This is a genomic window from Inquilinus sp. Marseille-Q2685, assembly GCF_916619195.1.
Taxonomy (GTDB): Bacteria; Pseudomonadota; Alphaproteobacteria; order DSM-16000; family Inquilinaceae; genus Inquilinus.
Window position 1 is genome coordinate 1 of the sequence record NZ_CAKAKL010000012.1, and the last position, 55761, is coordinate 55761.

Annotated in this window: 52 protein-coding genes (1 of these 52 only partly in view); 27 read left to right on the forward strand and 25 right to left on the reverse strand. The window is 70.1% G+C overall.

From position 1 onward, the window contains the following. Both LG391_RS31690 and LG391_RS31695 read right to left on the reverse strand, forming a co-directional pair. A partial coding sequence (locus LG391_RS31690; RefSeq protein ID WP_225772646.1) for a phage terminase large subunit occupies positions 1 to 742 on the reverse strand: 742 nt, incomplete at its 3' end. Positions 743 to 924: 182 nt separating this feature from the next. Beyond that, complete coding sequence (locus LG391_RS31695; protein WP_225772648.1) at positions 925 to 1548, reverse strand: CGNR zinc finger domain-containing protein; 624 nt, start codon at positions 1546 to 1548, stop codon at positions 925 to 927. Between the two features lie 155 nt (positions 1549 to 1703). Between LG391_RS31695 and LG391_RS31700 the strand changes: the two genes are divergently transcribed. From LG391_RS31700 to LG391_RS31715, 4 genes are all read left to right on the forward strand, one after another. After that, entirely contained in the window at positions 1704 to 2591 is an 888-nt protein-coding gene (locus LG391_RS31700) for an alpha/beta fold hydrolase (RefSeq protein ID WP_225772650.1), read from the forward strand. A gap of 120 nt (positions 2592 to 2711) precedes the next feature. Beyond that, positions 2712 to 3389 (forward strand): transposase, encoded by a 678-nt coding sequence (locus LG391_RS31705; protein ID WP_225772651.1) that lies wholly within the window; start codon positions 2712 to 2714, stop codon positions 3387 to 3389. A 1056-nt stretch (positions 3390 to 4445) separates the two neighbouring features. Continuing rightward, positions 4446 to 5177 (forward strand): glutathione S-transferase family protein, encoded by a 732-nt coding sequence (locus tag LG391_RS31710; protein WP_225772653.1) that lies wholly within the window; start codon positions 4446 to 4448, stop codon positions 5175 to 5177. A gap of 14 nt (positions 5178 to 5191) precedes the next feature. Next, positions 5192 to 6211, forward strand: a complete 1020-nt coding sequence (locus LG391_RS31715) for a helix-turn-helix transcriptional regulator (RefSeq protein WP_225772655.1) — start codon at positions 5192 to 5194, stop codon at positions 6209 to 6211. Positions 6212 to 6743: 532 nt separating this feature from the next. Here the strand turns inward: LG391_RS31715 and LG391_RS31720 are convergent. Further along, positions 6744 to 8696, reverse strand: coding sequence for a transglycosylase domain-containing protein (locus LG391_RS31720; protein ID WP_225772656.1), 1953 nt, complete (start codon positions 8694 to 8696; stop codon positions 6744 to 6746). 664 nt (positions 8697 to 9360) lie between these two features. On the opposite strand from LG391_RS31720, the gene LG391_RS31725 reads away from it, so the two are divergent. Both LG391_RS31725 and LG391_RS31730 read left to right on the forward strand, forming a co-directional pair. Next, the gene (locus LG391_RS31725; RefSeq protein WP_225772658.1) at positions 9361 to 10491 is read left to right on the forward strand and encodes a type III PLP-dependent enzyme; all 1131 of its coding nucleotides are present in this window, start codon (positions 9361 to 9363) and stop codon (positions 10489 to 10491) included. A gap of 26 nt (positions 10492 to 10517) precedes the next feature. Then, the gene (locus LG391_RS31730) at positions 10518 to 11045 is read left to right on the forward strand and encodes a GNAT family N-acetyltransferase (protein WP_225772660.1); all 528 of its coding nucleotides are present in this window, start codon (positions 10518 to 10520) and stop codon (positions 11043 to 11045) included. 165 nt (positions 11046 to 11210) lie between these two features. On the opposite strand, the gene LG391_RS31735 is transcribed toward LG391_RS31730, so the two are convergent. Then, entirely contained in the window at positions 11211 to 11969 is a 759-nt protein-coding gene (locus tag LG391_RS31735) for an RNA methyltransferase (protein WP_225772663.1), read from the reverse strand. Positions 11970 to 11993: 24 nt separating this feature from the next. Further along, positions 11994 to 12461 (reverse strand): RidA family protein, encoded by a 468-nt coding sequence (locus LG391_RS31740; RefSeq protein WP_225772665.1) that lies wholly within the window; start codon positions 12459 to 12461, stop codon positions 11994 to 11996. Between the two features lie 461 nt (positions 12462 to 12922). Here LG391_RS31740 and LG391_RS31745 point away from each other — a divergent pair, with 461 nt between their 5' ends. The 4 genes from LG391_RS31745 (at position 12923) to LG391_RS31760 (ending at position 16966) form a co-directional block, all read left to right on the forward strand. Then, the gene (locus LG391_RS31745) at positions 12923 to 14017 is read left to right on the forward strand and encodes an ABC transporter substrate-binding protein (protein ID WP_225772666.1); all 1095 of its coding nucleotides are present in this window, start codon (positions 12923 to 12925) and stop codon (positions 14015 to 14017) included. A gap of 113 nt (positions 14018 to 14130) precedes the next feature. Continuing rightward, positions 14131 to 15036, forward strand: a complete 906-nt coding sequence (locus tag LG391_RS31750; protein ID WP_225772668.1) for an ABC transporter permease subunit — start codon at positions 14131 to 14133, stop codon at positions 15034 to 15036. After that, the gene (locus tag LG391_RS31755) at positions 15033 to 15824 is read left to right on the forward strand and encodes an ABC transporter permease (protein ID WP_225772670.1); all 792 of its coding nucleotides are present in this window, start codon (positions 15033 to 15035) and stop codon (positions 15822 to 15824) included. Before LG391_RS31750 ends, LG391_RS31755 begins: the two co-directional genes overlap by 4 nt. A gap of 53 nt (positions 15825 to 15877) precedes the next feature. Continuing rightward, positions 15878 to 16966, forward strand: coding sequence for an ABC transporter ATP-binding protein (locus LG391_RS31760; protein ID WP_225772672.1), 1089 nt, complete (start codon positions 15878 to 15880; stop codon positions 16964 to 16966). A gap of 98 nt (positions 16967 to 17064) precedes the next feature. Here the strand turns inward: LG391_RS31760 and LG391_RS31765 are convergent, their stop codons facing one another. Continuing rightward, positions 17065 to 17976 carry a dihydrodipicolinate synthase family protein gene (locus LG391_RS31765; RefSeq protein ID WP_225772674.1) on the reverse strand — a complete coding sequence of 304 codons (912 nt, stop codon included), beginning with the start codon at positions 17974 to 17976 and terminating at the stop codon, positions 17065 to 17067. A gap of 325 nt (positions 17977 to 18301) precedes the next feature. On the opposite strand from LG391_RS31765, the gene LG391_RS31770 reads away from it, so the two are divergent. Both LG391_RS31770 and malQ read left to right on the forward strand, forming a co-directional pair. Then, positions 18302 to 18604, forward strand: a complete 303-nt coding sequence (locus tag LG391_RS31770; protein WP_225772676.1) for a hypothetical protein — start codon at positions 18302 to 18304, stop codon at positions 18602 to 18604. 195 nt (positions 18605 to 18799) lie between these two features. Beyond that, positions 18800 to 20797 (forward strand): 4-alpha-glucanotransferase, encoded by a 1998-nt coding sequence (gene malQ, locus LG391_RS31775; protein ID WP_225772678.1) that lies wholly within the window; start codon positions 18800 to 18802, stop codon positions 20795 to 20797. 3 nt (positions 20798 to 20800) lie between these two features. Here the strand turns inward: malQ and LG391_RS31780 are convergent, their stop codons facing one another. From LG391_RS31780 to LG391_RS31790, 3 genes are all read right to left on the reverse strand, one after another. Next, positions 20801 to 21367, reverse strand: coding sequence for a type 1 glutamine amidotransferase domain-containing protein (locus LG391_RS31780; protein WP_225772680.1), 567 nt, complete (start codon positions 21365 to 21367; stop codon positions 20801 to 20803). Between the two features lie 78 nt (positions 21368 to 21445). Continuing rightward, positions 21446 to 23020 carry a 5-guanidino-2-oxopentanoate decarboxylase gene (locus LG391_RS31785; protein ID WP_225772682.1) on the reverse strand — a complete coding sequence of 525 codons (1575 nt, stop codon included), beginning with the start codon at positions 23018 to 23020 and terminating at the stop codon, positions 21446 to 21448. Between the two features lie 115 nt (positions 23021 to 23135). Further along, positions 23136 to 24425 (reverse strand): MFS transporter, encoded by a 1290-nt coding sequence (locus tag LG391_RS31790; RefSeq protein ID WP_225772684.1) that lies wholly within the window; start codon positions 24423 to 24425, stop codon positions 23136 to 23138. Between the two features lie 140 nt (positions 24426 to 24565). Between LG391_RS31790 and LG391_RS31795 the strand changes: the two genes are divergently transcribed. Next, positions 24566 to 25195, forward strand: a complete 630-nt coding sequence (locus LG391_RS31795) for a TetR/AcrR family transcriptional regulator (RefSeq protein WP_225772686.1) — start codon at positions 24566 to 24568, stop codon at positions 25193 to 25195. Positions 25196 to 25201: 6 nt separating this feature from the next. Here the strand turns inward: LG391_RS31795 and LG391_RS31800 are convergent, their stop codons facing one another. Continuing rightward, positions 25202 to 25747 (reverse strand): DinB family protein, encoded by a 546-nt coding sequence (locus LG391_RS31800; protein WP_225772688.1) that lies wholly within the window; start codon positions 25745 to 25747, stop codon positions 25202 to 25204. A gap of 185 nt (positions 25748 to 25932) precedes the next feature. On the opposite strand from LG391_RS31800, the gene LG391_RS31805 reads away from it, so the two are divergent. Continuing rightward, the gene (locus tag LG391_RS31805) at positions 25933 to 26388 is read left to right on the forward strand and encodes a thiol-disulfide oxidoreductase DCC family protein (RefSeq protein WP_225772690.1); all 456 of its coding nucleotides are present in this window, start codon (positions 25933 to 25935) and stop codon (positions 26386 to 26388) included. Further along, positions 26385 to 28160: an SDR family oxidoreductase gene (locus tag LG391_RS31810; RefSeq protein WP_225772692.1), complete on the forward strand. Its 1776-nt coding sequence runs from the start codon at positions 26385 to 26387 to the stop codon at positions 28158 to 28160. Before LG391_RS31805 ends, LG391_RS31810 begins: the two co-directional genes overlap by 4 nt. Here LG391_RS31810 and LG391_RS31815 read toward each other — a convergent pair. The 9 genes from LG391_RS31815 to LG391_RS31855 all read right to left on the reverse strand — a co-directional run bounded on the left by LG391_RS31815 (position 28106) and on the right by LG391_RS31855 (position 35873). Continuing rightward, positions 28106 to 28519, reverse strand: a complete 414-nt coding sequence (locus LG391_RS31815; RefSeq protein WP_225772694.1) for a glyoxalase/bleomycin resistance/extradiol dioxygenase family protein — start codon at positions 28517 to 28519, stop codon at positions 28106 to 28108. The two genes, LG391_RS31810 and LG391_RS31815, sit on opposite strands and share 55 nt — an antisense overlap. Positions 28520 to 28718: 199 nt before the next feature. After that, positions 28719 to 29561: an alpha/beta hydrolase gene (locus tag LG391_RS31820; RefSeq protein ID WP_225772696.1), complete on the reverse strand. Its 843-nt coding sequence runs from the start codon at positions 29559 to 29561 to the stop codon at positions 28719 to 28721. Positions 29562 to 29678: 117 nt separating this feature from the next. Continuing rightward, positions 29679 to 30110, reverse strand: a complete 432-nt coding sequence (locus tag LG391_RS31825; RefSeq protein ID WP_225772954.1) for a RidA family protein — start codon at positions 30108 to 30110, stop codon at positions 29679 to 29681. 2 nt (positions 30111 to 30112) lie between these two features. Beyond that, the gene (locus tag LG391_RS31830; protein ID WP_225772698.1) at positions 30113 to 30580 is read right to left on the reverse strand and encodes a thioesterase family protein; all 468 of its coding nucleotides are present in this window, start codon (positions 30578 to 30580) and stop codon (positions 30113 to 30115) included. Next, positions 30577 to 32217 (reverse strand): benzoate-CoA ligase family protein, encoded by a 1641-nt coding sequence (locus LG391_RS31835; protein ID WP_225772700.1) that lies wholly within the window; start codon positions 32215 to 32217, stop codon positions 30577 to 30579. Before LG391_RS31835 ends, LG391_RS31830 begins: the two co-directional genes overlap by 4 nt. A 156-nt stretch (positions 32218 to 32373) precedes the next feature. Beyond that, entirely contained in the window at positions 32374 to 33543 is a 1170-nt protein-coding gene (locus tag LG391_RS31840) for an acyl-CoA dehydrogenase family protein (protein WP_225772702.1), read from the reverse strand. Further along, positions 33543 to 34373 (reverse strand): enoyl-CoA hydratase family protein, encoded by an 831-nt coding sequence (locus LG391_RS31845; RefSeq protein WP_225772704.1) that lies wholly within the window; start codon positions 34371 to 34373, stop codon positions 33543 to 33545. The genes LG391_RS31840 and LG391_RS31845 overlap by 1 nt, the downstream gene beginning before the upstream one ends. A gap of 7 nt (positions 34374 to 34380) precedes the next feature. Next, complete coding sequence (locus LG391_RS31850) at positions 34381 to 35172, reverse strand: SDR family NAD(P)-dependent oxidoreductase (RefSeq protein WP_225772706.1); 792 nt, start codon at positions 35170 to 35172, stop codon at positions 34381 to 34383. Between the two features lie 59 nt (positions 35173 to 35231). Then, positions 35232 to 35873, reverse strand: coding sequence for a TetR/AcrR family transcriptional regulator (locus LG391_RS31855; protein WP_225772708.1), 642 nt, complete (start codon positions 35871 to 35873; stop codon positions 35232 to 35234). 93 nt (positions 35874 to 35966) lie between these two features. Here LG391_RS31855 and LG391_RS31860 point away from each other — a divergent pair, with 93 nt between their 5' ends. From LG391_RS31860 to mctP, 8 genes are all read left to right on the forward strand, one after another. Then, the gene (locus tag LG391_RS31860; protein WP_225772710.1) at positions 35967 to 36971 is read left to right on the forward strand and encodes an efflux RND transporter periplasmic adaptor subunit; all 1005 of its coding nucleotides are present in this window, start codon (positions 35967 to 35969) and stop codon (positions 36969 to 36971) included. A gap of 3 nt (positions 36972 to 36974) precedes the next feature. Next, a complete protein-coding gene (locus LG391_RS31865; RefSeq protein ID WP_225772712.1) occupies positions 36975 to 38222 on the forward strand; it encodes an ABC transporter permease in 1248 nt (415 codons plus the stop codon). Next, the gene (locus tag LG391_RS31870) at positions 38219 to 38911 is read left to right on the forward strand and encodes an ABC transporter ATP-binding protein (protein WP_225772714.1); all 693 of its coding nucleotides are present in this window, start codon (positions 38219 to 38221) and stop codon (positions 38909 to 38911) included. Before LG391_RS31865 ends, LG391_RS31870 begins: the two co-directional genes overlap by 4 nt. 292 nt (positions 38912 to 39203) lie before the next feature. Next, positions 39204 to 41393 carry a sialidase family protein gene (locus LG391_RS31875; RefSeq protein WP_225772716.1) on the forward strand — a complete coding sequence of 730 codons (2190 nt, stop codon included), beginning with the start codon at positions 39204 to 39206 and terminating at the stop codon, positions 41391 to 41393. 72 nt (positions 41394 to 41465) lie between these two features. Next, complete coding sequence (locus LG391_RS31880; RefSeq protein WP_225772717.1) at positions 41466 to 42404, forward strand: ABC transporter ATP-binding protein; 939 nt, start codon at positions 41466 to 41468, stop codon at positions 42402 to 42404. Next, a complete protein-coding gene (locus tag LG391_RS31885) occupies positions 42401 to 43162 on the forward strand; it encodes an ABC transporter permease (protein ID WP_225772719.1) in 762 nt (253 codons plus the stop codon). The genes LG391_RS31880 and LG391_RS31885 overlap by 4 nt, the downstream gene beginning before the upstream one ends. Positions 43163 to 43277: 115 nt before the next feature. Next, a complete protein-coding gene (locus LG391_RS31890) occupies positions 43278 to 43475 on the forward strand; it encodes a DUF3311 domain-containing protein (protein ID WP_225772721.1) in 198 nt (65 codons plus the stop codon). Continuing rightward, positions 43465 to 44940 (forward strand): monocarboxylate uptake permease MctP, encoded by a 1476-nt coding sequence (mctP, locus tag LG391_RS31895; protein WP_225772723.1) that lies wholly within the window; start codon positions 43465 to 43467, stop codon positions 44938 to 44940. Before LG391_RS31890 ends, mctP begins: the two co-directional genes overlap by 11 nt. A 19-nt stretch (positions 44941 to 44959) precedes the next feature. Here mctP and LG391_RS31900 read toward each other — a convergent pair whose 3' ends face one another. Further along, the gene (locus LG391_RS31900; RefSeq protein ID WP_225772725.1) at positions 44960 to 45463 is read right to left on the reverse strand and encodes a MarR family winged helix-turn-helix transcriptional regulator; all 504 of its coding nucleotides are present in this window, start codon (positions 45461 to 45463) and stop codon (positions 44960 to 44962) included. 115 nt (positions 45464 to 45578) lie between these two features. On the opposite strand from LG391_RS31900, the gene LG391_RS31905 reads away from it, so the two are divergent. The 3 genes from LG391_RS31905 (at position 45579) to LG391_RS31915 (ending at position 49650) form a co-directional block, all read left to right on the forward strand. Next, a complete protein-coding gene (locus LG391_RS31905) occupies positions 45579 to 46820 on the forward strand; it encodes a dienelactone hydrolase family protein (RefSeq protein WP_225772727.1) in 1242 nt (413 codons plus the stop codon). A 98-nt stretch (positions 46821 to 46918) separates the two neighbouring features. Beyond that, the gene (locus LG391_RS31910; protein ID WP_225772729.1) at positions 46919 to 48961 is read left to right on the forward strand and encodes an SEL1-like repeat protein; all 2043 of its coding nucleotides are present in this window, start codon (positions 46919 to 46921) and stop codon (positions 48959 to 48961) included. Positions 48962 to 49044: 83 nt separating this feature from the next. Then, on the forward strand, positions 49045 to 49650 hold the full coding sequence (locus LG391_RS31915; RefSeq protein WP_225772731.1) for a DUF5666 domain-containing protein: 606 nt from the start codon (positions 49045 to 49047) through the stop codon (positions 49648 to 49650). Positions 49651 to 49789: 139 nt separating this feature from the next. On the opposite strand, the gene LG391_RS31920 is transcribed toward LG391_RS31915, so the two are convergent. Continuing rightward, positions 49790 to 50821: an AI-2E family transporter gene (locus LG391_RS31920; RefSeq protein ID WP_225772733.1), complete on the reverse strand. Its 1032-nt coding sequence runs from the start codon at positions 50819 to 50821 to the stop codon at positions 49790 to 49792. A 140-nt stretch (positions 50822 to 50961) separates the two neighbouring features. Here LG391_RS31920 and LG391_RS31925 point away from each other — a divergent pair, with 140 nt between their 5' ends. Then, on the forward strand, positions 50962 to 51381 hold the full coding sequence (locus tag LG391_RS31925) for a hypothetical protein (RefSeq protein ID WP_225772735.1): 420 nt from the start codon (positions 50962 to 50964) through the stop codon (positions 51379 to 51381). Between the two features lie 123 nt (positions 51382 to 51504). Here LG391_RS31925 and uxaC read toward each other — a convergent pair whose 3' ends face one another. The 4 genes in view from uxaC to LG391_RS31945 are tightly spaced (at most 14 nt apart) and all read right to left on the reverse strand, a layout consistent with a single transcriptional unit that may run on beyond the window. Then, complete coding sequence (uxaC, locus tag LG391_RS31930; protein WP_225772737.1) at positions 51505 to 52908, reverse strand: glucuronate isomerase; 1404 nt, start codon at positions 52906 to 52908, stop codon at positions 51505 to 51507. Then, positions 52905 to 53987 (reverse strand): Gfo/Idh/MocA family protein, encoded by a 1083-nt coding sequence (locus LG391_RS31935; protein ID WP_225772739.1) that lies wholly within the window; start codon positions 53985 to 53987, stop codon positions 52905 to 52907. The genes uxaC and LG391_RS31935 overlap by 4 nt, the downstream gene beginning before the upstream one ends. Positions 53988 to 53989: 2 nt before the next feature. Beyond that, entirely contained in the window at positions 53990 to 55006 is a 1017-nt protein-coding gene (locus tag LG391_RS31940; RefSeq protein WP_225772741.1) for a Gfo/Idh/MocA family protein, read from the reverse strand. Between the two features lie 14 nt (positions 55007 to 55020). After that, on the reverse strand, positions 55021 to 55761 hold the 3' portion of the coding sequence (locus LG391_RS31945) for a carbohydrate ABC transporter permease (RefSeq protein WP_225772742.1). Its footprint extends 123 nt past the window's final position; 741 of the gene's 864 nt are visible here — the last part of the coding sequence; its start codon lies off the right edge, out of view — the gene reads right to left on this strand; the stop codon is at positions 55021 to 55023.

The window sequence follows — 55761 nt, forward strand, 5'->3', positions numbered from 1 at the left end:
AGGCGGCGCCGAGGCCGAGCGCCTGGATCTTGTCCTCCAGCAGCCGCTTGACCGACTGGTCCAGCGACCGCTGCACCTCGCGGATGCACACCGCCCGGGTCGGCGTCTCGAAGCAGCGCCGCACCAGAAGCTCGGCGAAGACATGCGACTTGCCCGAGCCGCGCCCGCCATGCAGCGCCTTGTAGCGCGACGGTTTCGCCAGGCGCTTGAACTTGCGCGGCAGCCTGAGCGGCGGCGGGACGGGCATCGGCGCCGGCGGCGCGATCCCCCTCACCCTCCCGCCGGCGTCGCCGCCGGGCCCCTCCCTCTCCCCCAGGAGAGGGCCTTCGGAGCGCGCCCGGCCCTGGGAGGGTGAGGGGGCGGCCCCTCCTCCCCACCGCCAGCTATCGATCCCATGATGGTGGCGGAATTCCCCGAACGCCTGCTCCAGGCTGGGCGTGGCAGCGATGGAGCGGCGGGTGACGGCGCCCCGGCTCAGGACCCGCGCGGCCGCCCTGGTCAGCTTGCGCCTGACGGCGGGGACTGGCGGGATTCCCTTGCGCCGCCGCAACTCGACCTCCTCGAAGCAGGCGACCAGGATCTCGGCCCTGGCCAGCAGGCGGGTGCCTCGGGCGCGGACATTGGCCTCCGCATAGCCGACCTCGGCGGCGGCGAGGCTGGCATTGCCGTGCTGGACGAAGCGTTGGGCGAACAGCCGCTCATCCGCCTGGACCTCCACGGCCCAGGCGACGTCCTCCTCCATTCCGGCCTCCCATGAAAAGGCCCGCCGCGGCGGGGCCGGGCGGGCGGTCACAACTCTTCGACTGTGCCTGAATTATGCGGAGCGACGCGGCATCGTGTCAAGAACAAATGCAGAACAAAAGCTGCGACCCAGCCTCTGAACCGTCATGGCGAGCCCCGGAAGTGCGTATCCATAGGCTGCGGTCACCGCCTGATGCGGCCGCCGTCGCTTCGATGGGCATGCGCATTGTGGCGCGATGCCTTTTCGCGGTTCCCGCATGTCCGCATGCTGCACCAGCGGCGTTTTCCTCCGCGAGACGTATCGACGAAGAGCCAGCCGCAGCGGGGGCAGGACCGGAGCCTTTCGGCCGGCAGGGTGAAGAAGGCCTCTACCGACAGCATGGCCAGGAAGGCGGCGACGGCCTCCGGGTCGCGCCACCGGACGGAGCCCGGTTCCAGCCTTGTCCCGCGCAGCTCGAGCGGTCCGGTCGAGAGCCCGTTCGCGGCGCGCAGGAACAGCAGGCCGAGCGCCTCCGCCGGAGGCGCTCCGGCGGCGACGCGCGCCTCGAAGATGGAGTACGACGCCTCCCTGATCTCCCGGACCCGCTCTACGAACCCGGCGTCGGCGATGCCGGCGACCGCTTGCGCCTGGCTGTCGTCGGCAAGGCCCGATGCGCGGAACCAGTTCCCGACGTCCCTGGCCGATTTCAGAAGCTCGTTGTCCCGCGCGGGAATTCGCCTGTCGAAAACGGCATTTGCGAGATCGAGCGCGGCATGCCCGCCGATGAAATGCTCGGGCAGCCACACTGTGTCCGCGTCGTCCGGCATGGAACTCAACCGTTAAAGTGGCGTTATCCGGTTAAATGCTGCTAACCGCTATCGCATGGATATCCGGTTTCGACGCATCGGGACAGCGCGGAGAGCGGCACCTGCAGCACAGGGCGCCATTCGCGGGCCGGACCGGCCGATCAAGGGAGGCATCTATGCTGAACGTCCACAAGACCAGGCATCGCATGATCGAGGTCGACGGGGTGCACCTGTTCTATCGCGAGGCGGGGCGGCACGAGGCGTGCGGCGTGCTGCTTCTGCACGGCCAGCCCAGCTCGTCCTACAGCTTCCGCGACGTGATGGGCCCGCTGGCCGAGGTGACACGCGTCGTCGCGCCCGATCTGCCCGGCTTCGGCTTCACCGAAGCGCCGGACGACTATCCCTATACGTTCGAGGCCATGGCACGGACGATCGACGCCTTGACGCGGGAGATCGGGCTGGAGCGGTTCTTCCTGTACGTCCACGATTTCGGGGCGCCCGTCGCCTACGCCCTGGCGCTGGCAAGCCCCGACCGGGTGATGGGGCTGATCATCCAGAACGGCAATGCCCATGAGGAGGGCCTTGGCCCGGATTGGGACGGGAACAAGGCCTACTGGGCCGATCCCACCCCCGAGAACCGCGCGAAGCTTCCCGAATGGCTGAACTTCAGGGGAGTGCGGCATACCTATGTCGGCGACATCCCCGATCGGCTGAAGCCGCTTTTCGCGCCCGATGGCTGGCACCTCGACTGGGAGCGGATGAGCCGGCCCGGGCTTGTCGAGATACAGTTCCGCATCTTCGCCGATTACGGGGCCTATGTCGCCCGGTTCCCCGACATCGCGGCCTATCACCGCGATCACCAGCCGCCTGCGCTCCTGCTCTGGGGCCGGCACGACCCGTATTTCGAGATCGAAGAGGTGCTCGCCTATGCCCGCGAACTCGACCGGCTGGACATGCATATCTACGACGCGGCGCATCTCCTGCTCGAGACGCATCATCGGGAATGCGCGGCGCTGATGCGCGACTTCATCCTGAATGTGCAATCGAGCGCGGCGATCCGGTGACGGTGCAACCTTTAATTCTTAATTCGGTGACAGTGCACAAATTTCGACAATATTCGGTGACAGTGCACAAATTGGTGCGATGCTGTGCATGGCTGAGATGGCCTTCGCACGGAGGGGTATATGGCTCGGTTGGCGCGGGCGGTGTTTCCGGGGCTTCCCCACCACGTCACCCAGCGCGGCAACGGGCGGGCGCAGACCTTCTTCTGCGACGCGGATTACGCGCTCTACCGCGACCTGCTCGCCACCCACTGCGCGGCGGCGGAGGTCGAGGTCTGGTCCTGGGTGCTGATGCCGAACCATGTCCATCTGGTCCTGGTGCCAGGCGATCCGGACGGCCTCCGCCGGGCGCTGGCGCCGGTGCACCGGTACTATGCCGGCCACATCCATCTCCGGCTCGGGCGCAGCGGCCATTTCTGGCAGGGGCGCTTCGGCTGCGTCGCGATGGACGAGGAGCATCTCGGGGCGGCGCTGCGCTACGTCGCGCTCAATCCGGTGCGGGCCGGGCTGGTGCAGCGGGCGGCGGACTGGCCCTGGTCCAGCGCGCCGGTCCATCTGGGCCGGATCCCGGCGGACGGCCTGACCGCGGTGGAGCCGGTGCTGTCGCGCTATCCCGACTTCGCCGCGGTCCTGGCCGCCGGTGAGGACGATGCGGCGTCGACCCGGCTGCGTCGGGCCGAGCGGATCGGCCGGCCGGTCGGCAGCCGCGACTTCCTCGACCGGCTCGAACGCGAGAGCGGCCGGCCTCTCGCTCCGGCCAGACGCGGGCGGAGGCCCGCTAAAAGTGCACTGTCACCGTAATTCTGTCACCGTAATTCATTCCCCGAGAAGGGCGACGAGCGGACGAATAGGCCGCGCTTCAAAAGGAAATTCGGTGACAGTGCATCAATTTCGGGTCCGGTGACGGCCTGACTCCACGGACACCGATTCAGTGGACTGTCACCCAATTCTGTGCCCGTCGATCGCCTGGACATTCCAACCTTGCAGCGCCCTGAGCCGCAGCACTCGATCAGGGCAGCCTCCTGTTGGTTCCTGGAGCCACTGGACCGCAACCTCGGCCGGTTGGCTGCCGGCCGGGGCTTCGACGGCTTCACAAAGAAACGGGCCGGCTGCCGGGCCGGCCCAGTCCGGCAGTCAATGCCTGCCGGGCGCAGCGGCGCGCGGCGAGGAACGTCTCGTCCTCAGGCGCCGATCAATGTGGATTCTTGGGGCGGCTCCAACCAGGCGGGTCGCCCTTTTTGCCGCCCGATTTCGCGACCGCCTCGGAGGTCAGGCTGGTTGACAGCAGCAACGTCATCGCCGGCGGCGTGATGACCGCAAACCGACCGCACTTCGACAAGAAGTCCCGTCGGCTCCGAGCCTCGGCATCCTGGCCGCATGCTTCAAGGTGTTTATCCATCGCGCACTCGCATAGCAGTGGGACGGTGCAAAGAAGCTGTCACCTCGTACCACCGCCATCAACAGGACCCTTCGGCTGCATTCCACCGGTCCTTGATCCGCCCCCGACATCCGAAAGACGGTTCGGAGGCCCAGCCTCTAAGGCGGAAGATGTAGGCCGGAATTCGGTGACAGTGCATGAATTTGTTCGGCTGACAGCGTCTGGAGTGGACCCCTCCGGTGAGACAGGAAAAATAGGGACAGTTCTCCGAGAAGGAGAACCGATGTCCAAGCGGGAGAGCCGGAGCGGTGGCCGCTCAGGGTTATGGAGCGGACAATTCAGGGTCTTGTCGAGAGGCCGCAGAGAGCCGAAGGCGGTCACGTCTGCTGATCCCTCTCCGAACGGCCTCCGCGCAGGCCGCAGCATCCTTCCCGCCCAGCAACGCCGCCCGTCCGCATGACGTCGACATTGCGGCGCAGATGAGCGGATCGGCGCCGAAATCGATCGGCTCGGCACGGAGTGCGCGCCGCGAAGCCCCTATCCTTGAGCAGACCAGACGCCACGGAGGGCCGGACATCATGCTCGTCGTTCATCACCTCGGGACCTCGCAGTCCGAACGCATCGTGTGGTTGTGCGAGGAACTCGGCGTCCCCTACGAGCTCAAGCGCTACGAACGCGATCCCAAGACCCGCCTGGCCCCTCCCGAATACCGGGCGCTGACGCCGTTCGGGACCGCCCCGGTGATCAGCGACGGCGGCCTGGTGCTGGGCGAATCCGCCGCCATCGTCGAATACGTCGGCCAGACTTACGGAACGGGCCGCCTCATCCTCCGGCCCGGTTCGCCCGGCTATGCCGACTTCCTCTTCTGGTTCCACTTCGCCAACGGCTCGCTGATGCCGGCGGCCCTGATCGACTCCCTTGCCCGCCGGGTCGGCGGCGAGGACGAGATGATGGCTGGGCTCCGCGCGCGGCTCGACCGCGCCTATGATCTCCTCGAGGCGCGGCTCGGCGCGGCGCCCTTCCTGGCCGGAGGCGCCTTCACCGCGGCGGACATCATGACCCTGTTCCCCCTGACCACCATGCGCCGGTTCTCGCGCCGGGACATCGGCCCCTATCCGCACGTCCGCGCCTACATCGAGCGCATCGCCGCCCGGCCGGCCTATCGGCGCGCCATGCGCAAGGCCGAGCCCGATCTGCCGCTCGCCGGATGAGCCGGGCCGCGACCATGGCCTCGCCGCCGGACGGCCAGCGCAAGGCCCTCGCCGCCCGCTCCGGCGTCGGCGTCACCGCGAGCGTCGTCCAGCGCGCGGCCTTGCGGTTCAGCCGTCTCGTCATCGACCGGCCGACCCTCATCGTCCTGCGCCACGGGACGAAGACGCTCCACTCCGCGAGCGGCGAATGGTCCCTGAGGGGCGGTGAGGCTGTCGCCATCGCCGGCGGCGAGCCCTCCGACGTGAGCAACCGCCTGTCCGGCGACGGCCTCTACGAGGCGCGATGGCTGGTCTGGGACCCCGCCCTGATCGCGCGGTTCGAGCAGGGGGCGGCGGAGGGGCCTGCCCTGGCCGGGGCGGCGGTGCTGGGCCGGCTCGAGGCCCCGTTCGCCTCCGCCTTCGACCGCGCGCTCGAAGCCATCTTCGACCTGCGGCAGATCCCCGATCCCGTCGCGAAGCACAGGCTGGCCGAGATCCTCGTCTGGCTGGCCCAGCGCGGCGTCCGCTACTCGGCCGCGGAAAGCCCCGCCCTGTCGACGAAGGTGCGCCGGCTGTTCGAGAACGCACTCGCCGAGCGCTGGACGGCGGCCGCAGTCGCCAGCCGTCTCGCCCTCAGCGAGGCGACCCTGCGCCGGCGCCTGGCGGCGGAAGGAACCAGCTTCGGCGACCTCCTCGCCGACGTGCGCATGTCCGCCGCCATGCTCCTGCTGCAGGCCACCGATCAGGCCGTCACCCGCATCGCCCTGGAGGTCGGCTACGAGTCCCCTCCCGCTTCGCCATCCGCTTCCGCGAGCGGTTCGGCTTCGCCCCGACCGCTATCAGGGGGCATGCGCGCCGCCGCCCCGCCGACGCCCCGTCCCGGGCAGCCGGCTGAAGTGCACTGTCACCGTAATTCCGGCCTGCACCCGAAGGAGCGCTCGCCCAGGCTGTCCACCAGCCAACCCAGGGTCACGCGCTCGGTGTCGGCGCCGCGCAGCAGGCCGTCCAGCAGGACGGAGGTCGGGATTCGTGTCGTCATGGCGCCGGCAGAATAGGTCGCTCTTGTCGGCAGGCAATCCTCGTTGGGCCCGTCCTTAAGCGAGCCGATCCATCAAATTGGCGGCAAGTCACCGTGCCTCAAATTCGGTGACAGTGCACGAATTCTGAAATTCGGTGACGGTGCAGGAATCCCGAGTGACCCATCAGAGCCACCCCGTACCGGCATCGATCATTAAGTGCACTGTCACCGAAATTCCGACGAATTAAAATTCCGATACCCGGCCGGTCTGTCAGCCACACCCTGTGCAAGAAACACGAAGAGCCGCTCTTCCATACTCTTACGTCGCCGGGATGCTAAGGCCAGTCAATGTCTGCTTTCCGCTTTTCCCTGCCGCCAAGCCGGATGACGGGCGCCCGGAAGGGGACGTTGCCTCGGTTGCCGACAAGGGGATCTGACACGATCCGAAGGAAAGCGGCCCCGTCCGCTTTCAGGCAATATCGGTGCGCCGGAAATGTCCGCTTCAGGGAAGCGAAGAGTGCCGCCAATCGTGCGCCAGGAACCGGCAGCCGTCAGAGACGAAGGCCGCCTCACCCGTTCCCCAGGCTGCCGATCAGGCCTTCGAGGCCGCCCTGGTCCAGCTCCTGCTTCGCCGGCTGCACCGTCGGGATGGTGGCCGTCGGCGGCACCAGCACCCTCGGCGCGCCCGGGGTCGCGGCGGTCGGGGCGATCGCGGCCGGGGCGGGGGCCCCGCCGCCCGGTCCCGCCGTGGCGACCGCGGCGGGCAGCGAGTCGTCGACGCCCAGCAGCGGCCTGGCCGGCTTGCCGCGCTCGGCCTCGACCATGAAGTCGTGCCAGATCTTCGCCGGCAGGCTGCCGCCGGTCACCTTGTCCATCGGCGTGCCGTCGTCGTTGCCGACCCAGACGCCGACCACGTAGTCGGCGGTGAAGCCGATGAACCAGGCGTCGCGGTATCCTTGACTCGTGCCGCTCTTGCCCGCCGAGGGCCGGTCCAGCCGGGCGCTGCGGCCGGTGCCGATGGTCATGGTGGCGCCCAGCATCCGGTTGATCGCCTCGACATGCCAGGGCAGCACCGCCTCGCCCGGGCCGCCGCCGAAGCGGGTGTAGAGCGCGGCCTCGCCCGGCGGGCCGATGCGCTCCACGCCGTAGGGCCAGACGCCGTTGCCCTGGTTGGCCAGCGCGGCATAGGCCGATGTCAGCTCCAGCAGGTTGACCTCGCTGGTGCCCAGCGCCAGCGACAGCTCCGGCCGCAGCGGCGAGTTGATGCCGAGGCGGCGGGCCAGCTCGATCGTCCGGTTGATGCCGGCGCGCTGCAGCATGCGCACCGCGGCGGTGTTGTAGGACTTGGCCAGCGCCTCGCGCGCCGTCACCTCGCCGTGGAACTTGCCGTCATAGTTGCCGGGCGACCAGTTCTTGATCGTGATCGGCGCGTCCAGCACCAGGCTGTCCGGCGTCAGCCCCTGCTCCACCGCCGCCAGATAGGCGAACATCTTGAAGGAGGAGCCGGGCTGGCGCTGCGCCGTGACCGCGCGGTTGAACTGGCTCTGGCTGTAGCCGCGGCCGCCGACCATGGCGACCACCGCGCCGTCCGGCCGCATTGCCACCAGCGCCGCCTGGCTGGCGCCGACCTTGCCGCCATCCTCCGCCATGCGGGAATCGACGATGCTTTCCGCCGCCCGCTGCAGCGACGGCACCAGCGTGGTCTCGACCCGGAGCGCCGGGGCGGCGGTGTTGACGAAATCCGGCACCTGGTCGGCGATCCAGTCGGCGAAGTAGCGGCTGCCCGAGCCGCCGCCCGGCCGGCGCGGCGGCACCGGCGGCTGGTCGTCGGCGGCCGCCCGCTCCTTCTCGGTGATGAAGCCGGCATCGACCATGGCCGACATCACCACGTCGGCGCGCTGCCGCGCCGCCTCGGGGTTGCGGTCCGGCGCGTAGCGCGACGGCGCCTTCAGGAGGCCGGCCAGCATCGCCGACTGCTCCAGGTTCACCTCCGTCGCCGGCACGCCGAAATAGGCGCGGGCCGCGGCGTCGATGCCGTAGGTGCCGGAGCCGAAATAGACCCGGTTGAGATAGGCGGTCAGGATCTGGTCCTTGGAGAAGTTCATCTCCAGCCACACCGCCAGGATCGCCTCCTGGATCTTGCGGCGGACCGTGCGCTCCGGCGTCAGGAACAGGTTCTTGGCGGCCTGCTGGGTGATGGTGGAGCCGCCCTGCACCGCCCGGCCGGCCTGCCAGTTCACCCACAGCGCCCGGGCCACGCCGATCGGGTCGATGCCGTAATGGCTGTAGAAGCGGCGGTCCTCGATCGCCAGAACCGCCTCGGTCAGATGCTTCGGCAGGGCCGAGGCCTGGACCATGTCGCCGGTCATGTCGCCGTAGCGGGCGATCTGGCCGCCATCGGCCGCCACCACGGTGATGGCCGTGCGCCGCTCCGGCATCGCCACCTGGCGGATGTCGGGCAGGTCGTAGGCGAAATAGGCGACGACGACGCCGAGCGCGATCACGCCCCAGATCGACAGCACCGCGCCCCATTTCGCGACGCCCCACAGCCAGTGCCGGCGGCCGGAGGACTTGCGGGCTCGTTGAGTCGATCTCGACGTCGATTTGGGGCGGCGCGGCGGGGACTTGCCGGCGGACGTGCTCGTCCGGGTGCGGCCACCACTGGCGCGCAAGGCTGGTCTGCCGGAGGAGCGGGTCGTCATAATAGCAAGCTTATCTCGCGAGAATCCCGTAATATCAAGCCGGAATAAGGCGGAATTCAGGAATCGGCTGAGGCTGTTGCGTCACGGTGACGGGGTAAATTCTCCAACAACAAAATTTCACTTGCATCAGGGGGGCACCGACCGTATTTGACCCCTCGGAACGTATTCGCACGTGCCCCGGCCCACCCGGTCGAACCAACACCGACCCAAGGTGGGCACAGCAACGACGTCACGCGTCTCCTCGGTCTGTCCGGCTTCGGCCGGCTGGGTTGAAGAGAAGTTTTTCGGTTGCAGGTGCGGAGAGGGTTCCTCTTCCGTGATTGTCTGGACGGTTTGACCGGGTGGCGCCCTTGGCGTCGTCCCGTGATCCCGTCTCTGCGATCCGGAACGCATGTGCCGCCGGGTTTCGTCGCCGGTGAGCAGAGGCGGGGCGCCTCAGGCAACGGTTGGGTTTGAACTGGCTTGCCGTGAGGGATCAGTCCCCATGAACACCAAGATTGCCTCCTTCCTGGAAGAGCGACGTCCCGAGACGCCGTGCCTCGTGCTGGACCTCGACGTCGTGGCCGGCAACTACCAGGCGCTGGCCGCCGCCATGCCCGACAGCCGCATCTTCTACGCGGTGAAGGCCAACCCGGCGCCGGAGATCCTGTCGCTGCTGGCCTCGCTGGGCTCGTGCTTCGACACCGCCAGCGTCGTGGAGATCCGCGACGCCCTGGCCGCCGGCGCCACCGCGGACCGCATCTCCTTCGGCAACACCATCAAGAAGCGGGTCGACATCGCCACCGCCTATGCGCTCGGCGTGCGCCTCTTCGCCTTCGACAGCGAGGCGGAGCTGCGCAAGATCGCCGAGGTCGCGCCGGGCAGCCGCGTGTTCTGCCGCATCCTGACCTCGGGCGAGGGCGCCGAGTGGCCGCTGTCGCGCAAGTTCGGCTGCGAGCCGAGCATGGCGCGCGAGCTGCTGGCGATGGCGCCGGGCCTCGGCCTCGACGCCTACGGCGTGTCGTTCCATGTCGGATCGCAGCAGCGCGACACCGGCGCCTGGGACCAGGCGCTGGAGTCGGCCGCGTCGATCTTCCGCGACCTGGCGGCCAAGGGCATCGAGCTGAAGATGGTCAATCTCGGCGGCGGCTTCCCGACCAGGTACCTCAAGGAGGTGTCGACGCCGGAGGCCTATGGCCGCGCCATCGACGCCAGCCTGCGCCAGCATTTCGGCAACCGCCTGCCCGAGACCATCATCGAGCCGGGCCGCGGCATGGTCGGCAATGCCGGGGTGATCCAGACCGAGGTGGTGCTGATCTCGAACAAGTCGGCGAACGACAACACCCGCTGGGTGTATCTCGACATCGGCAAGTTCGGCGGCCTGGCCGAGACGATGGACGAGGCGATCCGCTACCCGATCAGCACGGTGCATGACGGCGACGCGGCCGAGCCGGCGATCCTGGCCGGCCCGACCTGCGACAGCGCCGACGTGCTGTACGAGAAGACGCCCTACCCGATGCCGGTTTCGCTCGCGATCGGCGACAAGGTGCTGATCCACGGCACCGGCGCCTACACGACGACCTATTCGGCGGTCGCCTTCAACGGCTTCGCCCCCCTCAAGGCCTATTACATCTGAACCTCATACGGGTGGGGATTCGGGTCATGGACATCATGCGGGAGCGGCCGCGCCACGCGGCCGCCATCGAGGATCTCGTTGCCGATTGCTTCGGCGAGGGGCGCTTCGGCAAGACCGTCTACCGGCTGCGCGACGGGGTGCGGCCGATCAACGAGCTCGGCTTGGTCGCGCTCGAGGACGGCGACCTCGTCGGCACGCTGCGCTTCTGGCCGATCCAGGTCGGCGGCGTCGGCGAGACCATCCTGCTGGGCCCGCTCGCGGTGACCGAGGGGCAGCGCTCGACCGGCATCGGCTCGCGGCTGATGCGGGCCGGCCTGTCGCGCGCGGCGGCCTTCGGCTACCAGAGCGTGATCCTGGTCGGCGACGAGCCGTATTACCGCCGCTTCGGCTTCCGCCGCGACCTGACCCTCGGCCTGATGCTGCCGGGGCCGGTCGACTACGACCGGCTGCTGGGCCTCGAGCTGGTGCCCGGCGCCCTGGCCAACGCCCGCGGCATGATCGGCCGCGCCGACGGAATGCCGGTGCGGTACGAGATGGCGGCGACGGCGGCCTGAGGCTTCGACGGCAGCTCTCCCCCTCACCCTCCCGGCCCAAGCGGGCCGGGCCCCTCCCTCTCCCCGAGGAGAGGGGATTTCGGAGCAGCGCTTCCTTCACCTCTCCTTGGGGAGAGGTCGAAATCGCGCAGCGATTTCGGGTGAGGGGGTGGCGCAGGCCTCTCCTCAAGTCACCGTGCGCATCGCCACATAGTGCCCGTACAGCGCCAGGCTGGCGGCGACGGTGGCGTTGAGCGATTCGACCGCGCCGCTGGTCGGGATCGCCAGGCGCTGCACATCCAGCCCCGGCGGCAAACCCAGCCCCTCCTCGCCCAGCACCAGCCGCAGGTCGCGCGGCCAGGCGAAGCCCGACAGGTCCTCGCCCTGCCCGTCCAGCGCCAGCAGCGGCCCCGCCGCCCCGGCTAGGCCGGACCAGGCCGGGCCGCGCCGCAGCTCCAGCGCGAACTGCGCGTTCGACGCCGCGCGCAGGCATTTCGGGTGGAAGGGATGCGCCGCGTCGGCCAGCAGGATCACCCGCGAGACGGTGAAGGCGGCGGCGCTGCGCAGCAGGGCGCCGAGATTGCTCGGGTCGCCGAGGGCGCAGACCAGCTCCAGCCCCTCCGGCGGCCGCGTCAGGTCGATCGCCGGCATCTCCGGCACCAGCCCGACCAGGATCGGCAGGCCGGTGCCGGACACGTCGAGCCGGTCGAACAGCGCCCGGCCGAGCCGGATGCGCTCCAGCCCGGGCGGCGCCGGCAGGTCCTCGGCGCCGGGCGGCAGCAGCAGCGATTCGAACCGGTCGGGGTGCTGCGCCAGTGCCTCGCCCACGGTCTTGCGCCCGGCCAGCAGGAAGCGGCGGTGCTTGCGCAGCCCGCGGCTCTCCAGCAGCGACGCCCACAGCTTGGCGCGCGGATTGTCCGGGCTCTCGATGATGCGCTCGGCCATCGCCCCTGCTGCCGGACAGGCGCCTTACTTGATCTCGAACACCGCCTCGACCTCGACCGCGCAGCCGAGCGGCAGCTGGGCGACGCCGACCGCGGCGCGGGCGTGCTTGCCGGCCTCGCCGAAGGCCTCGGCCATCAGGTCCGACGCGCCGTTGACCACCTTCGGCTGGTCGGTGAAGTCCGGCGTCGAGTTGACGAAGCCGCCCAGCTTCACCACCCGCGCGACGCGGTCGAGGTCGCCGCCCAGCGCCGCCTTGGCCGCCGCCAGGATGTTGATGGCGCAGATCCGGGCGCAGGCGTAGCCTTCCTCGACCGTGAACTCGGCGCCGAGCTTGCCGGTGTGGCTGATCTTGCCGTCGACGAAGGGCACCTGGCCGGAGATGTAGAGCATGTTGCCCGAGATCACGGAGGGCACGTAGTTCGCCGCCGGCGCCGCGACGTTCGGGAGGGTGATCCCCTTCTCCTGCAGCCGCGCCTCGATGCTTCCTGCCATGGGTCGGTTCCCGCTCGCTTGAGTGAATCGGAGGCCGCACCATAGCCAGCGGCGCCGGGCGGCGAAAGCCCGGCCCCGACCCGCTTCGGCCGAAGCGCGACGGATCATGCCGCAGCCGGAACAGATTGCGGCTTCCCGCTGAGTCACTCTTCCCTCAAGGCCGGACACAGGCCCGTGCAGGGAGTCGTTGACGGCGTCATGGTTTCATGACGTTATTATTACAGTCAGGATACAATAGTGTGGCAGCCGCCATGTCATGGCAGGGCTATCGAACTGTATTTCGGCCAAGCCGGGCCGATTTCCCGACATTTCATCGGCTCTCTCCTTGACAAGGATTGCGCAGCGCAACACAGTCCCGCCGCATCCGCGCCGGAGCCCGGATTTGACCGTGCGCTCGACTTCGGATTCGGGGATTTTGCTAAAATCCGCCAAACAGACAGATGAACATCGGGGGTTGTGACATGAAGGCGACGTGGACATCCGTGCTGTCGATCTCGGCCCTGGCGCTCGCCGCCTCCGCCGCCCGGGCCGAGCCGTCGGCCGAGCTGATCGCCGCGGCGAAGGCGGAGGGCGAGCTGACCACCATCGCCCTGCCCCATGACTGGTGCGGCTACGGCGGCATCATCGAGAGCTTCAAGGCCAAGTACGGCCTGAAGGTGAACGAGCTGAACCCCGACGCCGGCTCAGGCGACGAGATCGAGGCGATCAAGGCGAACAAGGGGAATCGCGGCCCCCAAGCCCCCGACGTGATCGACGTCGGCCTGTCCTTCGGCCCGTCGGCCAAGGCCGAAGGCCTGATCGCGCCCTACAAGGTGTCGACCTGGGACACCATCCCGGACAGCGCCAAGGACCCGGAGGGCTACTGGTACGGCGACTATTACGGCGTGCTGGCCTTCGAGGTGAACAAGGACATCGTCAGCAAGATCCCGGCCGACTGGAAGGACCTGCTGGCCTCCGACTACGCCAACTCCGTCGCCCTGGCCGGCGACCCGCGCACCTCCAACCAGGCGATCCTGGCCGTGCTGGCCGCCGGCCTGTCGACCGAGAAGGACGCCGCCAAGGCCGCCGAGGCCGGGCTGAAGTTCTTCGGCGAGCTGAACAAGGCGGGCAACTTCGTGCCGACCATCGGCAAGGCCGCCTCGCTGGCCCAGGGCGCCACCCCGATCGTGATCCGCTGGGACTACAACGCCCTCGGCGACCGCGACACGCTGAAGGGCAACCCGGAGGTCGAGGTGGTGGTGCCGAAGACCGGCGTCGTCGCCGGCGTCTATGTCCAGGCGATCAGCGCCTTCGCGCCGCACCCGAACGCCGCCAAGCTGTGGATGGAGCACCTGTATTCGGATGAGGGCCAGCTCGGCTACCTGAAGGGCTACTGCCACCCGATCCGGTTCCAGAACCTGGCCGACACCAAGAAGATCCCCGAGGACCTGCTGAAGGCCCTGCCGCCGGCCGAGGCCTATGCCGCCGCGATCTTCCCGAGCCTCGACGACCAGAACAAGGCCAAGGAGATCATCACCAAGCAGTGGGATTCCGTGGTCGGCGCCAACGTCAAGTAACGCGAAGTGTCGCGCTTGAGGCCGCACCGCCCCCTGCCCTACGCTGCGGCCGGGGGATGGCGCGGCCTCTCGCGTCTTCCGTTCCCGCGGCAGGTTTCCGTCAGCAGGCGCCGATGACCCAGGCCTCGATCGCAGCCCCCCTCGCCGCGCCGGCCAGCCCGTCCAGGATCAACTGGGCCTGGCTGGGGGTGGCGCCGTTCTTCCTGTTCGCCCTCCTGTTCCTGGTGCTGCCCACCGGCTACCTGCTGGTCGGCAGCTTCCAGACGCCGGACGGGTCGTTCACGCTCGACAACATCGCCAACCTGTTCCAGCAGTCGATCCTCGACGCCTACTGGATCTCGATCCGGATCAGCCTCGCCTCCGCCCTGCTCGGCGCCCTGATCGGCTTCTTCCTGGCCTATGCCGCAGTGATGGGCGGGCTGCCGGGCTGGATCCGGCCGACGCTGATGACCTTCTGCGGCGTCGCCTCGAACTTCGCCGGCGTGCCGCTGGCCTTCGCCTTCATCGCCACCCTCGGCCGGCTCGGCCTGGTGACGATCCTGTTCGACACCCTCGTCGCCCCCGTGCTGGGCTTCCGGCTGTACCAGACCGGCTTCAACCTGCTGAGCTTCTGGGGCCTGACCCTCACCTATCTCTACTTCCAGATCCCGCTGATGGTGCTGATCCTGGCGCCGGCGCTGGACGGGCTGAAGAAGGAGTGGCGCGAGGCCTCGGCCATCCTCGGCGCCTCCACCGCGCAGTACTGGCGCATGGTGGCGCTGCCGATCCTGTGGCCCAGCATCGTCGGCACCACGCTGCTGCTGTTCGCCAACGCCTTCGGCGCCATCGCCACCGCCTATGCGCTGACCGGCAGCTCGCTGAACATCGTGCCGATCCTGCTCTACGCCCAGATCCGCGGCGACGTGCTGCACAACCCCAATCTGGGCTACGCCCTGGCGCTCGGCATGATCCTGATCACCGGCCTGTCCAACGGCCTCTACATGATCCTGCGCGCCCGCAGCGAACGGTGGCTGCGATGAAGCAGAACCGCATCGGCGCCTGGATCGCGCTCGTCATCGGCAGCCTGTACTTCCTGGTGCCGCTGATCGGCACGCTGGAGTTCTCGCTGCGCATGCGGCGCGGCGAATACAGCCTCGACGCCTACCGCATCGTGCTGGCCGACCCCGGCTTCCAGGCCAGCTTCCTCTATTCCTGCGTGCTGGCGATGGCGACCATCGTGGTGGGGGTGCTGCTGGTGGTGCCGACCGCCTACTGGGTGCGGCTGCGCCTGCCGCGGCTGCGGCCGGTGATCGAGTTCATCACCCTGCTGCCTCTCGTGATCCCGGCGATCGTGCTGGTGTTCGGCTACATCCAGCTGTTCAACACCTCCTCGATCCTGCCGCTCCTGGGCAGCGAGCGCGGCACCGACCTGCTGCTGACCTTCGGCTACGTCACCCTGGCGCTGCCCTACATGTACCGGGCGGTCGACACCGGCCTCGGGGCGATCGACGTCCGCACCCTGACCGAGGCGGCCGAGAGCCTGGGCGCCGGCCGGGCCCGGATCCTGTTCCGGGTGATCCTGCCGAATGTCCGCGCCGCGGTGCTGAGCGGCGCCTTCCTGACCTTCGCCATCGTCATCGGCGAATTCACCTTCGCCAGCCTGCTGAACCGGCCGGCCTTCGGCCCCTATCTGCAGCTGGTCGGCGCCAACCGCGCCTATGAGCCGGCGGCGCTGGCGATCATCGCCTTCGCCGTCACCTGGGCCTGCATGGGCCTGCTGCAGATCTTCGGCCGCGGTCGCCGCGGCTCCTCGGCGGCCACACGATGAACCATTCGACCGCATTCGCGCCCCAGGAATCGGCGTTGCAGGCAGGTGAAGCGATGGACACGGACTTCCTCGAGATCAGCGGCCTGCGCAAGAGCTACGGCCAGAACACCGTGGTCCACGATTTCGACCTGGCGGTGAAGCGCGGCGAGTTCATCTCCTTCCTCGGCCCCTCCGGCTGCGGCAAGCCCACGCCCCTGCGCATGGTGGGGGGGTTCGAGACCCCGCCCGGCGGGTCGACCCGCGGCGACGGCCGCGGCGTCCCCCGCCCCAGGCCCAACCAGCGCAATGTCGGCATGGGGTTCCAGGCCTATGCGCTGTTCCCGAACATGACGGTGGCGGACAACGTCGCCTTCGGCCTGAAGGTGGCGAAGAAGCCGGCCGCCGAGATCGCCCAGCGGGTCAAGGAGATGCTGGAGCTGATCAAGCTGCCGCACCTCGCCGACCGCTACCCCTACCAGCTGTCCGGCGGGCAGCAGCAGCGCGTCGCCCTGGCCCGGGCGCTGGCCAACAAGCCGAAGGTGCTGCTGCTGGACGAGCCGCTGTCGGCGCTGGACGCCAAGATCCGGGTGTCGCTGCGCACCGAGATCAAGGCGTTGCAGCGCGACCTGGGCATCACCACCATCTTCGTCACGCACGACCAGGAAGAAGCCCTGTCGATGTCGGACCGGATCGTGGTGATGAACGAGGGCTATGCCGAGCAGGTCGGCACGCCGTTCGAGATCTACAACTATCCGCGCACCCGCTTCGTCGCCTCCTTCGTCGGCACGCTGAACATCCTGCGCGGCCAGGTGACCGACGCCGCCGGCGGTCGAATCCGCATCGACGGTCAGGACATCGTCGCCGCCCGAGGTGTCGCCGACGCCAGGGACGGCGAGGTCCGCTCGGTGGCGCTGCGGCCGGAGGCGATCGCCCTGGCCGGATCGGCCGAGGATCGGGGTGCCGACCGCAACCGCATGCAGGGCACGATCGAGGATGTGAACTTCCTCGGCGCGGTGGTGCGTGTCCGGGTCCGGTTCCAGGAGAACGCGGTCTCGCTCGACACCTTCAACAGCCCCAGCCTGGCCCCGCCCGAGCGCGGCCAGCCGGTCACCGTCACCTTCGGCCGGGAGGATGTGCTGGTGCTGGAGGGGGAGCACGCCTGAGGCTGGCGTAGGTTGGGTTCGCGGCGCGAACCCAACATCCATCCGCGAGACCGATCGTTGGGTTCGCCAAGAGGCGAACCCAACCTACGACGCGAGGCTCAGACCCCGTATTTCGCCAGGTCCGGCCGCTTCGCCAGGGCGGTGCGGACGATGGTCTCGACCCGGTCGCGCTCCGCCCCCTGCAGCTCCAGCCGCGGCTGGCGCACCACGGTCGAGGTGCCGCGCACGATCGTCTCGGCCAGCTTGACGTTCTGGACGAAGCGCAGCGACACGTCGAGGTGCAGGAGCGGCATGAACCAGCGGTAGATCTCGAGCGCCTCGGGGATCCGGCCGGCCGCGACCAGCTTGTGGATCGCCACGGTCTCGCGCGGGAAGGCGCAGACCAGGCCGGCGACCCAGCCGACCGCGCCCAGCATCAGGCTTTCCAGCGCCAGATCGTCGACGCCGGTGAAGATGGCGTAGCGGTCGCCCACCGTGTTCAGGATGTCGGTGATGCGGCGGACGTCGCCCGATGATTCCTTGATGGCGACGAAGTTCGGCTCGTCCGCCATCTCGGCGAACATCTCCGGCGTGATGTCGACCGAATAGGCGATCGGGTTGTTGTAGACCATGATCGGGAGGCCGGTCGCCCGCGCCACGGTGCGGAAATGCTGGATGGTCTCGCGCCGGTCGGAGACGTAGCGCATCGCCGGCAGCAGCATCAGCCCGTCCATCCCGGCGGCCGCGGCCCGTTCGGCCAGCGCCGCCGCGGCCCGCGTCGAATCCTCGGCCACGGTGAGCAGCACCGGGTGGCCGCCCGCCGTCTCCCTGACCGCGCCGGCGATCGCCATCTTCTCGTCCGCGGTCAGGGTGCTGGCCTCGCCAATCGAGCCGCAGCAGATGATGCCGTCGACCCCGTTCTCGATCTGGAACGCGACATCGTCGCGCACCGCGGCCAGGTCGACCTCCTGCCGCGCGTCCATCTTGGTGGTGATCGCCGTGTAAACCCCGGCCCAGCGCTGCCCCGCCATCGCCCTGCATCCCCTGTGTTTCCGCCGCCCATCCGCCTGCGGCCGAACCAGAATACCGTCTGTATTTAATTTGTCGACAGATTCGCCGAAAGCGAAGCGAGCCCTTCCGCAGCCGCATTGCACCGCAGCATTTCCTGCAAATCTATGTTGCAGTGCGAAATGGTACGATTATTCTCATCAGGTGCAGAGAGACGAGGCAACGCCCGACGGGCGGCTCGGTCTCGCCCTCTTTGGACCACATTTTACGGGCATTTGACCGGCCCGGCCCGATCGAGGCCGGGATCGAATGTCCGCTCAACAGGTGAAGGTTTACGGGAGCGATCCAATGCCTGCCGTCAAGAATGTCCGCTATGTGACCAAGCGCGAGCTGCCGACGGTTGACGACGCGCTGTACGCCGCCGAGGGCCTGACCGCCGACTACGAGGAGCGGCTGCAGATCGCCGCCGAGCTGAGCGGCCTGTCGCTGGACGAGGTCCGCGCCGCGGCCGAGGCCCAGGCGGCGGAGATGGCCAAGAAGTCGACCCTGCGCATCACCTCGACCATCCGGTCGAACACCGGCAGCGCCGTGGTGGTGGAGCGCCGCCGGACCCGCAGCGTGGCGATGCCGCGTTCGCTGACCCTGGCCTGAATTGCCGGACCCGGACGCTGCCCCGTCCGGCCAAGATTCGATCCCGTGCCTGCCTGGCGTCGAGCGCCGCTGCGGGCACGGGATTTTTGATTCCGGCAAACCGTTTCCGCCGGCCTTTCCCATCCAAGATCCGGCTCCATATGATCACAGCCGCGCCACCGCGCGACCGAGCGGAAGGGTCTTGCATTGGAGCTTGTGGACGACGCCCTGCGTGACCGGGCCCGCCGGGCCGGCATCGCGCCCGACTGGACCGACGTCACCGGCCAGGCCCGCAGCGTGGCGCCGGAAACGCTGGAGCGGCTGCTGGCGCTGACCGGCGCCGACGAGCCGGCCGCGGCGGTGCCGCCGCTGGTCACCGGCGTGATCCATCAGGCAATCCCGCTGCCGCCCGAGGCCGGCACCGGCGTCGCCATCCTGGTCCTGGAATCGGGCGAGCGGGCCGAGATCACCGTCCATCCGGGCGATGACGGGCGCTGCTGGGGTCCGCCGATCGACCGGCCCGGCTATCACCGGCTGCAGCTGCGCGACCGCGAGATCACCCTGGCGGTGGCGCCGCCCCGCTGCTTCGGCCTGGACGAGGTCGCCCGCGGCGGCCGGATGTGGGGCCTGGCTGCGCAGATCTACGGCTTGCGGCGCCCGGGCGATGGCGGCATCGGGGACAGCCGCGGCATTGTCGAACTGGCCCGGGCGGCCGGTCGCGCCGGGGCCGACGCGCTGGCGCTGAGCCCGACCCCCGCCCTGTTCACGGCCGAGCCGGAGCGCTTCGGCCCCTACTCCCCCTCCAGCCGCCTGTTCCTCAACCCGCTGCTGGCCGATCCCGCCGCGCTGTTCGGCCAGGGCCGCGTCGCCGCCGCGATCCGCGCGGCCGGCGTCGGCGAGGCGCTGCAGCGGGGCGAGGCGGCGACGCTGATCGACTGGCCGGAGGCGGCGCGGGCCAAGCTGTCGCTGTTCCGCGCTCTGTCCGACGGCTTCGATGCCGGGTCCGGCGGCGGCCTGGCCGAGGACTTCGCCGGCTTCGTCCGGGCCGGCGGGGCGCTGCTGCAGGACCATGCCCGGTTCGAGGCGCTGCAGGCGGCGCGCCTGGCCGCCGATCCGGCCGACCGCGACTGGCGGCGGTGGCCGCCGGCGCTGCGCGATCCCGCCGGCGCCGCGGTGGCGGAGTTCGCGGCCGCGCATGATCGCGAGATCCGCTTCCACCTGTTCCTGCAATGGCTGGCCGACCGCGCCTTCGCCGCCGCCCAGGCCGGGGCCCGGTCGGCCGGCATGCGCATCGGCCTGATCGCCGATCTGGCCGTCAGCATGGACGCCACCGGCAGCCATGCCTGGAGCCGCCCGACCGACGTGCTGGGCGGCGCCAGCATCGGGTCGCCGCCCGACGCCTTCAACGCCGACGGGCAGAACTGGACGCTGGCCGCCATCTCGCCGCGGGCGATGGTCGAGACCGGCTTCGCCCCGTTCCTGGACACGCTGCGGGCGACCCTGCGCCACGCTGGCGGCATCCGCATCGACCATGTCATGGGGCTGGCCCGGCTGTGGCTGGTGCCGGACGGGATGGCACCGACCGAAGGCGCCTATCTGACCTATCCGGCCGAGGACCTGCTGCGGCTGGTGGCGCTGGAATCGCACCGCCACCGCGCCGTGGTGATCGGCGAGGATCTGGGCACCCTGCCCTGGGGCTTCGCCGGCCGGCTGGCCGACCATGCCGTCGCCGGCATGCGGGTGCTGTGGTTCGAGCGCGAGGGCGACGGCTTCAAGCCGGCCGAGCGCTGGGATGCCGGCGCCGTCGCCATGAGCTCGACCCACGACCTGCCGCCGGTGGCCGGCTGGTGGCGCGGCACCGACATCGCAGCGCGGACGGAGCTCGGCCAATATGCCGATGGCGGCGCAGCGGAACGGGCGCAGCGCGAGGCCGACCGCGGCCGGCTGTGGCAGGCGGTCGGCGCCGGCCCGGCGCCGGAAGAGCCGGGACCGGTGGTCGATGCCGCGCTGCGCTTCGTCGCCCGCAGCCCGTCACGACTGGCACTGGTGCCGCTGGAGGATGCTCTGGGACTGGACCGGCAGCCGAACCTGCCCGGCACGATCGACGAGTATCCGAACTGGCGCCGCCGGCTGGAGCGCCCGGCCGGCGAAGCGCTGGCCGAGCCCGCCGTCGCCGCCCGCCTCGCTGCGATCCGCCGCGAGCGGCAGCGGTAAGCGTCAGCCGGCGGCCCGGCCGCTGTGCCGGCCCTCGGCGAATTCCTCGACCATCTTGGCGTTGAAGGCCGGGATGTCGTCCGGCGACCGGCTGGTGACCAGGCCCTGATCGACCACCACCTCGCGGTCGTACACCGTGGCGCCGGCATTTTCGAGATCGACCTGGATCGCCTTGTAGCCGGTCATCTCGCAGCCATCGACCACGCCGGCGCTGATCAGCAGCTGCGGTCCGTGGCAGATCGCCGCCACCGGCTTGCCGGACTCGAAGAAGCTTCGGACGAAGCCGAGCGCCCGGTCGTTCATGCGCAGCTGGTCCGGGCTGTGCACGCCGCCCGGGATCAGGAGGCCGTCATAGCCGTCGGGCTTGGCCCGGTCGAGCGGCACGTCGACCGGGAAGCTGTCGCCCTTGTCGAGATGCTTGTGCCCGGTCACCTGCGAGGCTTCCGGGCTGACGATCTCGACCTTGGCCCCGGCCTCCTTCAGGGCCTTGACCGGCTCGGTCATCTCCACCTGCTCGAAGCCGTTGGCGACGAGCACGGCGATCCTGCGTCCGTCGAGACGTTCGGGCATGCCATTCTCCATCCTGAGGTGACGGCCGCGGGAGTCGGGCCGTCTCCCCGGGCAACGGCATCCGGCGGGGCGCGGTTCCTACGCCGCCGCGACCTCGATCAGGGTCGGCCTGCCGTCCTCGAAGGCGGCGGCGAGGCGCTGCGGCAGGTGGCGCGGGTCGTCGACCGCGGCGTAGCCGCAGCCATAGGTCGCGGCCATGGCGTCGAAGGCCGGCGGGTCGATGTCGACGCCGAGGCGGTCGATCCCGGCCTTGTCCATGCCGTAGGCGATCTGGCCGAGGCCGCGGTTGTTCCAGACCACGACCGGCAGGCCGAGGCCGAGATCCGCGGCCGTCCCCAGCTCCTGGCAGGTGAAGCCGAGGCCGTAGTCGCCGGCCAGCGCCACCACCTGCGCCTGCGGCCGCGCCAGCTTGGCCCCGATCGCGGCCGGAAGCGCATAGCCCAGCGTGCCGAAGCCGACCGGGTGCAGCCAGCCGCGCGGCTGCCGCGACGGGAACACGACGTTGCCGGTATAGGCGATCTGGGTCATGTCGGTGACCACGACGGCATCGTCCGGCAGCGCGTCGCGCAGCCTGGCCAGGAAGGCCAGATGGCCGGGCTTGTCGCCGAACTCCGCGGCGTCGGCGGCCCGGCGCACCGGCTCCAGATCGCCGGCCCAGACCGGGCGGCCGGTCAGGTCGGACAGGGCTTCCGCCAACCCCTCCAGCGCCAGCCCGGCGTCGCAGAGCAGCGGCACCGTGGGACGGTGATCGCGCACCAGCACGTCGGGGTCGAGGTCGAACCGGATCAGCGATCCTTGGAAGCGCAACGGCGACCAGCGGTCGTTCATCGCCAGCTCGGTGCCGACGGCGAGCACGACATCGGCCTCGCCGACCAGGCGCTGCCCCTCCGCCGTGCCGATGCGGGAGCCGATCGAATGCGGCCCGTCATCCGGCACGACGCCCTTGCCGGCGATCGAGCAGGCGACCACCGCGCCCAGGCTCTCGGCGAGGCGCCGGGCCGCGTCGGCCGCGCCCACGGCGCCGCCGCCGAGCCGGATCATCGGCCGCTTGGCCTCGCGCAGCAGCCCGGCCGCCTGGTCCAGCGCCGCCGGGTTCGGGGCCGGCAGCGGCAGCGGCGGCAGCGCGCCCAAATCCTCAGGCGCCTCGGCGGTGGCGACGTCGAGCGGCAGCTCGATATAGACCGGCCGGGGCCGGCCCAGCGTCATCCGGGCCAGGCTGAGATCGGCCACGGCGCGGGCCTGGGACGGGTCGACCACGGTGAGGGCGGAGGCGACCAGCCCCTCCATCGCCAGGCGCTGGTTGCGCATCTCGTGCAGCTCGCCCCGGCCGAGGCCGAGATCGGCGCGGGCGTTGACGGTCGACAGCACCACCATCGGCACGCTGTCGGAATAGGCCTGGCCGATGCCGGTGGCGGCGTTGAGCAGGCCGGGGCCGGTGATCAGCACGCAGATCGCCGGCCGGCCGCTGGCCCTGGCATGGCCGTCGGCCATGAAGGCGGCGCCCTGCTCGTGCCGCACGGCGACATGGCGCAGCCCGTTGCGGCCGAGGGCGCGGTACAGCTCGAGCGTGTGCACGCCGGGGATGCCGAAGGCGGTGTCCACGCCGCTGCGGGTGAAGGCGTCGATGATCGCCTGGGCGCAGTTGTCCGCCATGAGAGCCTCTCCCGGGAGTGCGATTCGTTGCCGGAGAGACTGCCGCGCGCCGCGGCCGATGACCACCCCCGGAACCGCCGGGGCAGGGCTTCCCTCCCCGCCCCGGCGTCCGGAATCAGGCGGTCGCTTCAGCTAGCCGGCCAGCGGCGGGGCGGGAACCGCGGCCGATCGCCAGCACCATGAAGGCAGTGCCGACGCAGATCACCCCGGCGATCAGGAAGGCCAGGAGGTAGCCGTCCATGGCAGTGCGGATCACCCCGGCGCCGAAGGCGGCGGTGGCGGCGCCGACCTGGTGCGCCGCGGCGATCCAGCCGAACACCACCGGCGCGTCGTCCTTGCCGAAGGCGTCGGTGGTCAGCTTCAGCGTCGGCGGCACCGTGGCGATCCAGTCGAGGCCGTAGAACACGGCGAAGACCGACAGGCCGTAGAAGCTGAAGCCGGAGAAGGGCAGGTACACCAGCGACAGGCCGCGCAGGCCGTAATACCAGAACAGCAGCCAGCGGCTGGAGTAGCGGTCGGACAGCCAGCCCGAGGCGGTGGTGCCGATCAGGTCGAAGATGCCCATGGCGGCCAGCAGCAGGGCGCCGGTGGTGGCCGGAATGCCCTGGTCCATGCAGGCGGCGATCAGATGGGTGCCGATCAGCCCGTTGGTGGTCAGGCCGCAGACGAAGAAGCTGCCGGCCAGCAGCCAGAAATCGCGCTTCTTCGTGGCCCGGCCGAGGATGCGGAAGGCGGTGACGATCGGGTTGCCGGTGGCGGCGGCCGGTGCGGCCCCCGGCGCCTCGCCCAGGCGGGACAGGCCGACATCCTGCGGCCGCTCCGGCAGCAGCAGGGCCACCAGCGGGATCATCGCGGCCACCACGGCGGCGACCACCCAGGCCACCGGCTGCCAGCCGAAATTCTCGGCGACCTCGGCCAGGATCGGCAGGAACACCAGCGACCCGGTGGCGGTGCTGGCGGTCAGGAGGCCCATGACCAGGCCGCGCCGCTCCTGGAACCAGCGGTTGACGATGGTGGCGCCGAACACCATGGCGGCGATGCCGCTGCCGAAGCCGACCAGCACGCCCCAGGTCAGCACCAGCTGCCATTCCTGGGTGATCAGGGTCGAGCCGGACACGGCGGCGGCCAGCAGCGCCAGGGCGAAGATGATCACCGGGCGGATGCCGAAGCGCTGCATCGCCGCCGCGGCGAAGGGCCCCATCAGCCCGTAGAGGAAGATGTTCACGCCGATGGCGAAGGAGATGGCGTCGCGGCTCCAGCCGAAGGACTGCTCCAGCGGCACGATCAGCACGCTGGGCGTCGCCCGGACGCCTGCGGCGGAGAGCAGGACCAGGAAGGCGACCGCAGCCGCGATCCAGCCGAAATGCATGCGGCCCGATACCAGGCGGGCGACAAGGGCGGTCATCGGGAGTCCCCTACAGCTGCGGCGGAGGTCCGTTGCGACTGGACAACGGCTGCGATCCGGCCCAAATGTAACCGATCGGTTCGTCGGCTGCAAAGACGTACGAACCGGTCGGTCACATGTCAAGCCCGAGAGGTGGGACGATGGCGCAGACGAAGACGACCGGGGAGGCCGCGGCGGCGGGCGGCGCGGCGCCGAAGCGGGCGCGCGACCGGATCTTCGCGGTCGCCGATGAGCTGTTCTACCGCCAGGGCATCCGCGCGGTCGGGGTCGACACCATCGCCAAGGAGGCGGGGGTGGCCAAGATCAGCCTGTACCGCGCTTTTCCGTCCAAGGACGACCTTGTCGTCGCCTATCTCGAGGACCGCAACGCCGATTACTGGCAGCGCTGGGACAAGGCTTTCGACAAGCATGAGGGCGATCCCCGGGCGCAGCTGCGCGCCCTGATGGAGTATCTGGCCGACCGCACCACCGCGCCAGGCTATCGCGGCTGCCCCTTCACCAACGACGCCACCGAGTTCCCCGAACCGAGCCATCCCGGCCGCCGGGTGGCCGAGGCGAACAAGCGCGAGCTGCGGCAGCGCCTGCTGCGCCTGGCCGAGGCGCTCGGCGCGCCCGACCCGCAGGCGCTGGCCGACGGTCTGGTGCTGCTGGTCGAGGGCGCCTATGCGATCAGCCAGACCCTGCGCGGCCGCGACGGCCCGGGCAAGGCGATCGTCTGGGCGGCCGAGGCGCTGGTCGAGGCGCAGCTCAGGCGGGACGAGAGCGCCTGAGCCGGCCTACCGCCGGTCCAGCCCCAGCCGCTTCAGCTCCGCCTCCCGCCGCGGCGCGTCGGAGGCGAGGAAGAACTCGTCCAGCTGCGGCGGCGCCACCCGCGTGCCCGACAGCATGGCGTGTGCTTGGCCGCGGTGGTGGATCTGGTGCTGGAACAGGTGCGACAGGATGGCCGTGACCGTCTCGCGATAGGCGACGCCGTCGCGGCGGTCGATCGGCACCACCCGGTCGAGGCCGGCGGCGTCGAGCCCGTCGCAGAACCGGACCAGGTCGCGGTCCATCTGGGCCTGGGCGGCGGCCAGGTCGACCGCGTCGGGATAGGGGATCGGGTCGATCGGATATGCCCGGCCGGTGCCCTTGAGATCGGCCAGGTACGAGCGGTCGACGATCAGGATATGGTTCAGCGTCCGCCGCAGCGAGGGGAAGAAGCCGGTGCGCGGCGCCGCGAACTCCTCCGGCGTCAGCCTGAGGCACGCGGCATGCAGCCGGGCATTGGCCCAGGCGTTGTTGCGGGCCATCTGGCGGAAATGATCGGCCAGCGATGCCGCCATGCGATCCTCCCTGATTTTGGGGACAGTCGACCTGCCTTCCCGCTCCGGATCAAGGGAATACTGGTGCGCGCGAAGGCATCGTCCAGGCCGTCCCGCTTCGATCCGCCGACAATCCGCCGCAGCGCGCCGGCCCGGCCGATGCCCTAGGCTGTCCTCCCGGCAGCAACGAAGCGGGCCGGAGCGGCATGATCGAGCGGGAACCCTACAGCTGGCGGCAGGATCCGGCAGTGCCGCCCTTCCCCGACGACCGGCCGGTGATCGTGTTCGACGGTCAGTGCGTGCTGTGCTCCGGCTGGGCCCGGTTCATCCTGAAGCACGACACGGCGAAGCGGTTCCGGCTGCTGCCGGCGCAATCGCCGACCGGCCGGGCGCTCTACATCCATTTCGGGCTCGACCCGGAGGATTACGAGACCAACATCCTGCTGGCCGACGGCGTCGCCTGGCTGAAGTCGGAGAGCGTGATCCGCACCGCGCTCGGCCTCGGCTTCCCGTGGTCGCTGACCGCGGCGCTGCTGGTCCTGCCCTTCGGCTGGCGCGAGAGGCTGTACGACCTTCTGGCCCGCAACCGCTTCCGCCTGTTCGGCCGCAGCGACAGCTGCGTGCTGCCGGCTCCGGGGCAGGAGGACCGCTTCCTGACATGAGCGGCGATCACCGCCTGCGCGTCCTGATCCTGGGCGGATACGGCACTTTCGGGGGCCGGCTGGCCCGGCTGCTGGCGGAGGACCCGCGGCTGACGCTGCTGATCGCCGGCCGGTGGCAGGCCAAGGCGGAGGCGTTCTGCCGGGCTCTGGGCGGCGCGGCCGAGGCGGTGCCTCTGGCCTTCGACCGCGACGGCGCCGACCGGATCGCCGCCATCCGCGCGGACATCGTGGTCGACGCCACCGGCCCGTTCCAGGCCTATGGCGAGGCGCCCTACCGGGTGGTCGAGGCCTGCATCGCCGCCGGCGCCGACTATCTCGACCTGGCCGACGGCGCCGAATTCGTCGAGGGCATCGGCCGCTTCGACGACGCCGCCCGGGCCCGCGGCATCGCCGTGCTGTCCGGCGTCAGCAGCTTTCCGGTGCTGACCGCGGCCGTGGTCCGGCACCTCGCCGAAGGCCTCCAGGTCGACGCCATCGCCGGCGGCATCGCCCCCTCGCCCTATGCCGGGGTCGGCCTGAACGTGATCCGCGCCATCGCCTCCTATGCCGGGCAGGAGGTGCGGCTGACGCGCGGCGGCGCGCCAGCCGCGGGCCGGGCGCTGATCGAGACCCGGCGCTGGACCATCGCGCCGCCGGGCCGCCTGCCTCTGCGCAACACCCGCTTCTCCCTGGTCGACGTGCCCGACCTGCGGCTGCTGCCGGCGCTGTGGCCGGGGCTGCGCGAGATCTGGATCGGCGCCGGCCCGGTGCCGGCGGTGCTGCATCGCGGCCTCAACGTCCTGGCCCGGCTGGTGCGGATCGGCCTGATCCCGACCCTGCGCCCCCTGGCGCCGCTGTTCCACGTCGCCATCAACCGGCTGCGCTGGGGCGAGCATCGCGGCGGCATGATCGTCGTCGTCCGGGGCCGCGACGCGACGGGACAGCCGGTGGAACGGTCCTGGCACATGCTGGCCGAAGGCGATGACGGGCCGCTGATCCCGTCGATGGCCGCGGCCGCGGTGATCCTGCGCCGGCTGCAGGGCCTGCGCCCCGCGCCCGGGGCTCGGGCCGCCACGGAGGAGCTGGAGCTGGCGGATTACCGGCCGCTCTTCGCCGGGCGGGCGATCGTCCATGGCTGTCGCGAGGCATCGGCCGAAACGGCGCGCCAGCCGCTCTACCGCCGCCTGCTGGGCGAGGCGTGGGCGGCGCTGCCGGAGCCGGTCCGGGCGATGCACGACCTCTCCGGCGAAAAACGGGTCTCCGGCCGGGCCGAGGTCGAGCGCGGGACCGGCCTGCCGGCCCGGCTGATTGCGGCGCTGATCGGCTTTCCCGCGGCCGGACGCGACGTGCCGGTCGAGGTGACCTTCCAGGCCCGGGACGGCGTCGAGACCTGGTGTCGCCGCTTCGCCGGCCGCGCCTTCTCCAGCACCCAGCGGGCCGGGCGCGGCCGCTCCGAGGGGCTGCTGGAGGAGCGCTTCGGGCCGGTGCGGGTCGGGCTGGCGCTGGTGCTGGAGGGCGACCGGCTGCGCCTGGTGGTCAGGCGCTGGAGCCTGCTGGGCCTGCCGATGCCGCCGGTCCTGGCCCCGGGCGGCGAAGCCTGGGAGACCGCGGCGGAGGGCCGGTTTCGCTTCCATGTCGAGATCCGCCACCGCTGGGCCGGGCTGATCGTCCGCTACCGCGGCTGGCTGGCGCCGGAGGGGCAGGCGCCTGCGGAGGGGCGGCTGCCCCTCGTCCAGGACTACGCCGACCGTAACGCGAAGCGGCGCTTTGCGTCCTCCGACGCCGGCATATAGAGGGACACGGCGTTGCCCTCCGGGTCCCGGAACTGGAACGTCGCATTGCCCCACGGCATTGTCTTCAACTCATGCACAAGGACGACGCTGTCTTTGAGACGTGCATATTCGGACTGGATGTCGTCGACCTGCAGCTCGATGACCAGACTGCGATTGGTGGCCGGCGCGGCGCTGCCTTCCTGCCAAAGCGCGACGGTCTCGACGGCCCCGATAGCCCCGATAGCCAGGGTGGCGCCGGGCAGAACGATCTCGGCAAAGACCGGCGCAAGCCACTGCGCCTTGATTCTCGTGACCATCTCGTAGAAGGCGACCATCGAGCCGATGTCGGCGGTGATGATCCTGACCGACGCGAATTTCACGGGGAGTCTCCTGGTATCGACGGCCTCGCGGGCCACCGGGAGCTTGTCGCATGGTCCTGCTGCCACCGTCATGGCAACAGGCTCGCCATGGCGCGCCCCGAAGGAGCGTGGCCATCCAGGAATCGCGCCACTGGATCACCACGTCGCTCCTCCTCGCGATGACGATAAGGGGATAATCCGCAACCGAGGACAGCCGACCTCAGCGCGCCAGCCGCAGCACGGCGTCAAACAGGAGCGTGCCGTGCTGGCCGATCTGCTCCACCACGTCGAAATGGTGCCGGCCCGGCACCGCGATTGGGGCGCGGGCGAGGTTCGGCCAGGCCGCGGCCATCAGCGCCGACTGGCGGTGGAACTCCGGCGTCTCGTCGCCGCCGACCAAGAGCTCCAGCGGCGCGCCGTGCTGTGGCTCCGGCGACTCGTGCAGGCTCCAGCCCGAGGCCTGCTCCGGCGTCAGGCGGATCAGTTCGTTCATGCTGGTGCGCAGGAGCGGCCGCAGGTCGAACACGCCGGAGATCGACAGGCCGCCGGCGAAGGGCGCCGCCGGCAGGCCGCGCGCCGCCCAGTCGGTCGCCAGCATCGACGCGGTCAGGTAGCCGCCGGCGGAATGGCCGCTGACGATCAGGCACCGCCGCTCGGCCTCGCCCAGGAGGCTCGCCCAGGCGAAGGCGACGGCGCGGCGGCAACTGCCGGCGATGCCGGCGACCGTGGTCTGCGGACACAGCGGGTAGTTCAGCACCACCGTGGTGAAGCCGGCCGGCACCAGCGCCGCGGCCGCCCAGGACACCTCGTCCTTGGATGAGGCGCGCCAGTAGCCGCCATGGATGAACACCACGGCGCCGCGCGGCCGGTCGGCGCGGAACAGGTCCAGCGTCTCGCGCGGGTCCGCGCCATAGGCGATGCCGGCCCGGTGCGGCAGCCGCGCCCGGGTGGCGGCCGCGGCTTCCAGCCAGCGGCCGAACACGGCCGGCAGGTCCGGGACGGCGACCCGCGGGTTGTACTCCCGCTCGCACCAGTCCGGGTCGTCGTAATGGAGCTTGGTCATGGCACCTGCCATTGCTGGACCCCTTTTCTTGTCATGCCCGGGCTTGACCCGGGCATCCAGAGAGCGTCGACACCCTCTGGATTGCCGGGTCAAGCCCGGCAATGACACTGGAGAGATTTACTCCGGCAGCACGGCGGTGGCCTCGATCTCGACCAGCGCCTCCCGCTCCACCAGCTCGACCACCCGCATCACCGCCATGGCCGGGTAATGCGCGCCCATCACCTCGCGATAGGCCCGGCCGAGCGGCTTCAGGTTCGCGCGGTAGGCCTCCATGTCGGTGACGTACCAGGTCAGCCGGGCGATATGCTGCGGGCCGGCCCCGGCCTCGGCCAGCACCGCCAGGATGTTGCGCAGCGCCTGGGCGATCTGGCCGACCATGCCCTCGGCGAAGCGGCCCTCGGCGTCCCAGCCGATCTGGCCGCCGACGAAGACGACCCGGCCGCGGCCCATCATGCCGTTGGCATAGCCCTTCGGCGCCGGCCAGCCTTCCGGCTGCAGCGTCACCAGGCCGCCCTCCGTCGCCGCGGCCGCCCGGGCCTGACCGATCATCGTCACGTCGCGCATCTCCGCTGATAGGCCTCCACCGCCGCCCGGATGTCCGCCGGGATCGGGATCGGCGCCGCCTCGTGGATATCCGTGGTCACCAGCACCAGCCGTCCGATCAGGACCGGCTCGCCGTCGCGATGGCCGTGGAACGCCAGGCCGATCGAGCTGCGGCCGACCCGCTCGACCAGCAGGGTCAGGCTGAGGACATCACCCAGCCGCGCCGGCTTCACGTAATCGCATTCGGCCCGGACATAGCCCAGCCCGACCCGGCGGCGCTGGATGATATCGGGATAGTCGAGGCCGAGCTCCGCCGCGAACCATTCCTCCACCGCGCCCTGCATCATGGTGAAGTACCGGGCGAAGAAGACGATGCCGGCGGTGTCGCAATGCTCGAACCGGATCGGCTGCCGGGCGGCGAAGGCGGCTTCCGGCAGCTCGGCGGCAGCCAATGGGACGCGGCGTGTGTCGCTCATGAGGCCTTCGCCGGAGCCTCGGCGGCCATGCGGCGCAGCTGGAAGCGCTGCAACTTGCCGGTCTCGGTGCGCGGCAGCTTTTCCAGGAACTCGATCGCCCTGGGATATTTGTAAGGCGCGATCTCGGCCTTCACATGGTCCTGCAGCGCCTTGCGGGTCGCGGCGTCGGGCGCGTGGCCGGGCTTCAGCACGACATAGGCCTTCACGATCTGGCCGCGGTCCGGGTCCGGCACGCCGATCACGCCGCATTCCTGCACCGCCGGATGGGTCAGCAGGGCGTTCTCCACCTCCGGCCCGGCGATGTTGTAGCCGGAGGAGACGATCATGTCGTCCGACCGCGCCTGGTACCAGAAATAGCCGTCGGCATCGCGGCGATAGGTGTCGCCGGTCAGGTTCCAGCCGTCATGGACATAGGCGCGCTGGCGGTCGTCGGCGAGGTAGCGGCAGCCGGTCGGGCCGCGCACCGCGAGGCGCCCGGCCTCGCCCGCCGGCAGCTCGTTGAAATCGTCGTCGAGGATCTTCGCCTCGTAGCCCGGCACCACCGTGCCGGTCGATCCCGGCCGCCCCGCGCCGGGGCGGGAGGCGATGAAGATGTGCAGCATCTCGGTGGCGCCGATGCCTTCGGTGATCTCGACGCCGGTGGCGTCGCGCCAGGCCTCGAAGGTGGCGGCGGGCAGCGCCTCGCCCGCCGAGACGCAGCGGCGCAGGCTCGACAGGTCGCGCCCCGGCTTCTGCGCCAGCATGGCGCGATAGGCGGTGGGGGCGGTGAAGCAGATGGTCGGGCGGAAGCGCTCGATGCCGTCCAGGAGCTCCGGCGGCGACGCGCGCTCCAGCAGCACGGTCGAGGCGCCGGCGCGCATCGGGAACAGCACCAGCCCGCCGAGCCCGAAGGTGAAGGCCAAAGGCGGGCTGCCGATGAAGCGGTCGGACTCGTTCGGCTGCAGCACCTGGCCGGAATAGGCGTCGCAGATCGCTAGCAGGTCGCGGTGGTTGTGCATCGTCCCCTTCGGCACCCCGGTGGTGCCGGAGGTGAAGCCGATCAGGCAGATGTCCTCCGCCGCCGTGTCGACCGGCACGAAATCAGGGGAGACCGTGGCCATGCGGGACTCGAGGTCGGCCTCGGTGCCGCCACCGAAGGTCAGGATCTGCTCCAGCACCGGCGCCTGGGCCCGCGCCGCCTCCAGATCCGGCAGCAGCCGGGCATCGCAGATGGCGAGGCTCACCCGGGCCTTCTCGATCATGAAGGCCAGCTCCTTGGCGCGCAGCAGCGGCATGGTGGCGACCACCACCGCCCCGGCCTTCAGCGCCGCCAGATAGCTGGCGACCATCATCGGGTTGTTGGCCGAGCGCAGCAGCACCCGGTTCCCCGGCACCAGCCCGCAATCCCGCACCAGCACCCGGGCGATGCGGTTCACCCGGTCCAGCAGCTCGGCATAGCTCCATTCGACGCCCGGCGCGATCAGGCAGGGCCGGTCGCCATGTCCCTCCGCGACGTGGCGGTCCAGCAGCTCGACGACGCAGTTCAGCCGCGCCGGATACTGCAGCGCCGGCAGGGTGAAGCGGAACTCCGGCCACTGGTCCCGCGGCGGAAGGTTGTCGCGGGCGAAGCTGTCGACATGCGCGCTTTTCGTCTCCATCTCGCCTCTCCCGTTCGTCTTATTGGCTTTTGGTGTCATGCCCGGGCTTGACCCGGGCATCCAGGGGCCGCCGGAGCGGCTCTCGAAAGCTCCTGGATTGCCGGGTCAAGCCCGGCAATGACAGTTTGGGATGACCGATAGTTCGAGCCATGACGGTCACTCCGCCTCCGCCAGCAGCTGGCGGGCGATGACGATCTTCTGGACCTCGGTGGCGCCCTCGTAGATGCGCAGCGCCCGGATCTCGCGATACAGCTCCTCGACCTTGACGCCGCGGGTGACGCCGAGGCCGCCGAACAGCTGCACCGCCCGGTCGATCACGCGCTGCGCCGCCTCGGTGGCGTGCATCTTGGCCATCGCCGCCTCGCGCGTGACCCGCGCGGCGCCCCGGTCCTTGGCCCAGGCGGCGCGATAGATCAGCAGCGCGCTCGCGTCGATCTCGGTCGCCATCTCGGCCAGGGCCGCCTGGCTGAGCTGCAGGTCGCCCAGCGCCCCGCCGAACATCTTCCGGCCGCGGGCGCGGCCCAGCGCCTCGTCCAGCGCCCGGCGGGCGAAGCCCAGCGCCGCGGCGCCGACGGTGGAGCGGAACACGTCCAGCGTCGCCATCGCGACCTTGAACCCCTCCCCCGCCCCGCCGATGCGGTCGGTCACCGGTACGCGGCAGCCCTCGAAGCCCAGCGTGGCCAGCGGGTGCGGCGCGATCACCTCGATCCGCTCCGCCACCGTCAGGCCGGGCGCGTCGGCCGGGACCAGGAAGGCGGACAGGCCGCGGGCGCCCGGGGCCTCGCCGGTGCGGGCGAAGACGACGTAGTGGTCGGCGATGCCGCCATTGGAGATGAAGGTCTTCTCGCCGTCGATCCGCACCGCATCCGGCCCGTCCGGCACCGCCGTCGTGCTCGTGGCCGCGACGTCGGACCCGGCCTCGAGCTCCGACAGCGCGAAGGCGGCGATGGCGCGGCCGTCGCGCACCGGCGGCAGGATTCGGTCCTTCAGCGCGTCGCTGCCGAACAGCGTGACCGGGCCGGTGCCCAGCCCCTGCATGGCGAAGGCGAAATCGGCCAGCCCGTCATGCCGGGCCAGGATCTCGCGGATCAGGCACAGGCTGCGCACGTCCAGCCGCTCCGCCGCACCGCCATGGCTGGCCGGCACCGCGTGGCGCAGCCAGCCGTCCCGGCCCAGCGCCGCCACCAGCCGGCGGCAGGAGCCGTCGACGTCGTGATGATCGACCAGCCCCGGCAGCGTCCGCCCGGCCCAGTCGTCGAGCGCAGCCGCCAAGGCGCGATGGCGGTCTTCGAAGAAGGGCCAGTCGAGGAAGCTGCGGTCGGGCATCAGTTCCCCTCGAACACCGGCCGGGACTTGGCGGCGAACGCCTCATAGGCGCGGCGGAAGTCGCGGGTCTGCATGCACACCGCCTGGGCCTGGGCCTCGGCCTCGATCGCCTGGTCGACGCCCATGTCCCATTCCTGGTGCAGCATCCGCTTGGTCATGGCATGGGCGAAGGTCGGGCCGTCGGCCAGCGACCGGGCCAGCGTCGCGGCTTCGTCCAGCAGCGCCTCGGGCTCGACCAGCCGGTTGAGGAAGCCCCAGCGCTCGGCCTCCGCACCGTCCATGCTGCGGCCGGTGTACAGCAGCTCCGACGCCCGGCCCTGGCCGATGATGCGAGGCAGGATCGCGCAGGCGCCCATGTCGCAGCCGGCCAGGCCGACGCGGGTGAACAGGAAGGCGGTGCGGCTGCGCGCGGTGCCCAGGCGCAGGTCCGACGCCATCGCCAGGATCGCCCCGGCCCCGGCGCAGACGCCGTCGACCGCCGCCACGATCGGCTGCGGGCAGGCGCGCATCGCCTTGACCAGGTCGCCGGTCATGCGGGTGAACTCTAAGAGGCCGGCCATGTCGCGGTCCAGCAGCGGGCCGATGATCTCGAACACGTCGCCGCCGGAGCAGAAATTGCCCCCTGCCCCAGTCACCACCACCGCCTTGATCTCGGTGTCGGCGGCAAGCGCCCGGAACAGGGCCACCAGTTCGGCATAGCTGTCGAAGGTCAGCGGGTTCTTCCGCTCCGGCCGGTTCAGGGTGACGGTCGCGACCTTGCCCTCGACCGACCACAGGATGTGCCGGGCCTGGTAGGCGGACAGCGGCGGGGCGATGGGGGCCTGGCTCATCGGTCTCTCACATCACTTCGCCGCCGGCGACCGGCAGCGCGATGCCGTTGACGCTCGCCGCCTCGGGTCCGGCCAGCCAGGCGACGGCGGCCGCCACCTCCTCCGGCCGGATCAGGCGGCCCTGCGGGTTGCCGCGGATCAGCTCGGCCCGGATCTCGTCGGGGCTGCGGCCGGTCTTGCCCTCGATCCGGGCGACCGCGCCCTGCACCAGATCGGTGTCGGTGTAGCCGGGGCAGACGGCGTTGACGGTGATGCCCTTGGCCGCGAATTCGCGGGCCAGCGCCCGGGTCAGCCCGATCACGCCGTGCTTGGCGGCGCAATAGGCCGCGACATAGGGGTAGCCGGTCAGCCCGGCGATGCTGGCGATGCTGATCACCCGGCCCCAGCCGCGCTCGGCCATGCCCGGCAGCACCAGCCGCGTGGCCTCGTACACTGCGCCGAGGTTGAGGCCGACCATCCGGTCCCACAGCGCCCGGTCGGTACGGGCGAAGGGCGCGCTTTCCGCCGCCCCGGCATTGTTGACCAGGATGTCGATGGGGCCGTGCTCCGCGGCCAGCCGGGCGACGGCGGCTTCGAGCTGGTCGGGCTGCGTGACGTCCGCGACGGCGTAGGCGCGGGCCTTGCCGGCGGCGACGGCCCCGGCCAGGCGGGATTCGGTCCGGCCCAGCACGGTCACGGTTGCGCCCCGCGCCGCCAGCGCCGCTGCCACCGCTGCCCCGATGCCGCTGCCGCCGCCGGTGACCAGGGCGTGCCGCCCGTCCAGGGCGCGGCGCCCTTCCGGGGATGAAGCTGCCGTCATGCCGACCTCCCGAGAGATACTTTAAGCTTGAAGCATCTCGTCGGCAAGGACCGTCGGCGCTACCCCTCCGCTGGCTCCGCCAGCCCAAGTTGCTGCAGCAGTCGGGCGAGATAATCCCGCAGATCCTCCGCGGTCGGCGGGGCCGGGTCGATCAGCAGGCGGTGCAGCATGGCGCCGCCCATCATGTCCTGCAGCATCCCGGTGTCGGCCAAAGCCGGCAGCTCGCCGCGCGCCTTCGCCCGGTCCAGCAGCACGCCGAAGGCTTCGCGCCGCGGCTGCAGATAGGTCGCCCAATAGATCGTCATCAGCCGCGGATGGCTCTGCACCGAGCCGATCAGCCGGGCCAGCAGCTTGCGGTTCTCGTCGCTCGCCATCAGCTCGGCCCCCGCCTCCATCATCCGGCGCAGCGTCGGGCCCAGCGGCATCTCGGCGAAGTCGCGGAAATCGGTGACGCCGATGTCGCGCTCGGCATTCTCGCGCACCCGGCCGATCGCCTGGGCCAGCAGCTCCTCCTTCGACGACCAGCGGCGATAGATCGTGGTCTTGCCGACCCCGGCCCGTCTGGCGATCCGCTCAATGCTCGCGCCCTCGACACCATGGTCCAGGAACAGCGCCAGCGCCGCCTTCAGGATCGCCTCCTCCGCCGCCCGGCTGCGCGGCCGTCCCGGCGCCCGCCGATCCCCTGTTTTCGCCGCCGTCACATCGAACCCTCCGAGCCTTCTCTCGAATCATATATCGAAACGATACTGTTTCGTATATATATTCTCATCGACTCGCCGCTTTCGGAGCCGCAGTTGAAGACCGTCCGCATCCTGTCCGCCGTCCTGGTGCTGGCGCTGATCGCCGGCGCCGCCTTCTGGCTGTTCGGCCGCCCCGCCGCGGTCGCGACCGCGGCGCCGCGGCGGGGCGAGGCGGCGCAGATCGTCTACGCCACCGGCGTGATCGAGCCGCGCGTCTGGGCCAAGGTGACGCCGCTGATCCAGGAGCGGATCACGGCGCTGTGCGACTGCGAGGGCAAGCCAGTGGAGCCCGGCGCGGAGCTGGCCCGGCTGGACAGCCGCGAGGCCGAGGCGACGCTGGCCGAGCTGAAGGCGCGGCAGAAGCTGGCGGCGGCCGAGCACGACCGGCAGATGGTCCTGGCCGGCCGCAATGTCGCCAGTGTCCAGGCGCTGGACCAGGCGCGCAGCGAGCTGTCGCGGCTGGACGCGATGATCGCCGGCCAGACCGCCAAGCTGGAGAACTACGTCCTGCGCGCGCCGATGCGCGGCCTGGTGCTGCGCAAGGACGGCGAGGTCGGCGAGATCGTCGACCCCGGCACCATCCTGTTCTGGGTCGGCGAGCCGAAGCCGCTCTGGGTCATCGCCGACGTCAATGAGGAGGACATCCCCCTGGTCGCAGTCGGGCAGAAGGCGCTGCTGCGCGCCGACGCCTTCCCCGGCCAGGCGCTGCCCGCCACGGTCGACAGCATCACGCCGAAGGGCGACCCGGTGGCCAAGACCTACCGCGTGCGCCTGGCCCTGCCGGACGACACGCCGGTGCGGATCGGCATGACGGTCGACGTCAACATCGTCAACCGGACGGTGCCGAACGCCCTCCTGGTCCCCACCGAGGCGGTGAACGGTGACGCCGTCTTCACGGTCGACGGCGACGGCCGCGCCCGGCGCCGGACGATCGAGGCCGGCATCCGCGGCATTCGCGACATCGAGGTGGTGTCCGGCCTGGCCGAGGGCGACCGGGTGATCACCCCCTTCCCCGAGGCGCTGGCCGACGGCGCGCGGGTGGCGCCGGAGGAAGGCTGAGCCATGCGGCTGCTGCTCGACCTCGCCGTCACCCACATCATCGGCCGCGGCCGGCAGACGCTGGTCGCGATCCTGGGCACTGCTCTTGGAGTCGGCTTCTCGATCGCCATGGCGGCGCTAATGCAGGGCGGCGAGGACGATTTCGTCGCCCAGCTGATCGACACCATGCCGCATGTCCAGATCACCGACGAACGGCGGACCGCCGCGCGCCAGCCGGCCGAGGACGAATTCGACGCGGTGGCGATCGCCGGCCTCAGGCCCCGGGACGACCGGCGCGGCATCCTGAACCCGACCGCTGCGGTGGCGGCGCTGAGCGCCTGGATCCCCGGCAAGATGTCCAAGAGCCTGAAGACCCAGGGCGTGATCCGCTATGCCGGACAGGACATCGGCATCAGCATCTTCGGCGTCGAGCCGCGGCAGGAGGCGCGCGTCTCCTCGATCGCGCAGGATTTCCGCCAGGGCAGCTTCGATTCGCTGATCGCCGGCGGCAACAACATCGTGGTCGGGGACAGCTTGGCGAAACGGCTGGGCGCCGATCTCGGCACCACCGTCACCCTGGTCTCCGCCACCGGCCAGAGCCGCGCGGTCAAGATCGTCGGCCTGTTCCACACCGGCGTCACCGCCCGCGACGAGGGCGAGGGCTACGTCCTCCTGAAGATCGCGCAGATCCTGAGCGAGCGGCCCAACGCCATCAACGAGATCCGGCTGAAGCTGGACGACGCGAATGCGGCACCGGCGGTGGCCAAGCGGGTGGAGGCGCAGATCGGCTACAAGGCTGTGGCCTGGCAGGAGGCGAACGAATCCCTGCTGGAGGCCTTCGTCATCCGCAACATCATCATGTACACGGTGGTCGGCGCCATCCTGCTGGTGGCGGGATTCGGCATCTTCAACATCGTCTCGACCATCACCCACGAGAAGGCGCGGGACATCGCCATCCTGAAGTCGCTCGGCTTCGAGGCGCGGGACATGCGCCGGCTGTTCCTGCTGGAGGGGCTGACGCTCGGCCTCGCCGGGTCGCTGGTCGGCTGGCTGCTGGGCTTCGCCCTGTGCTTTGCCCTGTCGCAGGTGGAGCTGCACCTGTCCGGCGCCAATATCGGGCGCGAGATCACCAGGCTGCCGCTGACCTGGAGTCCCTGGCATTACCTGATCGCCGCCGGCTTCGCCCTGGCCGCGGCCGGCATCGCCGGCTACCTGCCCGCCCGCCAGGCGGCGAAGCTGAACCCGGTCGACATCATCCGGGGGGCGACATGAGCACGCTGATCGAGGCGAAAGGCCTGACCCGTGTGCTGCCGGAGACGGTGCCGGTGACCCTGGTCAAGGACGTGTCGCTGGAAATCGGCGAGCGCGAGCTGGTCGCCGTCACCGGCCCCTCCGGCTCCGGCAAGTCGTCGCTGCTGTACCTGCTCGGCCTGCTCGACCGGCAGACGGGCGGAGAGCTGCGCATCGCCGGGCAGGAGGCGGCGGCGCTGAACGAGCGCGGCCGGGCCCGGCTGCGGCTGGAATCGATCGGCTTCGTCTTCCAGTTCCACTTCCTGCTGCCGGAGTTCACGGCGCGCGAGAATGTCGAGATCCCGATGCGCAAGCTCGGCCGCCTCGGCGCCCGGGAGATGCGGGAACGGGCCGACGCGCTGCTCGACGCGCTCGGACTTGCCGACCACCGCGGCAAGCGGCCGGACCAGCTGTCGGGCGGCCAGCGCCAGCGCGTCGCGGTGGCCCGGTCGCTGGCCAACGACCCGCCGCTGCTGCTGGCCGACGAACCGACCGGCAGCCTCGATTCCCACAGCTCCGAACAGGTCTTCGCCATCCTCTCGGCCCTGGTGCGCGAGCGCGGAAAAACCGTGATCGCAGTGACCCACGACGTCGACCTGGCGGCCCGGATGGATCGGCGGATCCATCTGGTCGACGGGGCGGTGACGAGCGATGAGCGGACGGGCGGGTGACCACCGCAATCCTCTCGCGGACCGGTTCGTGAAATACATATGAATTTTGCCCGCCCCACGCGATCAGATCTTGCGCACATCGCAAGAATGTGTCGGCGTTGATCGGCATATAGGAAGTGATTCGCGACAGGGCTTCGGCCCCAAGCTCCAGCGAGCCGATTGGTTTTGCGGCGTTGGAGCGGACAGAGATCGTTTCGTGTGGATGGGCTTCGGATCGCGGCTGCGTGTGGCTGTCCTGCGCATGCTGGGCGCAGGTCTGGGCCTGATCGACACATCACGGGAGGGGGACCCGGTGGACCATCGACTCATGGCCGTCCTGCTGGCGGCGCTGTTCCTGTTCGTGCCGGGCCTCGGCCACGCGCAGCTGAGCTGGAAGCCCGGCAACCCCGGCGGCGGCGGCGCGTTCAATTCGCCGGTCGTGACCAGCGAAGGATACTGGGCCGTCGGCTCGGACCTCGGCGGCGTCTATCTCAGCAAGGATGCCGGCGCCACCTGGTCCGCGGTGGGATCGGCCCAGGGGCTGACCGCCACCCATATCGCGTCGCTGGCCGCCCATCCCGCCGGCAAGCTGCTGGTCGGCACCGATGGCGGGCTGTTCGTCGGCAACAGCAACGGCACAGGCTTCAGCCGGAGATACGCCACCGGCTACATCGCCGCCATCGCCGTGTCGGCCGATCCCAACATCGTCTACGCCGCGGTGCATCCGCAATGGGACAGCCTGAGCCCCTATATCATCCGCTCCAACGACGCCGGCCAGACCTGGAGCGCGACCGGGTCCAACCTGCCCGCCAATCTGCGCATCACCGGGCTGCGCACCCATCCGGTGGATCCCGACGGCGTCTGGGCGGTCAGCGGCCGGGGGCGCTTCCCGGACACCCCTGAAAGCCAGGTGGTCTACCAGGCCCATTTCTCCATGGATGGCGGCGCGACCTTCGCCCGGATGGACCCCCAGCAGGGCAAGCTGGTCGACATCGCCTACGGGCTGGACCCGCAGAACCTGAACCTGATGTATGCGACCGTCGCCGCGACCGGCAACGCGCCGCGGGTCTACAAATCGCTGGAGACCGGCTTTTCCTGGACGCTGCTCGCCTCCGGCACCCAGGCGCCGTCCGGCATCATCCTGGCCGACGCGACCAATGCCGGCCATGTCAGGATCGTCGGCCTCGACGACCAGGCCCTGCGCCCCGCCGGCACCTATGGCAGCTTCCTGTGGGAAAGCAGCAACGGCGGGACGAGCTGGACCAGATACACGCTGAGCGTCAGCGGCGGCTGGTCCCAGGCCGACGAGGTCTGGGGCATGGGCTTCAGCTACCAGGGGCTGGGCCAGACCATCGGGTACAAGTCGTCGACCCCGAACACCGTGCTGTGGACCAACAACCAGTTCCTCTACGCCAGCAGCAACGGCGGCAAGGCCTGGAGCGACAGCGTCTCCACCGCAGTCAGCGGCAGGTGGCGGTCGCGCGGCATCGACAACGTGGTGCCGGTCGTGGTCGAGCAGAGCGCGGCGGACGCCAATGTGGTCTATGCCGGCTACATGGATCTCGGCCTGTGGCGCTCCGACGACGGCGGCCTGGGCTGGACCAGCCTGAACACCGCGGCCTACACCGGCGGCTGGGCCGGCAAGGGCGGCAACAGCCTGAGCGTGGCCGCGGATCCCAGCCGCGCCAATGTGGTGTGGGCCCAGCTGGGCGGCAATCTCGAGAATTGCGGCACGCCCTGCGACGAGCCGATGTACCTGCTGAAGAGCACGGACAAGGGCGTAACCTGGCAGAACATCACCCAGGGCCTGCCCAGCCCGATCCGGCGCCTGGAGGGGCTGACCGTGGCGCCCGACAGCACGGTCACCTATCGCTGGGTGTACGCCGCCGTGAACGGCGACGTGTATCTGAGCGAGGATGACGGCGTCTCCTGGGCGCAGGTGCTGGACTGCCCGAACGACGACTGCTTCCGGATCTACTACACGGCGACCAACGGCGTGCTCGCCCTGTCGGCCGGCGCCGTCTACCGCTCCTGGCAGGGCGGCAGCGCCGGCACCTGGAGCCAGCTGGCCCTGCCCGCCGCCATGACCAGCGGCTGGACCCCGGGATCGCACTGGCTGCACGACGTCTGGACCTACAGCGGCCCGATGGACCTGGCCAGCCGGGGCGGCAACATCTGGATCGCGGTCAAGGGCAGCGGCAAGGGCCTGTACCGGTCGGCGGATTACGGCCAGAGCTGGACCCGCGTGCGGGCCGACGACCAGGCCCGGACCGTGACGGTCAATGCGAGCACCGGCCGCGTCTATTTCGGCAGCTCCAGCGCCGTCCATGCCGGCGGCTATGCCACCACCAGCCAGGGCGTGGTCACCAGCGCGGACGGCGCGACCGGCTGGACGGCGCAGAACCAAGGCCTGGCGTTCCCCTTCGCGCTGTTCGCCAGGGTCGCGGCCAACGGCGCGCTGTGGCTGGTCTCGCCCGGGCAGGGCGTGATGAAGTGGCGGTGACATCAGCCTCCGGGTCGTGACGGGATCTGCAGCCCGTCACGACCCTGCATCGAATCACCCGCCGGATCGGGTATGGTCGCGGCCATGCCGCCGATCATCACCGTCTCGAACCTGTCGAAGACCTATGCCTCCGGCTTCCAGGCGCTGAAGAGCGTCGACCTGGAGATCCGGCGCGGCGAGATCTTCGCCCTGCTCGGCCCCAACGGCGCCGGCAAGACCACGCTGATCAACATCGTCTGCGGCATCGTCCGCGCCAGCGGCGGGACCGTGACCGTGGACGGCCACGACATCGTCGCCGGCTACCGCGCCGCCCGGTCCCGCATCGGGCTGGTGCCGCAGGAGCTGACCACCGACACCTTCACCACGGTCCAGGCGACCGCCGCCTTCAGCCGCGGGCTGTTCGGCAAGCCGGCCGACCCGGCCCATATCGAGAGGGTGCTGAAGGACCTCTCGCTGTGGGAGAAGAAGGACAGCAAGATCATGACGCTGTCCGGCGGCATGAAGCGGCGGGTGCTGATCGCCAAGGCGCTGGCGCATGAGCCGCAGATCCTGTTCCTGGACGAGCCCACGGCGGGGGTGGATGTCGAGCTGCGGCAGGACATGTGGCGGCTGGTCCGCAGGCTGCGGGACCAGGGCGTGACCATCATCCTGACCACCCATTACATCGACGAGGCCGAGGAGATGGCCGACCGGATCGGGGTGATCCGCAAGGGCGAGATCATCCTGGTCGAGGACAAGGCCGAGCTGATGCGCAAGCTGGGCAAGAAGCAGCTGACGCTGCAGCTGCAGGCCCCGCTGGAGCGCCTGCCCGAGGCCCTGGCCGCGCATCATCTGTCGCTGTCGGCCGACCACACCGAGCTGGTCTACACCTACGACACCCAGGGCGAGCGGACCGGCATCACCGCGGTGCTGCAGGCCCTGTCCGAGGCCGGCATCCGGTTCAGGGACCTCCGCACGAGCCAGAGCTCGCTGGAGGAGATCTTCGTCAGGCTGGTGAGCGAACGGCCATGAACCTCCACGCGATCCGCGCGATCTACCTGTCCGAGATGGCGCGCACCGGGCGCACCCTGATGCAGAGCATCCTGTCGCCGGTGATCTCGACCTCGCTGTACTTCGTCGTCTTCGGCTCGGCCCTCGGCTCGCGTATCGAGGAGATCCACGGGGTCAGCTACGGCGCCTTCATCGTGCCCGGGCTGATCATGCTGTCGCTGCTGACCCAGAGCATCTCCAACGCCTCGATCGGCATCTACTTCCCGAAATTCATCGGCACGATCTACGAGCTGCTGTCGGCGCCGGTCTCCTATCTCGAGATCGTCGTCGCCTATGTCGGGGCGGCGGCCACCAAATCGATCATCCTCGGCGCCATCATCCTGGCCACGGCCGGGCTGTTCGTGCCGCTGCAGGTGGTCCACCCCTTCTGGATGCTGCTGTTCCTGGTGCTGACGGCCGTCACCTTCAGCCTGTTCGGCTTCATCATCGGCATCTGGGCCGACGGCTTCGAGAAGCTGCAGGTGATCCCGCTCCTGATCATCACGCCGCTGACCTTCCTGGGCGGCAGCTTCTACTCGATCGCCATGCTGCCGCCCTTCTGGCAGACCGTGGCCCTGTTCAACCCGGTGGTCTACCTGATCAGCGGCTTCCGCTGGAGCTTCTACGGGGTCGCCGACGTGAGCGTCGCCGTCAGCCTGGGCATGACCCTGGCCTTCCTGGCGGTTTGCCTGGCCGCCGTCGCCTGGATCTTCAAGACCGGGTATCGGCTGAAGTCCTAGAGACGGGCCCGTCCGCAGCATTTCCGCCATGCAACCATTCCGGTTAACATCTGCGGGGACGATGGCAGGGTGACCGCAATCGGGCCGGGAGAGGCCCGCGACGGAAGGATTCGCCATGCCTGAGCGTTCACGGCGGCCCGTGCTGTGGCTGCTGCTCCTGCCCTATATCGGGCTCCTGTGGGTGCCGTTCTACAATGCGCGGGAGCCGGAGATCCTGGGCTTCCCGTTCTTCTATTGGTATCAGTTCGCCTGGGTGCCGCTGACCGCGCTGATCATCTGGGTCGCGTATCGGAGCGTGCGCCATGACGACTGAGCTGGATGTCGTCGCGCTCGCCGTCTTCGCCTTCTTCTTCATCCTGGTCACTGTCATGGGCTTCGCCGCCGCCCGCTGGAAGCGGGGCGAGACGCTGGCCCATATCGACGAATGGGGGCTGGGCGGCCGCCGCTTCGGCACCTGGATCACCTGGTTCCTGGTCGGCGGCGACTTCTACACCGCCTATACCGTGATCGCGGTGCCGGCGCTGGTCTATGCCGTCGGCGCCTACGGCTTCTTCGCCCTGCCCTACACCATCATCGTCTACCCCTTCGTCTTCCTGGTGATGCCGAAGCTGTGGAAGCGGGCGAAGGAGCAGGGCTACGTCACCGCCGGCGACGTGGTGTTCGGCCAGTACGGCTCACGCGGGCTGGAGCTGGCGGTCGCCATCACCGGCGTCCTCGCCGTCATGCCCTATATCGCGCTGCAGCTGGTCGGCATGGCCGCGGTGATCAAGGCGCTGGGCCTGACCGGCGAGCTGCCGCTGGCGATCGCCTTCATCATCCTGGCGCTCTACACCTATTCCGCCGGCCTGCGGGCGCCGGCGCTGATCGCCTTCGTCAAGGACATCATGATCTACATCGCGGTGCTGGCCGCGGTGGCGCTGATCCCGTGGGAGCTGGGCGGCTACGGCGCCGTGTTCCAGGCGGCCGACCAGGCCTTCCAGGCCAAGGGCGCGGGCGGCCTGCTGCTGGGCGACAGCCAGATGGTGGCCTATGCCACGCTGGCGCTGGGCTCGGCCCTCGCCGCCTTCATGTATCCGCACACCCTGACCGGCATCTTCGCCTCGGCCAGCGCCAACACCATCCGCAAGAACGCGGCGCTGCTGCCGGCCTACACGCTGCTGCTCGGCCTCCTGGCCCTGCTCGGCTATATGGGCCATGCCGCGCATCTGCAGGTGGCCAGCCCGAACGACGTGGTGCCGGCGCTGTTCCAGACCCTGTTCCCGAGCTGGTTCGCCGGCTTCGCCTTCGCCGCCATCGCCATCGGCGCCCTGGTGCCGGCGGCGGTGATGAGCATCGGCGCCGCCAACCTGTTCACCCGCAATTTCTGGAAAGCCTATGTCGCGCCGGACATCAGCCATGCCGGCGAGGCCCAGGTGGCCAAGCTCACCTCGCTGGTGGTCAAGGTCGGCGCCCTGCTGGTGATCGTGTTCCTGCCGACGCAGTTCGCGCTGGACCTGCAGCTGCTGGGCGGCGTCTGGATCCTGCAGACCCTGCCGGCGCTGGTGTTCGGCCTCTATGTCGGCTGGTTCCGGGCCCCCGCCCTGCTGGCCGGCTGGGCGGTCGGCTTCTTCGGCGGCAGCTGGATCGTCTGGCAGGATGGGCTGAAGCCGCTGCACGCGCTGAGCTTCGGCAGCAGCACCGTCACGGTCTACGCCGGACTGCTGGCGCTGGCGGCCAACATCGTGGTCGCGGTGGTGGTCAACCTGGCGGTGGCGCCGCGGGTGGCGCGCACCGCCTGATCGCACGGACGAGGCAGGGCTACTCGGCCCGGCCTCGTCCCCGCGGCTTGGTCGCCTCGGCGACCGAGGCCTTGGTGCGGCCGAGCAGCTCCATCAGCCGCTCGATCTCGCCGGTCCCGAGCCCCCCCGTCATCTCGGCCACCCAGTCGCCATGCGCTGCGGCCATGGCGGCGAACTGGTGCTCGCCCTCCTCGGTCAGGCGGATGACGTGCTTGCGCCGGTCTTCCCGCGACTGCTCGCGCGCCACCAGCCCGCCCTCGACCAGCCGCTCGACCAGCCCGGTGATGTTGCCGTTCGAGACCATCAGCCGCTGGCTCAGCTCGCCCAGGGTCAGCCCCTGGCGCATCTTGTACAGCTGCGCCATCAGGTCGAAGCGCGGCAGGGTGGTGTCGAAGCTCTCGGCCAGGCGGCGCCGCACCTCGCGTTCGATCATGGTGGTGCAGGTCAGGAGCCGCAGCCACAGCCGCAATTCGAGGCGATGGTCCTTCGGCCGGTCGGCGACCGCGGTCTCGGCATCGATCATTCTGCTGCTGTCCTGAACACGGCCGGTGGCCACCCGATCTGCTTTAAGTTTAAAGTATAGCCGCGGACGGCGCCCCGAAGAAGGGTGCCCCTGCCGCAGCCAGCGGAGATCAGAAATGACCAGCAGATGGGTCGACATCACGGCCGATGACGGCGGCCGCTTCCAGGGCTATCTCGCGGTGCCGGCCGCCGGCTCGGGCCCCGGCATCCTGCTGCTGCAGGAGATCTTCGGCGTCAACGCGCATATCCGGGCGGTGGCCGACCTCTATGCCGAGGAGGGCTATGTGGTGCTGGCGCCGGACCTGTTCTGGCGGCTGGAGCCGAAGATCGATCTCGGCTACGGCGAGGCCGACGTGGCCCGCGCCCGCGACCTGCTGGGCCGGCTCGACATCGACCGCGCCGTGGCCGATTGCGGCGCCGCCCTGTCGGTGCTGCGGCACCTGCCGGAATGCCGCGGCAAGGTCGGCGCGCTGGGCTTCTGCCTGGGCGGACGCCTGGCCTATCTGACCGCCGCGCGCCACCATGTCGATGCCGCGGTCAGCTATTACGGCACCGGGCTGGAGCCGCTGCTGGGCGAGGCCGGCGCGATCCGCTGCCCGATGGTGTTCCATTGCCCGGAGAAGGACCGACACCTGCCGCCGGCGGTGCGCGACGCGATCGCCGACGCCTTCGCCGGCCGCGACGACGTGCAGATCTTCGTCTATCCGGGCGCGGACCACGGCTTCAACGTGCCGGCGCGGGCGACCTACGACAAGCCGGCCTCGCTGATGGCCCATTCCCGCAGCCTGGCCGTGTTCCGCCGGGCGCTGGGGCCGCATTACGACCTGCCGGCGCTGTGGGAGCGGCATACGGAGCTGGAATTCGCCACCCGCGACGCCCGCGCCACCATGGCGACGATGGTGGCCGAGCCCTATGTCAACCACATCCCGACCATGACCGGCGGCGTCGGCCAGGCGGATCTGTACCGCTTCTACGCCAACCACTTCATCCCGAAGACGCCGGCCGACACGAAGCTGATCCCGATCAGCCGCACCGTCGGGATCGACCGGCTGGTCGACGAGATGCTGTTCTGCTTCACCCATGACGTCGAGATCGACTGGATGCTGCCCGGCATCCCGCCGACCGGCCGCTATGTCGAGATCCCGCTGGTCGCCATCGTCCGCTTCCGCGGCGACAAGCTGTACAACGAGCACATCTACTGGGACCAGGCGTCGGTGCTGGTGCAGATCGGCCTCCTGGACCCGAAGGGGCTGCCGGTGGCCGGCGTCGAGACGGCGAAGAAGCTGGTCGACGAGAGCCTGCCGTCCAACACCCTGATGGCCCGCTGGGCGGAGAGCGCGCCGGACCGGAAGGCGTAGCCGGAATCGACCGGCCCCGGAACGAACGGCATCGACTCCGGGGCCGGTTTCGATGAGGATGGTGCGAGCAAGGGGGATTTCTCGAACCGTCATTTGAGATGCGCATTCATGGTTTCGTGCTGGGGCTACTGCTGGCATCGCCGGCGGCCCTGGCCTCCCCGGCGCCCTTCACATCCGCGGGGCCGGGTCCTTCCGACGACATCCTGGCCATCACCGCGACCGGGCCCGAGGCGGTGCTGCGAGGCCTGCGCCTGGCCGCCGAATCCGGGGATGCCGAGGCCCAGCTGCGGCTCGGCTATCGCTACGAGGCCGGCGACGGCCTCGACCGGGACCTCGCCGAGGCGGTGCGCTGGTACCGGATGGCCGCCGAGCAGGGCAACGCCCGGGGCCAGGCCTATCTCGGCGACATGTACCGGGACGGCGCCGGGATCGCCCGGGACGACGCGGAAGCCGTGCGCTGGTACCGGCTGTCGGCAGCCCAGGGCTACGACCGCGGCCAGACCTATCTCGGCTACATGTACCAGGACGGGCGCGGCGTGGGGCGCAGCGAGGCCGAGGCGGTGCGTCTGTACCGCCTGGCCGCCGAGCAGGGCTATGCCCCGGCCCAGGTGAGCCTCGGCTACATGTCCGAGAACGGCCGCGGCGGACCGCTGGACACCGCCGCCGCGGCCTATTGGTACGGCCGCGCGGCCGAGGCCGGATCCGCCGCCGGCCAGCGGCTGCTGGGCAACCTGTACAGCTCCGGCCGCGGGGTGCCGCGGAACGATGCCGAGGCCGTGCGCCTCTACCGGCTGGCGGCGGAGCAGGGCAATGCCGAGGCCCGGACTAATCTCGGCTGGATGTACGAGGTCGGGCGCGGCGTGGCCGAGGACCAGGCCGAGGCCGTCCGCCTGTACCGCCTGGCGGCCGAGCAGGGGCTGGCCCGGGCGCAGACCAACCTGGCCTTCATGATCGACAGCGGCCACGGCGTGGCCCAGGACCCGGCCGAGGCGGTGCGCTGGTACCGGCGGGCGGCCGCCCAGGGCTATGCGCGCGCGCAGGCCGAACTCGGCGCCATGTACAACTACGGCCGCGGCGTGGCCGAGGACGATGCCAAGGCGATGCGCTGGTACCGCCTGGCCGCGAAGCAGGGCTATGCCGAAGCCCAGAACGCCGTTGGCATCCTCTACGACACGGGGCAGGGCGTGGCGGAGGACGACGCCGAGGCCGCGCGCTGGTACCGGCTGGGCGCCGATCAGGGCTATGACCATGCCCAGAGCAACCTCGCCTGGATGCACGAGTACGGCCGCGGCGTGGCGAAGGACGAGGCCGAGGCCGCCCGCCTGTACCGCCTCGCCGCCGATCAGGGCCTGGCGCGGGCGCAGACCGACCTCGGCGATCTCTATCGCGACGGCAAGGGCGTGGCCAGGGACGACGCCGAGGCGGTGCGCTGGTATCGCCTGGCCGCGGATCAGGGCTATGCCCGCGCCGAGGCCAATCTCGGCTGGATGCACGAGCGCGGCCGCGGCGTGCCCGAGGATGATGCCGAGGCGCTGCGCTGGTACCGCCGCTCGGCCGACCGGGGCTATGCCTATTCCCAGGTCAATCTCGGCCGGATGTACGAGGAGGGCCGCGGCGCGGCGCGGAGCGACGTCAAGGCGCTGCGCCTCTATCGCCTCGCCGCCGACCAGGACGATGCGCGGGGCGCCTATCACCTGGGGCGCCACTTCAAGACCGGGCGCGGCGTCGCGCAGGACGACGCCGAGGCGCTGCGCTGGTTCCGGATCGCCGCCGAGCAGGGGGATGCGGAGGCGCAGAACGAGCTGGGCATCGCCTATGAGACCGGCCGGGGGACCGCGCGCGACGAGGCCGAGGCCGTGATCTGGTTCGCGCGTTCACTGGCGGAGGAGGACGACGCGCCCCGATACGCCGCCGTGCTCCTGGGCGCCCGGTCGTCCGCCGCGAAGGTCGCGGCAGCGCTGCGGCTTCTGGCGGCGCTGGGCTATGCCTCCGGCGGCACGGCGGACACGGAGGACAGCCGGTTCCGGGTGGCGGCCGAGGCCTTCCGCCGGGCCGAGGGGCTGCCGCCGGCCGACGGCGTCGATGACGCCCTGCTGATCGCCCTGGCCCGGAAGGTGGGGAGCGCCGGCCACGGGTCCTGAGACCGAATTCATGTAACCGCCCGCCGGCTCCGGGCGTATCGACTTCCCGAGGGGGATGTCGACGCCCGAGTGAGGACAGCATCATGAAGCGCAGCGCGATCCTGGGCCTGGCCCTGTTCGCAGCCCTGTCGGCCCTGCCGGCCATGGCTCAGAGCCAGCCCCAGCAACGCATCCGCGGCACCATCGAGGCGATGGACGGTCCGGTGATGACCATCGCCGCCCGCAGCGGCGGCACCGCGACCGTCACCCTGGCCGATGACGCCACGGTGCGGACGATCGCCCCGGCCGACATCCGCGACATCAAGCCCGGCAGCTATGTCGGCAGCGCCGCCATGCCGCAGCCCGACGGCAGCCTGCGGGCGCTGGAGGTGCAGGTGTTCCCGGAGAGCATGCGCGGTGTCGGCGAGGGCCAGCGCCCCTTCGACCTGAAGCCCGGCAGCACCATGACCAACGCCACGGCCGGCGCGGTCGAGGGCACCGACGGCCGGGTTGTGACGCTGCGCTACCAGGGCGTCGAGACGAAGCTGGTGGTGCCGCCCGACGTGCCGGTGATCACCTACGAGCCGGGCAGCCGCGACCAGCTGACCAAGGGCGCCCATGTCATCGTTATGGCCGCCAAGACCGCCGACGGATCGCTGGTCTCGCACGCCGTCCAGGTCGGCAAGGACGGGCTGGTGCCGCCGATGTAGCCGGTGCCGGAACCCTACACCGTCATGGCGAGCGAAGCGTGGCCATCCAGTCCCGCAGCCGGAGCAGACCCGGTTATCCTGGATGGCCGCGCCCCTTCGGGGCTCGCCATGACGACAAGGGTCGGACCATCCTTCCGCCTCAGATCAGCTTGCTCCGCCCCAGCTCGACCTTGAGATAGGCGTAGAAGACCGGCGCCGCGATCACGCCGGGCACGCCGAAGGCCGCCTCCATCAGCAGCATGGCGATCAGGATCTCCCAGGCCCTGGCATGGATCTGGGTACCGACGATCTTGGCGTTGATGAAGTATTCCAGCTTGTGGATCAGGATCAGGAACGCCAGGGACCCCGCGGCGACATAGACCGACAGGCTCAGGCTGATGATCGTGATGACGGTGTTCGAGATCAGGTTGCCGATCACCGGCAGCAGGCCGCAGACGAAGGTGACCACGATCATGGTCTTGGTCAGCGGCAGATGGATGCCGAACAGCGGCAGGATCACGACCAGATAGATCGCCGTCAGGGCCGTGTTGAGGGCGGAGATCCGCACCTGGGCGAAGACCACGCGGCGGAACGACAGGGCCAGCAGCCGGGCCCGCTCCGCCAGCGCCCTGACCAGCGGCCCGCGGCCCGGCTTCTCCGTCAGGTCGGCGATGGCGATCATGCCGCCGATCACCAGGCCGATGATGATGTGGACCAGGACACGCCCGACATCGGTGGTGATCCGCAGCAGGTCCCGCGCATGGTCGCGCAGCGACTGCGCCAGCATGGTGTCGAGATCCTGGCCGCTGTTCGGGATATAGGCGACGATCCAGGGCGGCAGCTGCTGGCTCGCCCGCTCCACCGCCTCGGCCATCTTGCGCATCACCGCGACCAGCCCCTCCGGCCGGTCGGTGAGCACCGAGATCAGCTCGATCACGCCGAAGATCACGGCCAGGCTCAGCACCGCTGTGAGCAGGCCGAGGGCGATGATGCGGCCGATATTCGGCAGGAAGCCGAAGCGCCGGAACGCCGGCGCCACCGCGTGGACCAGCTCGTGGATCAGCAGGCCCGCCAGCAGTGCGGCGAGCAGGCCGAACCAGAGGGTGCCGAGCAGGGCCAGCCCGGCCAGGATCTGGGCCGAGATTTCGATGCGACGATCCCGGGGGGCGGGATGCACGGCCGCGGGGACCACGGCCGGAACATCCTCGCTTCGGCCGGGCTGAAAATTCATGATGGGAAAGCCTGTTCTCGACGGGTGCGCGCAAAGGTTACCGGCCGACTCCGGACCTTTATCGGACAAAAGTCAATCAAACGCTGTGGAGGAGGCCCGACATGGATGATCCGATCGGCGACCGCTGCCTCGAGGAGATCGAGCGGCTGCACCGGTTTTTCGAGCGTTGGCTGGGCGACGCCGCGGCCGATCCGGCGGAGTTCGCCCGGAACGAGCCGGCCTGGCCCGCCGACTTCACGCTGATCGCCCCGGACGGCGCGGTGCTGGACCGCGCCGCGGTGGTCGGCTGGCTGCGCGACGCGCGCGGGATGCATGCCGACCCGGCCGCGCCGTTCCGGATCGAGATCCGCAACCCCGCCGTCCGTGTCGTCCTGCCCGGCGGCTTCCGCCTGTGCACCTATGACGAATGGCAGAGCGTCCGCGGCGTCGAGAGCCTCCGGCGCTCGACCGCCCTGCTGGAGGTCCGGGAGGAGCTGGTGCTGTGGCGGCACCTGCAGGAGACCTGGGCCGGGCAGGATTGAGCCCAACGCCTCCAACCAACCGTCGTTGCGAGCGCAGCGAAGCAATCCAGGGGCCGCGCGCACCGGCCCCTGGATTGTTTCGTCGGCTTCGCCTCCTCGCAATGACTGCTCCGGAAACCTGCCCTACAGCTTGTATGCCGCCTTGGGCAGCCGGTAGGCGAGGTCGATCGCCACCTCGACCGCTTCCTCCTCGTCCAGCCGGTGCTCGGCCACCAGCTGGGCCAGGTAGCGGCAGTCGATGCGGCGGGCCACGTCGTGCCGCGCCGGGATCGACGGGAAGGCGCGGGTGTCGTCATTGAAGCCGACGGTGTTGTAGAAACCGGCCGTCTCGGTCGCCAGCTCGCGGAAGCGCAGCATTCCCTCCGGGCTGTCGAAGAACCACCAGGGCGGGCCGAGCCGCAGCACGGGGTAATGCCCGGCCAGCGGCGCCAGCTCGCGCGCATAGGTGCTCTCGTCCAGCGTGAACAGGATCACCGACAGGTCGCGCTCGTTGCCGAAGCGGTCGAGCAGCGGCTTCAGCGCATGGACATAGTCGGTGCGGGTCGGGATGTCGGCGCCCTTGTCGCGGCCGAATTCGCGCTGCAGCGCCGGGTTGTGGTTGCGGAAGGAGCCGGGGTGGATCTGCATCACGAGGCCGTCTTCCAGGCTCATCCGCGCCATCTCGGTCAGCATCTGGGCCCGGAACAGCTCGGCATCCTGCGGCTCGAAATGGCCGGAGACGATCTTCTCGAACAGAGTCACCGCCGGCACCGGGTCGAGATCGGCCGTCGCCGCGGTCGGGTGGCCGTGGTCGGTCGAGGTCGCGCCCATCCCCTTGAAATAGACACGGCGCTGCTGCAGGGCGGCCAGGTAGCCGCGCCAGGAATGGGTGTCCTCGCCGGTGATCTCGCCCAGCGTCTGCAGCCCCTCGCGGAAGCCGTCGAACTCCGGGTCCACCACCGGGTCGGGGCGGAAGGCGGTGACCACCCTGCCCTTCCAGCCGCTGTCGCGGATCGCGCGGTGATGGTCGAGCGGGTCCAGCGGCGATTCGGTGGTGGCGATGACCTCGAGGTTGAAGCGCTCGAACAGCGCCCGCGGCCGGTATTCCGGCCGCACCAGCCGCTCGGCGATGCGGTCGTAGATCCGGTCGGCGCTGGCCGGGGTCAGCCGCTCCTCCACCCCGAACAGGGTCTCGAAGGTGTGGTCGAGCCACATCCGGGTCGGGGTGCCGCGGAACAGGTGCCAATGCTCGGCGAAGCGGCGCCAGATCGCCCGCGAGTCGGTCTCGACCGGCCCGCCGTCGCGCCGCGGCACGCCGAGATCCTCCAGCCGCACCCCCTGGCTGTAGAGCATGCGGAAGATGTAGTGGTCCGGGATGATCAGCAGCGAGGCCGGGTCCGGGAACGCCTCGTTCTTCGCGTACCAAGCCGGGTCGGTGTGGCCGTGCGGGCTGATCAGCGGCAGCCCGGCGACCTCGGCATAGAGGCGCCGGGCGATGCCGCGCTGGGTCGGGTCCGGTGAAAAGAGACGGTCCGGATGGAGGCTCATGCGACGGCCTTCGGCTGCGGACGCCAATCGGCGTATTTGGGATGATCGCGGCCGATGGGCAAGTCGACGGCCGCGCCGGTCTCCGCAGAATGGAACAGCGCCGTCGCCAATTCCAGCGACCGGCGCGCATCGTCGAGCGTCACCGGCAGCGGACCGCCGCTCTCCAGCGCCGCGTGATAACGGCCGAGCTGGCCGGCGAAGCGCGACGGCACCGGCTCCCAGCCCGCCAGCACCTCTTCGATCCGCTGCGCGATCTCGGGCGAGGCCGGGATGATCTGCCAGGGGCCGTCGCCCGGGGCATAGGGCTTCAGCCCGCTCTCGAAGGTCACGTTCTCGAAGCAGAAGCGCAGCCGGCTGATCTCGACCTGCGACCCGAGGGTGGCGGCCAGCGAGACCAGGGCCCCGCTCTGCATCACCACGCTGGCCACGGCGCAATCCTCGACCTCGATCGGGTTCACCCGGGTCGCGGTGCGGCAGTAGACCGAGGCCACCGGTCCCAGCATCCAGGTCATGATGTCGTGCGAATGGATGGCATGGGTCAGCAGCACGCCGCCCAGCTCGGTGTCCAGCCGGCCGCGCCAGGGCACCGAATAGTACGTCGCGCCGCGGTTCCAGTGCGTCTCCACCGTGGCCAGGTAAGGCTTGCCGGCGATTCCCGCGTCGACGATGCGCTTGGCCTGCTGCAGCCCGTCGCCGTAGCGGTACTGGAAGATCGGCATCACCCGGCCGGGGACCGCGGCCTCGGCCTTCACCACCCGGTCGAGATCGGCCAGCGACCCGACCAGCGGCTTCTCGCAGATCACCTGCTTGCCGGCCTCGAGCGCCGCCAGGATCTGGCCGATATGCACGGTCGGCGGGGTGCAGATGTCGACCACCTCGATCTCCGGCATGCGCAGGATCTCGTCGAAGCGGGTGGTCCGCACCGGGACATCGAACTCGTCGCCGATCTCGGCCAGGCGCTCCGGGTTCAGGTCGCAGATCGCGCCGACCCGGAACTTGTCGGGGTGGGCGGCATAGCCTTCGGCGATATGGCCGCGGCCGACGCCGAGGCCGATCACGGCAACGTTACGGATCGCCATTCCTACGCCCTCCGTCCGGCGGCCGATTCCGCCATCGCCTGCGCCGTCAGCGCCAGCTCCATGGCCTTGAAACAGTGCTCCTGGCTCATCGCCGTCTCCGTCCGCTCCAGCACGTCGGCGACCAGCTGCCGCCCGAAGGGGAGTTCCACGTTGCTGCAGTCGATCCGCTGCATGCCCTTCCCGTCGACCAGGATCAAATGGTCCGTGCCGGGCTGGCCGGTCGGGTCGATATATTTGCGCAGCTCGATGGTGCCCTCGGTGCCGAGGATGGTCAGCCGCCCGTCGCCCCAGGTCGGCAGCCCGTCCGGCGTGAACCAGTCGATCCGGATGTAGCCGGTGGCGTCGGGGCTGCGCAGCAGCGCCTCGCCGAAATCCTGAAGCTCCGGCGTCTCTGGGTTGCCGCGGTTGGCGACCGCGGCCGAGGCGACCTCGACGTCGAGCGTGCCGGCGAAGAACAGGAACTGCTCGAACTGGTGCGAGGCGATGTCGGTCAGGATGCCGCCGTAGCGGGCGCGCTTGAAGAACCAGTCCGGCCGCGTCTTGGCGTTCAGCCGGTGCGGCCCGAGGCCGACGGTGTTGATCACGCGGCCGATCGCCCCGGCCTGCACCAGCTGGCCCGCCTTGACGGTCGATCGTGTCTGGAAGTGCTCGGAATAGCAGATCGAGTAGATCCGGCCGGTCTCGGCCTGCACCCGCCGCACCTCGGCCAGCTGCTCCAGCGAGGTCATGCCCGGCTTGTCGGAGAGATAGTCCTTGCCGGCCTTCATCACGGTGATGCCGAGCGGCGCCCGGTCGGCCGGGATGCCGGCCGAGGTCACCAGCTTGATCGACGGGTCGTCCAGGATGGCGCGCGGGTCGGAGACGCGCTTGGCCTGCGGGTAGCGGGCCTGGAACGGGCCGGCGAGGTCGTCCTCCGGCGCGTGGAAGGCGACGAACTCGCCCCCAGCGCCGAGCAGCGCGTCGACCTGCCCGAAGATGTGGTTGTGGTTGATGCCGATGGCGGCGAAGCGGATGGTCATTCGGGGGTCCCGGTTCAGCGTTTCATGCCGGTGGTGGCGACGCCTTCGATCAGAAGGCGCTGGAAGAACAGGAAGAAGAAGAACACCGGCAGCAGGGTCAGGACGGACATGGCGAACAGCGCGCTCCAGTCCGACTTGCCGGTCGAGTCGACGAAGTTCCTGAGGCCGAGCTGGACCGTGTAGGAGCCCATGTCGTTCAGGTAGATCAGGGGCGCGAAGAAGTCGTCCCAGGTCCAGATGAAGGAGAAGATCGCCGCCGTGGCCAGCACCGGCTTCGACAGCGGCAGGATGATCTTCCAGTAGATCGTCCAGGGCTTGCAGCCGTCCATCATCGCCGCTTCGTCCAGCTCGCGCGGGATGCCGCGGAAGAACTGCACCATCAGGAAGATGAAGAAGGCGTCGGAGGCCAGGTACTTCGGCACCACCAGCGGCAGGAAGGTGTCGACCCAGTCGAGGTTCAGGAACAGCACATACTGCGGGATCAGGGTCACGTGATAGGGCAGCATCAGCGTGCCCAGCATCAGCGCGAACCAGAAGCCGCGGCCCGGGAAGCGCAGCCGGGCGAAGGCGAAGGCGGTCAGCGAGCAGGCGAAGACGTTGCCGATCACCGACAGGACCGAGATCACCGCCGAGTTCCAGAAGAACTGGCCGAAGCTGATGTCGAGCCCGCTCCAGCCCCGGACATAGGCGTCGAGGCTGAAGCTCTCCGGCCACAGCGAGGCCGAGGAGAAGATCTGGCTGTCGTCCTTGAACGA

Bases quoted from the DNA above. Each gene is read 5' to 3' on its own strand.
- LG391_RS31695 (WP_225772648.1), bottom strand. From the start codon at position 1,548: ATGCCGGACGACGCGGACACAGTGTGGCTGCCCGAGCATTTCATCGGC.
- LG391_RS31700 (WP_225772650.1), top strand. From the start codon at position 1,704: ATGCTGAACGTCCACAAGACCAGGCATCGCATGATCGAGGTCGACGGG.
- LG391_RS31705 (WP_225772651.1), top strand. From the start codon at position 2,712: ATGGCTCGGTTGGCGCGGGCGGTGTTTCCGGGGCTTCCCCACCACGTC.
- LG391_RS31710 (WP_225772653.1), top strand. From the start codon at position 4,446: ATGAGCGGATCGGCGCCGAAATCGATCGGCTCGGCACGGAGTGCGCGC.
- LG391_RS31715 (WP_225772655.1), top strand. From the start codon at position 5,192: ATGGCCTCGCCGCCGGACGGCCAGCGCAAGGCCCTCGCCGCCCGCTCC.
- LG391_RS31725 (WP_225772658.1), top strand. From the start codon at position 9,361: ATGAACACCAAGATTGCCTCCTTCCTGGAAGAGCGACGTCCCGAGACG.
- LG391_RS31730 (WP_225772660.1), top strand. From the start codon at position 10,518: ATGGACATCATGCGGGAGCGGCCGCGCCACGCGGCCGCCATCGAGGAT.
- LG391_RS31735 (WP_225772663.1), bottom strand. From the start codon at position 11,969: ATGGCCGAGCGCATCATCGAGAGCCCGGACAATCCGCGCGCCAAGCTG.
- LG391_RS31740 (WP_225772665.1), bottom strand. From the start codon at position 12,461: ATGGCAGGAAGCATCGAGGCGCGGCTGCAGGAGAAGGGGATCACCCTC.
- LG391_RS31745 (WP_225772666.1), top strand. From the start codon at position 12,923: ATGAAGGCGACGTGGACATCCGTGCTGTCGATCTCGGCCCTGGCGCTC.
- LG391_RS31750 (WP_225772668.1), top strand. From the start codon at position 14,131: ATGACCCAGGCCTCGATCGCAGCCCCCCTCGCCGCGCCGGCCAGCCCG.
- LG391_RS31755 (WP_225772670.1), top strand. From the start codon at position 15,033: ATGAAGCAGAACCGCATCGGCGCCTGGATCGCGCTCGTCATCGGCAGC.
- LG391_RS31760 (WP_225772672.1), top strand. From the start codon at position 15,878: ATGGACACGGACTTCCTCGAGATCAGCGGCCTGCGCAAGAGCTACGGC.
- LG391_RS31765 (WP_225772674.1), bottom strand. From the start codon at position 17,976: ATGGCGGGGCAGCGCTGGGCCGGGGTTTACACGGCGATCACCACCAAG.
- LG391_RS31770 (WP_225772676.1), top strand. From the start codon at position 18,302: ATGCCTGCCGTCAAGAATGTCCGCTATGTGACCAAGCGCGAGCTGCCG.
- LG391_RS31780 (WP_225772680.1), bottom strand. From the start codon at position 21,367: ATGCCCGAACGTCTCGACGGACGCAGGATCGCCGTGCTCGTCGCCAAC.
- LG391_RS31785 (WP_225772682.1), bottom strand. From the start codon at position 23,020: ATGGCGGACAACTGCGCCCAGGCGATCATCGACGCCTTCACCCGCAGC.
- LG391_RS31790 (WP_225772684.1), bottom strand. From the start codon at position 24,425: ATGACCGCCCTTGTCGCCCGCCTGGTATCGGGCCGCATGCATTTCGGC.
- LG391_RS31795 (WP_225772686.1), top strand. From the start codon at position 24,566: ATGGCGCAGACGAAGACGACCGGGGAGGCCGCGGCGGCGGGCGGCGCG.
- LG391_RS31800 (WP_225772688.1), bottom strand. From the start codon at position 25,747: ATGGCGGCATCGCTGGCCGATCATTTCCGCCAGATGGCCCGCAACAAC.
- LG391_RS31805 (WP_225772690.1), top strand. From the start codon at position 25,933: ATGATCGAGCGGGAACCCTACAGCTGGCGGCAGGATCCGGCAGTGCCG.
- LG391_RS31810 (WP_225772692.1), top strand. From the start codon at position 26,385: ATGAGCGGCGATCACCGCCTGCGCGTCCTGATCCTGGGCGGATACGGC.
- LG391_RS31820 (WP_225772696.1), bottom strand. From the start codon at position 29,561: ATGACCAAGCTCCATTACGACGACCCGGACTGGTGCGAGCGGGAGTAC.
- LG391_RS31825 (WP_225772954.1), bottom strand. From the start codon at position 30,110: ATGATCGGTCAGGCCCGGGCGGCCGCGGCGACGGAGGGCGGCCTGGTG.
- LG391_RS31830 (WP_225772698.1), bottom strand. From the start codon at position 30,580: ATGAGCGACACACGCCGCGTCCCATTGGCTGCCGCCGAGCTGCCGGAA.
- LG391_RS31835 (WP_225772700.1), bottom strand. From the start codon at position 32,217: ATGGAGACGAAAAGCGCGCATGTCGACAGCTTCGCCCGCGACAACCTT.
- LG391_RS31840 (WP_225772702.1), bottom strand. From the start codon at position 33,543: ATGCCCGACCGCAGCTTCCTCGACTGGCCCTTCTTCGAAGACCGCCAT.
- LG391_RS31845 (WP_225772704.1), bottom strand. From the start codon at position 34,373: ATGAGCCAGGCCCCCATCGCCCCGCCGCTGTCCGCCTACCAGGCCCGG.
- LG391_RS31850 (WP_225772706.1), bottom strand. From the start codon at position 35,172: ATGACGGCAGCTTCATCCCCGGAAGGGCGCCGCGCCCTGGACGGGCGG.
- LG391_RS31865 (WP_225772712.1), top strand. From the start codon at position 36,975: ATGCGGCTGCTGCTCGACCTCGCCGTCACCCACATCATCGGCCGCGGC.
- LG391_RS31870 (WP_225772714.1), top strand. From the start codon at position 38,219: ATGAGCACGCTGATCGAGGCGAAAGGCCTGACCCGTGTGCTGCCGGAG.
- LG391_RS31880 (WP_225772717.1), top strand. From the start codon at position 41,466: ATGGTCGCGGCCATGCCGCCGATCATCACCGTCTCGAACCTGTCGAAG.
- LG391_RS31885 (WP_225772719.1), top strand. From the start codon at position 42,401: ATGAACCTCCACGCGATCCGCGCGATCTACCTGTCCGAGATGGCGCGC.
- LG391_RS31890 (WP_225772721.1), top strand. From the start codon at position 43,278: ATGCCTGAGCGTTCACGGCGGCCCGTGCTGTGGCTGCTGCTCCTGCCC.
- mctP (WP_225772723.1), top strand. From the start codon at position 43,465: ATGACGACTGAGCTGGATGTCGTCGCGCTCGCCGTCTTCGCCTTCTTC.
- LG391_RS31900 (WP_225772725.1), bottom strand. From the start codon at position 45,463: ATGATCGATGCCGAGACCGCGGTCGCCGACCGGCCGAAGGACCATCGC.
- LG391_RS31905 (WP_225772727.1), top strand. From the start codon at position 45,579: ATGACCAGCAGATGGGTCGACATCACGGCCGATGACGGCGGCCGCTTC.
- LG391_RS31910 (WP_225772729.1), top strand. From the start codon at position 46,919: ATGCGCATTCATGGTTTCGTGCTGGGGCTACTGCTGGCATCGCCGGCG.
- LG391_RS31915 (WP_225772731.1), top strand. From the start codon at position 49,045: ATGAAGCGCAGCGCGATCCTGGGCCTGGCCCTGTTCGCAGCCCTGTCG.
- LG391_RS31925 (WP_225772735.1), top strand. From the start codon at position 50,962: ATGGATGATCCGATCGGCGACCGCTGCCTCGAGGAGATCGAGCGGCTG.
- uxaC (WP_225772737.1), bottom strand. From the start codon at position 52,908: ATGAGCCTCCATCCGGACCGTCTCTTTTCACCGGACCCGACCCAGCGC.
- LG391_RS31935 (WP_225772739.1), bottom strand. From the start codon at position 53,987: ATGGCGATCCGTAACGTTGCCGTGATCGGCCTCGGCGTCGGCCGCGGC.
- LG391_RS31940 (WP_225772741.1), bottom strand. From the start codon at position 55,006: ATGACCATCCGCTTCGCCGCCATCGGCATCAACCACAACCACATCTTC.